The organism is Mycobacterium sp. NGS64 (assembly GCF_059812245.1).
In genome coordinates, this window is the sequence record NZ_JCALCI010000006.1 from 55,520 (window position 1) to 108,784 (window position 53,265).

The following is a 53,265-nucleotide window of genomic DNA, read 5'->3' on the forward strand; positions in this document are numbered from 1 at the left end:
GCAACTTCGGCAGGTCGGCCTCTACCCAGGTGAACTCCGGCGGCAGGTTGAGTCGGTAGGGCCGGGTGTCCAGGCCGGCGGCCAGGTTCAGCACCCGGTCGCAGCCGCCGGCGATCGCCTCGGCGATGGCGTCGTCGATGATCTTGGTCCGCGCGACGAGCCACCACCCGTTGCGTGTCGACCGCGGGACGTTGGCGACGATCGCGCGGCCGTGTTCACCGGCGAGGCGCTCGGCGAGCGGGTCGCTGAAAAGCGCGTCGGGGCGGGCGGATTCGGTGGCACGGTGCAGCGCCGTCCAGCGGGCCGTGTCCGACACATGGGTGATCGAGTGCATGGGTTCTGACAGTAGTTGGCGGATCTGACGACTCGGTCGGGGTTTTGGTGAACTGCGACGGGCGGCGGGTGCTGGTTAAGCTTGGCTGATATTCGCCCTCGGGGTGTTCAGGGAGGTGATGGGCGATGGTTTTTGCGATGGAGCCGGCCGCGGTGGGGGCCGCGGCTTCGGCCCAGGCGGAGCTGGCTGCGCAGACTGGCGCCAGCGCGGCCGCGGGTGCGCCGACGCTGTTGGGAGTCATGCCGATGGGCGCCGACGCCGATTCGGTGGCGTTCGCCGCGGCACTGGCCGCAGTGGCTGCCGCGTATGTGGCGACCGCGGGTGAGCATGCGGCCCAGCGCGGGTTGTTCTCCGACGCCCAGTCGTTGGCGGAGACCACCACCGTGGCCAGCGAGGCGACGCGCGCGGCGGCCATGACGCTGTAGCGGCAAGGGGCTTTGGTGTCGCATCCGTGGCCAACGTTTAGCCCGGAGGCCAACTACACGGCGTTGGCGTCGGGGTCAGGCCCGGCGTCCACCTTGGCCTATGGCGAGACGTTAAGCGCCGAGGCGGCGAACCTGCAGACGGTGATGGCGGCGTCGACCGCGACCGGCGCAGCGACCTATGGCGCCAGTTGGCAGGGCGCGGGTGCGACCGGCGCGGCGACCACCCAGACTGCGATGGACACCCAGCACCAACTGCTCGCCGCGGCGCTCTTGGAGAAGGTGCCGCATGTGGCGGCGGCGGCCAGTGCTCACCAGACGGCGCTGGCGTCGATGGTGACCGCTGAGCAGGCCGTGGCCAACCGGATGGAAGAATCGGCCGCCCAGAAGATCAACCCGGCCGTCTTGGGCGCGCTGACCCCGCGGATCACGGCGTTGAATCTCGAGTACTACGGGCAGATGTGGCCACGCAACGCCGGCGCGGGCGCGGCCTATGGCGCGGCGTTGCGCGCGAGTACGGCGGCGATCATGGTTCCCTTTCCGCCGGCCGTGGCTGGAGCGTCGGCGGCGGCGCCTGCCGTCGCCGCGGCGGCGTTGGCCGAAAACGAGGCCATGGCCGCCGCCGGGGCGACGATGCAGGCCAGCGAGCAAGCCGTCCAAGCGGCGATAACTCCGGCAGCAGCCGCGGCGCAGGCGGCGGCCCCGTTGGCGGCCACACAAACCCCGGCCCATACGGTGACGGCGGCCCCGCAACCGCCGGCGGGAATGTTCGCCAGGCCATCGCCGGCCGGAGGGCTTCCTGCACCGACCGCCGCCACACCCGGCCAGGGTCTAGGCCCTTCCCAGGTTCAGCAAGCATTGACCGCGCGGGCCGAAACCCTAACCCCGCCAACGGGATCGGCGCCGGGGCCGGGTGGCGTGGCCAGCGGTTATCCGGGTGCTGGATTGACCAGCTACGTCCGCCCCAAGGGCGACGGTTTTAACCCGCCGACGGCCGACCAGGCCAGCGGCGCGAGTCCCGGCATGCTCAACGCCGCCGCCTTGACCACGAGCCCGACGCTGACGACCGCTCAGCCGCTGGCCTACGTCCCGCCCGAACCACCAAGGCCAACCGTTGCCTCCACCCCGTCGCCACGGCCCCAGCTGGACCTCGGCGACACCGCCCGCACCTTGAATTCCCCACCGCCACCGCAACATCCGCCGACCTCGCCACCGCCGGCGCCCCCGCCACCTGCACCGCAAAGTGGTCCCCACGGGCCGGCTCCCGACGGCAACGGTCCGAGCAGCCCCGGCGCTCAGATGCTCGGCACCGGACCGGGCCAAGCACCCCAGGCGCCGCCCATTCCACCGCCGCTCGCTCCGCAACCGCCCGTCCCCCCGCCTCCCCCTCCATCGCCGGGCAACCCGCCGCTACGGCCTCCGTCTCCTCCGTCCTGGGCCAGCCCTCCGGTGCCGAAGTCGGTGGAGGCGGCGAAGCGGGCATATGAGGACCTCATGCGGGCTATAGAGCACCACAATTCTTGGCGGCCTGATCCCACCAATTTGGACGCGGTAAACGCATATAACCAAGAAGCGTGGACCTACAACTCTCAGAAGGCGCAACTCGAAAACCAATTAAAATCGTCGAATGCGGAATACACGCCCGCGAAAGACGCCGTACGCACGGACATACCGTCCTGGACACAGCCTGCACCTGAGCAGCCGCATCCTCCTGCACCCGATCCCAGGACGCCTACTGGTCAGCGCGGTAGCCCCATGGATGTTCCTCCCGGAACGAATGCTCCTGAGACCATCGATGGGACGTCGTTCAGCGGACACGCTCTTGACGAAATGCAAAGCGACGGCATACCGGTGAGCGTCGTACAAAATACTCTTCGGACCGGTCTGTCCGCACCGAGCTGGGGAGATAGGACCGTTTTCTACGATCCTGTCAACAATGTCAGCGTGGTCCAGGCTTCGAATGGCAGGATTGTCACTGTGAGCTTCGGGGATCTACGACCTTGACGAACGAAGAAATTTCTCGCGACCGGGTTGCCTATCTTCGGCAACTAGCACTTGACTCGCTGACAAATTACAGCGGGGGATTCGCCGGACTCGAACGGGTCGATCGTGACCTGAAGTCGATAATTCGATCTCTCGAAGAAGTCGGGGATCCATCCTGGACGAGCTCATTGCTTCGACTGTGGGGCCAGCTCGAGATCATCTACGCATCGGCACTTGCGGAAGAACGTTTCCATTTGACTCAAGACGAAGAGGCTTACCTGCACGGGATTGTCGCCAAGCTCATAGCAGAGATCCAGGGCTATGAGCTACCTTCAACCCGCAACGCCGGCAACGGGTCTTGACCGCAGGGACGATGCTCGATCGCCCGAAATAAACGCCCCACCACACCGATTGCGGGACCGTTGCACAAGCACCACCGGCTGCCGCCGCGGTCAAGTTCGAGGTAGACGGTCAGAACAGCCGTCCCACCGCCCTACTGACCCGCCTTACCTCCGGCAAACCACACGGCGGTCACCGCGCGCGTCTGGGGCGGCGGAAGGACGGCGTCGGGTGCGCCGAGTGTGCCGACCTTGACCGTCCACGCCGCCGACGAGCGGTCGATGCAACTCCCGGCGCCCTGGCTCGGCTGCCACAGCACCGCAAGGGGCCCGCCACCGTGAGGGCCACAGCCGTAGACGCCGACGTACCCGTCGGCGCGCCCGCCCCAGGCGCCGCCGTTGCGGAACAGGCACTGGGTGCCATCGTCGAGGGTCAGCGCGAACGGGTCGGGCGTCGCCGGAGCCTGCACCGGCGGCAGCGGGCCGTCATAGGTCACCCGATGCATGCTCTTGTCCCACGGATTGTCAACGCACAACAGCGATCCGGGCGTCGAGGGCCAACAGGTGCCGGCACCCGCCGCGGTCGGCGAGCAGTAGTAGACGTTGTCGGCGACGGCCGACGGCGACGGCGTCGTGCAGTCGCTGGCCTGGCCGACGTTGCCGGGTCCGGACGCCACTTGGTAACCGTTGATCGGTTCGCCGCCGGGGCCGACGGCCATGACGGTGATCTGCTGCGTGGGTGGCGGATCGGCGTTGGCGGCTACGGACGGCGTCAAAGCCGCCATCACCACGGCGGTGGGAATCAGGACAATTCGCGACACCAGGTTCACCGTGCTAAACCTCCCGTCCGGCGGGCCCCCTTTTTTGAAGCGTAGTTGTCGCGGCGCCGGTCCAGTACGGTGCGCTTATGCCCGATCGAAATCGCCGTTTTCTGCTCCGCGAACGCCCCACCGGCCGTATCGGCCCCGACACCTTCGAGTTGAGCGAGGAGGCCGTGCCCGAGCTCGCCGACGGCGAGGCGCTGGTGCGCGTCGACTGGATATCGCTCGACCCGACAAACCGGATGTGGATCAACGACACCCCGACCTACCTGCCACCGGTGGGCATCGGCGAGGTCATGCGCGCGGGCGGTCTGGGCGAGGTCGTCGCGTCGAAGAGTGCGCGGTTCCCGGTCGGGCAGCGGGTGCAGGGACTCCTCGGCTGGCAGGAGTATGCGGTGCTGTCGGACTCGGCGCTGGTGATGCCGGTCGACGTCTCCGAGGGCATTTCGCCGAGCGCCTACCTGGGCGCGCTGGGCACGACGGGGCTGACCGCGTGGGTCGGCATCCGGGACATCGGCAGGCCCAAGCAAGGTGAGACGGTCGTGGTGTCGGCCGCGGCGGGCGCGGTCGGGTCGATCGCCGGGCAACTCGCCAAGGTCGACGGCGCACGCGTCGTCGGCATCGCCGGCGGCCCCGAGAAGTGCGCCCTGCTCACCGAGCAGCTCGGCTTCGACGCGGCGGTCGACCACCGCGCCGACGACTGGGCCGCCCAGCTCGTCGCGGCGACCCCCGACGGCATCGACGTCGACTTCGAGAACGTCGGCGGCGACATCATGGACGCCGTCTTCGCGCGCCTCAACATCGGTGCCCGCGTTGCGCTTTGCGGCCTGATCTCCGGCTACAACGCGGCCGATCCGCCGCCGGGACCTCGCGCGTTCGGCAACCTGCTCGTCCAGCGCGCGACGCTGCAGGGCTTCATCGTCCTCGACCACCTGGGGCGCGCGGCGGAGGCGGCCACCGAGATCGCGGGCCTGATCGCCGGCGGCAAGCTCACCCCGCTCGAGACGGTGGTCGAGGGCTTCGAGCAGCTGCCGACGGCGATCAACATGCTCTTCGACGGCAAGAACGTCGGCAAGCTCGTGGTGAAGCTGTCGGACTAGATACATGTTTCGCATGACGGTCCAGGACGTGTTCGTGATCCGCGGTCGCGGCGCGGTGGCCACCGGCCGCGTGGAGTACGGGGAGCTGCGCGTCGGCGACCAGGTGAAGATCAACGACGGGCCGACGGTCCGGGTGGACGCTATCGAGGCTTTTCGCAAGAAAATCGACACCGCGACAACCGGTGACAACGTCGGATTGCTTTTCAAATCGCTCGACAAGAGCGATGTTGCCTCCGGGGACGTAATCACCTCGTCAGGCGCCTTTTTGGCATAAGCCGGGGCAATTTACAACGGTCGCGGGCCGGCGCCCTCGCCTCTAATGTCTTCGCCATGACATCCGCCGCCCCGCAACTGCGCCGGGGTCTCGCCAACCGTCACATCCAGTTGATCGCGATCGGCGGGGCGATCGGCACCGGGCTTTTCATGGGGAGCGGAAAAACGATCTCGCTGGCCGGCCCGGCGGTGCTGCTGGTGTACGGAATCATCGGGCTTTTCGTGTTCTTCGTGCTGCGCGCGATGGGCGAACTGCTGCTGTCGAACCTGAACTACAAGTCGTTCGTCGACTTCGCCGCCGACCTATTGGGACCCGCCGCGGGCTTTTTCGTCGGCTGGTCGTATTGGTTCGCCTGGATTGTCACGGGCATCGCCGAGATCGTTGCGATCGCCGGCTACGCGAGGTTCTGGTGGCCCGACGTGCCGTTGTGGCTACCGCCGCTGGTGACCGGCTGCGTGATCCTGGTGTTGAACTTGTCCAGCGTGCGCAACTTCGGGGAGATGGAGTTCTGGTTCGCCCTGATCAAGGTCGCGGCGATCGGGTGCCTCATCGTCGTTGGCGTCGTGCTGGTGGCGACGGATTTCGTTTCGCCGCAAGGCAATCGGGCGACGGTCGAGAACCTGTGGAACGACGGCGGATTCTTCGCGACGGGGTTCATGGGCGTGGTCGGCGGGTTTCAGATCGCCTTCTTCGCGTTCGTCGGGGTGGAACTCGTCGGCGCCGCGGCGGCCGAAACAGCGGATCCGCGCCGCACCCTCCCCCGCGCCATCAACGCGGTGCCCATTCGGGTGGCGATCTTCTACATCGGTGCGCTGCTGGCGATCCTCACTGTCGTCCCGTGGCGGCACTTCGCCGGCGGCCAATCCCCGTTCGTGACGTTGTTCGCGCTGGCGGGACTCGGCGCCGCGGCGTCGATCGTCAACTTCGTGGTGACCACGGCGGCCGCCTCGTCGGCCAACTCCGGCGTGTTCTCCACCGGTCGCATGCTTTTCGGCCTGGCCGACAACGGAAGCGCCCCGTCGCCCTTTCGGCGCCTGAACCGTCGCGGCGTGCCGTCGGTCGCCCTCATTCTCACCGGGGCGCTGCTGCTGACCTCCATCCCGCTGCTCTACGTCGGCGGTTCGGTCATGGGCGCGTTCACGTTGGTGACCACGGTCGCGTCGCTGTTGTTCATGTTCGTGTGGGCCGTGATCGTCGTCAGCTATCTCGTCTACCGGCGCCGGCACTCGCGACGGCACGCCGACTCGTCCTACAAGATGCCCATCGGCGCGGCGATGTGCTGGGCCATCCTGGGCTTTTTCGCGTTCGTGATCTGGACGCTGTGCACCGAACGCGAGACCGCGATCGCCCTGGCGTGGTTTCCCCTCTGGTTCGCGGTGCTCGCCGCCGGCTGGCTGGTGGTGCGGCGCCGGCCCGGGCGCGCCGAGACGTATCGCCGGTTCCAGGCCGAGATGAACAAGCCCGTCGGCGAAACGGCCGAGGCCACGCCCGCCGCCTGACACCCGCCGTTCTTGGGATCGGTAGCGAATCGCGGCCTCTGTACTTATCCCAACGACGACGCCAACCCGGCGGCGCCACCTGAAAGGAAGTCAGAAATGAAGCTTGTTCCCGCCGCGCTCGAACAGCAGATCAACCGCGTCGACCGTCAGCGCAGCCTGTACATCGGGATCGGCAACGCGTTGGTTGCCCTCTGGTGCCTGTACCGGGTGTTCTGGGGGCTCTACCTGGCGATGACGTTCAGTTGGGTCACCGGGGCGATGATTCCTCAGGTGCTGCTCTGGGGCGTGATCGGCGTCATCGCGGGGGTCGTCGCCTTCGGGTTCCTGACCCGCTACTTCAGGGAGTCGTGACTCGCGCACGCTGCGGTCGAAAAGTCCCGAACCCACTTGGGGTTCGGGACTTTTCCCGTCGTGGGCTCTCAGCGGATCTGCTGAATGCGGATCAGGTTCCCGGCGGGATCGCGCACCGCGCAGTCGCGCAGCCCGTATGGTTGTTCGGTTGGCTCCTGGACGATTTCGGCGTCGGCGGCCTGCAGCCGCTCGAACGCGCCGTCGAGGTCCTTGGTGGCCAGCATGAGCATGGCGTAGGTGCCCTTGGCCATCATCGCGGCGATGGTGCGTCGCTCGTCGTCGGTGATGCCCGGGTTGGCGGCCGGCGGGCTCAGCACGATGGACGTGTCGGGCTGGTTCGGCGGCCCGACCGTGATCCAGCGCATCTTGCCCTGCCCGACGTCGAGGCGAACCTCGAAGCCGAGGGTGTCCCGATAGAAGGCCAGCGAGGCCTCCGGGTCGTCGTGCGGAAGCATGCTCGAATGAATCGTGATGTCCATGGCGTCAGGTTAGGTTCGGCCGCGTCAGGGGCGCTTCTCGATTCCTGATCGGTCTGCTGACTTGCTTCGCGACGCACGGCGCTATCCCCGCCGTCGCGTCGGCCGCATGCCTGCGAAACACGCTGGGCGGCATGCCGACCAGCTCCGTGAAGCGGGTGCTGAAGGTGCCCAGCGACGAGCAGCCGACCGCGAAGCAGACCTCGGTGACGCTGAGGTCGCCGCGGCGCAGCAGTGCCATCGCACGCTCGATGCGCCTCGTCATCAGGTACGAGTACGGCGATTCGCCGTAAGCACGCCGAAATTCGCGACTGAGGTGCCCGGCGGACATGTGCACCCCGCGCGCGAGCGCCTCGACGTCCAGTGGCTGCGCGTAGTCCCGGTCGATGCGGTCGCGGACGCGACGCAGCAGCGCGAGGTCGCGCAGTCGCTGCTCGGCGGAGCTACTGGTCACCAAGCCGATACTGCCACGCGGCCAGCCAGTTACGGTGTCGTCGCCCGGTGCCACGCCAGCGGGTTGAGCCCGCGATACGGATCGCCGTCGCGCAGCCGCCGCAGGTCACCCAGGATGTTCTCCAGCGCCCGTTGCGTCTGGTCCTTGACGATGTCCACCCACTCCTGGTCCGTGACGCCCAGCGGCCTGCTCGTGTCGATCGGCGAACCGAACCGGAGATACATGCGCTGGGGCCGGGGAATCAGGGTTGGCCCGATCCCCCGCATCAATGGCCTCGCCATGTCCGCGCGCCCGTTCAGCCTGCGGCCCAACGCCGCACTGAACCGCCCGTAGGCGCTGTCGCGCGTGGTCAGGCTGCGATAGACGTCGTCGCCGCCGACGAGACCGGCCGGCACGATCGGGTAGCCGTTCTCTATCGACAGCCGTGCGAATCCCGCGCGTCCCTGCCAGCGCAGCCGGTACTCCTCGCCCTTGAACTTGGCGATCTCGCGGCCGCCGCCGGGGAACACGAGGATGGTCTCGTCGTTTCGCATCAGTTCGCGCGCGGTCTCCGGTGCGCCGACCACGGCGCCATACGCCGCGATCAGATCGCCGGGCAGCCCACGCATCCGGCCGAAACCCCGTTCGGCCAGGGGTCGGACCCGGGTCCCGATGGTGCGGCGCACCGTATCGGAGATCAGGAAGACCTCGGAGCCGAACTGAGTGTGGTTGCCCACCAACAGGAATCGCCCGTCCGCGGGTAGGCGTTCGACGCCGTCGACGTAGGGCCGGGAAAGGTCGATTACGGGGCGCAGCCGCTCGCTCACCTCGTCGAGGGCTCGACGCAATGTCTGCACCCGCGCGCTTGGCTTCGTGATCGCGGAGAGGTCGGTGTTGTCAGCCACGGTCGTCCGCTCGCGGGCGGGAGAACACGACGGTCAGTGACGGAGGGCCGAACCGGGTCGGGCTGGGCAGCATCTCGATGTTCATCCGTGGGTCGGCGGCGCGGCCTAGCGCCCGCATCGCCGACGGGCTGTAGGCACGCAGCGCGCTGATGAACCCGTCGTGCAGCCCGGGCTGGATCGACGACCACGGCATCAGCACCAGATTCAGGGGCAGCGCGAAAACAGGAAACAGCATCGTGGCCAGCGGGCTCTGCCGTTTGAGGTCGATGACGAGGAACCGCTTGGCCACGCGGGTGGCCTCGGCGATGGCGCGGGTCGCGACCGCCGGCGGGAGGTGGTGGAACGCCAGCGCGAACACGACGAGGTCGTAGCTGCCGTCGGCGGCGTCGATAGCCGTCGCGTCCACCACCTGGGTGCGCGCCCGCGGGTGCTGCCCCAGCTCCCGCGCGGCGATGTTGGCCACCGAATTCGGGTTCACGTCGCTGACGGTGACGGTGGCGGTCGGGTGAAGCTTGAGAATCTGCGCCGAGAGCTTTCCGTGGCCGGCGCCGATTTCCAGGATGCGCGGGTTGGGGATGTCGGCGACGACGCTGAGCGCCGTGCGCGCGTACTTCTCGTGTTGCTTGGTCAGCGTGCCGACCCGGTCGAGCATGCCGATGACCTTCTGCTTGACCTCGTCGGCCACGTCGTCGCGGTCCAGGTACTCGAGCGCGTCGGTTTGAAATCGGCGATCCAGCCACGACGCGCCGGGGCCGCCCCTCGGCATCGTGGCGATCGCCTGGTCCAGCGTGTCTGTCGTCACCATCACGGCTCTCCTTGTCATTTCGTCAGCCCGTTCTTGAGCCACCATAACAAACGAACCAGTTCGTCTGCTTATGATGTTCCTGTGAGATCGAAGACAGAGCTCCGCGGCGAGATACTCGCGGCCGCCCGCGCGGAGTTCGCTCAGTACGGCTTGGCGGGTGCGCGCATCGACCGCATCGCGCGCGCCGCCAGCGCGAGCAAGGAACGGCTGTACGCGCATTTCGGCGACAAGGAGACCCTGTTTCGCGACGTGGTCGCCACCGACGGCGCGGAGTTTTTCCGGGCCGTGGAGCTGCGCCCCGACGCGGTGCCCGAGTTCGTCGGCGGCATCTTCGACCTGGCGCAGAGCCGGCCCGAGCACGATCGCATGATCACGTGGGCCCGGCTGGAAGGCTTCCCGCTGGACATCCCGGAATTCGACGAGGAGCACCCGCCCGAGCGGGCCATCGCCGCGCTGGAGCAGGCGCAGGCCGACGGCCATGTCGACCCGGCGTGGGACCCGCAGCAGCTGCTGGTTCTCCTCTTTGCGATCGCGCTGGCGTGGGCGCACTGGCCCGACCCTGCGGCGGCCACCACCGACAAGGCGGTCATCGCCAGCCGGCGCGCCGCCGCCGTCGAGGCGGCGGCCCGCATCGTCAATCGGCGAAAGTGAACGGCGCAACGCAAAGCGCGTAGTGTCCCAGGCCATGGCCGATGAGATCCGTTTCGTCGAAGCCAACGGGCTGAGATTCGCCTACCTGGAGGACGGCTCGGGGCCGCTCGTCCTGTTGCTGCACGGGTTCCCGGACACCCCGCACACCTGGGACGATCTGCGCCCGCGGCTGGCCGCGCAGGGCTATCGCGCGGTCAGCCCGTATATGCGCGGATACCATCCCAGCGCGATCCCTGCCCGCGACGCCGACCAAGAAACGTTGGCGCGCGATCCGCTCGCGCTGATCGAAGCGCTCGGCGTCCGCGAGGCCGTCGTCGTCGGGCACGACTGGGGAGCCTCGGCCGCCTACGGCGCCGCCGCGCTCGGACCGGATCGGGTCAAAAAGCTGTTCGTCATTGGCATTCCGCACCCGGCGGCGCTCAAGCCGACGCTCAAGAAACTCTGGGGCGTCCGTCATTTCGCGGAGTACAAGTTGCCCGGCGCACCGAAGCGCTTCGCGCGCAACGACTTTGCGGCGCTGCCCGCCATTTGCCGGCGCTGGTCGCCGACCTGGAATCCGGATCCGCACGAGTTCGATGCAGTCCGCGCCAGCTTCGCAAACCCGGCGAGCCTGAACGCGGCGTTCGGCTACTACCGCAAGCTCTCCCCCATCCCCAGCGCATCACTGAAGGCGAAGATCAAGGTGCCGACGGTTGTCTTCGCGGGGCTGGACGACCCGGTCGCCGAGCCGTCCGACTACCGCGGCGCCGCGCGCATGTTCGAGAACGAGTACGTCGTGGAGGAGGTCCCCGGCGGGCATTTCATGCACCGGGAGCATCCCGGGACCTTCGCCGAACGGCTCTTGGCCCACCTGTGATTGGGGCCTACCGGGGCTAGGCGTCGACCAGCTCGGGGTGGAACTTCGCGGCCAGGCGGCGCATCCCGTCCTGCCAGTCGACCGTCGTGCCGCCGATGAGCTCGTGCATGCGGGTGAGGTCGGTGGGGTTGCCGCGCAGCGCGTGCGCGTCCTCGGTGAAGACCGGCTCCTTGCCGACGAGGGAGCCGAGGTAGCCACACCACTCCTGGAGGCTGACGGTTTGGTCGCCGCACCAGTTGACCGTGGTCGCCGGGACCGACGCCGCGTCGAGCAGCTTCGGCACCGTCGCGATGATGTCGTCCTCGTGGATCGGGTTGTATTGCGCCGGTCCTCCGGGCGGGACCGGGATCGGGATGCCGGCCAGCATCATCTCCATGTGGTAGTACGGCCACCCGCCGTTGTTCCCGTAGGGGACGTTGAGGCGGGCGATGACGGTGGGCACGTCGAGGATGCGCGCCATCGACCGGGCGACGACCTCCCCCGCGACCTTGGAAATCGAGTACGTGGGGAACAGAAACTTGTGGTTGTCGCCCAGGGCGGACCGCTCGGTGCGAGGCTCGTCGCCGGGCGGGTCGTACACGGCGGCCGAGGAGCAGTGCAGGAAGGCCTTCGCCCCCCGACAGTGCGCCATCAGCAGGCCGACCGACTCGGCGTTGGCGCCGAGGTCGGTGTCCCAGTCCCCGCTCTTGGCGACCGCCAGGTTGAGGACGTAGTCGAAATCGGTTGGGAGACCGGTGAAGTCCCCGGCCGCCAGGTCGACCGTCTCGCACCGGACACCGGCTTTCTCGAGGCCTTCCCGCGCCGCGGGATTGGTGAAGCGGGCGACGCCCCACACCTCGTTGTCCGGTGCGAGCGCCATGGCGATGGGGGTGGCCAGTTGACCGGTCGGGCCGGTGATCAGGATCTTGGATCCGCGCATGCGCTGATAGTAGGTGAGCGCCACGGCGTGCAGACGATGACCGACTTTCGCGCATTGTGCTCACCCGCGCGGTAGGGTCCCTTCCATGGCCGCCAGGGGTCGCATCGACTTGCGACTCGCCACGCAGGTGTTGGTACTGCAGCTCGTCGTCGTGACGCTGACACTGATCATCGCCTTCGTGTTGTTCGCCGTTTTCAACCGCGCGCGCCTGGACAGTCAATACCACGTCCATGCGCTGGATATCGCTCGCGTCGTGGGCTCATCCCCCACGGTGGTCACCAACATCGCTCGCTACGACAACGGGCCGCTGACCCCGAGCCCGGAACTGGTCGGCGAACTTGCCACCGGTCCGATCCAGGGCGTTGCAACCCGGGTTCAACAACGCACCCATGTGGCGTTCGTCGTCATCGCCAACGCAAGCGGCATCAGGGTCGCGGATCCCGAACGCGACAGGATGGGTCTCCCTGTCCGGTCCGACATCGCACCATCGCTGGCCGGACATGAGATGACATCGCATGACGACACGGTTCTCGGGCGCGCGATCGTGGCGAAAGTCCCGGTGTTCGAGCCAGGTTCCAATCGGGTGCTGGGGGTGGTCATCGTCGGCCTCTCCACCAAGGCCTTCGACGAGCAGTTTTCGAAGAACCTGGTCGTGCTCGGCGCGATGGCCGGTGCCCTGCTGCTGATCTCGGTCGCCGGCTCGGTGCTACTGGCCCGCCGGTGGCGAGGGCTGACCCTGGGTTTGCGGCCGGCCGAGATCACCGAGCTGGTGCGCAGCCAAGCTGCGGTGTTGCAGGGCATCGGAGAGGGCGTGCTCGCGACCGACACGGCCGGCAAGACGACCTTCGTCAACGACGAGGCGTGCCGGCTGCTCGAGATCGGCAGTGAAACGGGCCGGCCCGTCGACGAGATCGGGTTGACCCCGCGCGTGCTCGACGTGTTCAACGCCGCCGATGCGACCCCCACGTTGGCGACGGTCGGCGAGCGCATCGTCGTGGTTTCGGCGCGGCCGGTGTCGCGCGAAGGGCGCCCGCTGGGAACGGTTTTGGTGGTGCGGGACCGAACCGACGTCGAGTCGCTGACCCGCCAGCTCGACGCGGTGCAGGTGATGAGCACGGTGCTGCGCGCCCAGCGCCACGAGTTCGCCAACCGCCTGCACCTGCTGACCGGGCTGTTGCACGGCGGCCACGTCGAGGAGGGGCTGCAATATCTCGAGGAGCTCCTCGGGTCGGGCCCGCTGGGATCCGCGCTGCCCGGCATCGACGCCATCCGCGACGCCTACCTGCAGGCGTTCCTGGCGGCCAAGGGCGCCGCCGCCCGCGAGGCCGGCGTGACGCTGACGATCGGTGAAAACACCTGGGTGTCCGGTCGGCTGGTGCTGCCGGTCGACGTCACCACCGTCGTCGGGAACCTGCTCGACAACGCCATCGACGCGGCCCGCACGAGCCATAACCCCACCAAACAGGTGGAAGTCGAACTGCTGCAAGAGGGTACGACGCTGCACATCACGGTGGCCGACAGCGGTGATGGGGTCGCGCCCGACTTCGTCGAGCACCTTTTCACCGAGGGCACCTCGACCAAGCCGGACTCCGGCATACCGGGCGGCCGCGGCATCGGGCTGGCATTGTCGCGGCAGATCAGCCGCGCCCTCGGTGGTGACCTGTGGCTGGCCAGCCCCGGCAATCCGGAGCTGGCGCTGCGCGGTGCGGAATTCATCGCCCGGCTTCCGGGCGTGATGGTTGAGGAGGCGCAATGGGCGACGCAGACCTGACGGTGCTCGTGGTCGACGACGACTTCCGCGTTGCCAACCTGCACGCCGAGGTGGTCAACACGCTGCCGGGTTTCACGGTGAGCGCCACCGTGAACACGCTGGGGGCGGCGCGGGAGGCCCCGGCCGTCGACCTCGCGCTGGTCGACGTGTACCTGCCCGACGGTTCCGGAATCGACTTCGTCCGCGAATTGCATGGGGACAGCATGGTATTGACGGCGGCGACCGAGGCGGCCACCATCCGCGCCGCGATGTCGGCGGGCGCGCTGAGCTTCCTCGTCAAGCCGTTCGCGACGACCGAGCTGGCCGCGCGGTTGGCCGGCTACGCGCGCTACCGCAAGATTCTGGCGAGCCCCAACCTCACCTCCAGCGACGTGGACGCGGCACTGGATGCGCTGCGTCCCCGGGTCGCTCCCGCGGCACCGCCCACCCTCGCAGCATCTTCCACCAAACAGCTTGTGCTGCAAGCCTTGCGCGCCTCGGAGAAACCCATGTCGGCCGCCGAGGTGTCCGCATCGATCGGGATATCGAGGGCAACCGCCCAGCGGTATCTCGCGGGCCTGGCCACCACCGGCGACGTCTCCGTCGGGTTGCGGTACGGCACGACGGGGCGGCCCGAGCAAGAATTCGCCGCAAAGGACAAACGGCCCACCCGCCCACTGCGATGAAGAGTCGCGCCGAGACTGCGCTCAGCGCGCGATTTGTCCGGCCGAACGCGATCTGTACGCAGTCTCGGCGATGAGCGGAGAGTCAGGTTTGGATCAGTGAACCCCGTAGTCAACGGCGGCCGACGCTGCGTCGGAAAGGCTTGTGGCGGTGGGCCCGCCGTGGCCCGGATAAACGACGGCAGCGTCTAGCCGAAGCATTTTGCGCAGGGACGCCAGCGCCTGCTGTCCATCGTGGGTGATGCCCCGGCAGATTGCGCAGGGACCGCGGTGGTGCCCGACGGCGTCGTGGGTCACCAGGGCGTCTCCGGTGAAGGCCCCCGCCCCGCCCGGGAGCAGGTAGACGCTGCTGCCGGGGGTGTGTCCCGGGGTGTGGAAGGCGTGCAGCCGGCCGGGGACGTCGAGTTCGGCGTCCGCGGTGATGGTGCTGACTTCGGCGACACCCTGGGTTTTCAGCGCGCCCATCCTCGCGAAGTGCAGTGGAGCCCGGATCGCCGAGGGATGACGCAGCAGGTACGGCAATACCGGGCGCTCCGATGGCGTGTACGTGCGGACCTCCCTGGGTCGGGCGGCAAGCGACGCGTCGGCGTGGTGGACCCAGATGCGCGCGCCGGTGATGCGCTGTATGCGGGCCGCAAGTCCGAGGTGGTCGAAATGCGCGTGGGTCAAGACGATTGCGCTGATGTGCTCGATGCCGTAGCCGGCCGCGTTGAGGGTGGCGACCAGGTGCTGCCAATGCCTGGGGACCCCGGCGTCAACGAGTGTCACCCAGCCGCCCTCCGCGACGGCCCAGAAGTTGACATGCCGGTCGCCGAGCCGATGAACGGTGACGGCGCCGGCGGTCACTCGACGGCCTCGCCGGTCTTCACCCAGACCTGTTGGGGTGCTGCGTCGGTGACCTCCATCGAAGTCGCGTCGAACACGACCGTCGGACCGAAGAGGCTAACCGGTGTCCATGCGCCGGCGATCGCGGCTCGGTCACTGGCCAGGATGCGGATCGCGGTCTCGGTGACGATGGCAGCCGAAACCTCGTTGCCGTTGCCCATCCGGGCCTGTCGGCCGCGCTGTCGCCCGTCCGACCACCGCGCTTCGACGTACACGTAGGAGTCGCCGCCGGCATCCGCGAGGTTCCCCGGGGCGGCGAAGAACCCTGTCACGTTGCGCGCGTTGCTCATTCGCTGCGCGACGACGACGTCGGCGGTTGGCGCGGGAAGGACCGGCCGGTTTCGGCCGCCCAACTGAACCTCGGCCATGCCGGAACCGAACGGCGCGGTGCGCAACTCGCCGTCCTCCAGCCAGATCGCACCGCGGGCCATGGCGTCGGCGAACGTGGCCTGCAATCCCGGGCTGGCCACCTCGCCCGCCGGGGCGGTGATCAGCCGGACATCGGCGGGTGGTTGGCTCGCGCCGGTGATGACCTCGGCGAGCAGAGCCTCCCCCACCGTCGGGCCCATGCCGACCGCAGTCAGCATCGGGATGTGCCGTTGGCGCGCTTGCGAATCGAGGGACATTAACTGTTGGACGGCGTCATGCTCATTCGGGATTTCCAGGTAGGGAACCGATTGCTCGAGGCAGGCCTGGCGCACCGGCCGGGCGTGTGTGCTGAACGGTCCGACCGTGTTGACGACGAGGGCGACGGATTCCGGAAGTGGTCCTGGATCGAGGACGTCGCCGGGCAGCACCCGCGAACCGGGCAGCGCGTCGGCCATCTCGTCGAGGCGGGTGCGGTCGCGGGCCGCCAGCGTCAGCGCCAGGCCGTGGTCGTGCAGGCGGCGCGCGATGCTGCGCCCGGAAACACCCGTCGCCCCGAGCAGGAGAACGTTGTCGGCGCTCATGCCGCCGCGCCGTTCGCGAGGTAACCGGCCACTTGGGCCGCGGGATCGGTTTCGAGCATCAGAACCCTCAATTCATGTCATATCAATTAATGACGTATCACCGATGATGCGTCATTGATACGCTTGGTCGAGAGCAGGTGTCAAGAGGGGATATCGACGTCATGAAGCAATCGGTGCGGCAAGCCCACCGGGTACCGTCGAGGCCGGCCGCGGACCTCGACCGGATCCGCTACCTCATCCTCGGCGCTCAGCGAGAGGGCGGTCGGATGATGGCCACCAGCTTGCGGGAGACCGGGCTGACACCAGCCCAAGCCGAGGTGCTCGAGGTGGTGAGGCAGCATGGCCCGCTCACACTGGCCGAGCTCGGGAAGCGGCTGGTCTGTGAAACGGGAAGTCCCAGCCGCCTCGTCGACACCCTCGTGCAACGCGGCTACATCTCACGCGAGCGCGGCGAAGAAGACAGACGCACTGTGACACTGACGTTGACCGCGTTGGGCGATGAGACCGTCGACGAGGTGGTCAAGCACGGCGGCCTGCGTGACCACATCGCCGCGCATCTGACGCCTCAGGAGATCGGCGACCTGACCGCCCTGCTGCGCAAACTGCTCACCGATACCGGCGCGGGCGACGCCTTGGCTTTGCGATTCCGCGACGAGAGCGGATAGCCCGGGGCGAACGGCGCACCGCCGGTCCCTCGCCGCGGGCGGGTCCCCGCGACGGGCACGCGGCGTATCCCTTCGCCCTGCGGAGACAGCTCGTGCCGCCGGTGCGCCGCGGAACGGCGAATGTTGCTCGTGGCCAGAGCGTGAGAGGTGTCGCCGTGAACGCAGTTGCCCGCTGCCGGGACCGAAACCCTGGCGACGCTCGCTTTCGTCCTGGAAGGCCACCAATTCGCCTTGCCGACCAATGCCGCCAGGGCCGGCACCGTCACCGTGCGAACCACGAAGGTGTCGATCAAAATGCCCATGCCGATGATGAATCCGGTCTGCACCATGGTCGAGAGGCTGCCGAACAGCAAGCCGGACATCGACGCGGCGAAGATGATGCCGGCCGAGGTGATGACGCCACCCGTCGAACGGACCGCGCGGATGATGCCCGAGCGCATGCCCGTGCGCGACTCCTCACGAATCCGCGTGATCAGTAGCAGGTTGTAGTCCGCCCCGACGGCGACCAACACGATGAACGCCGTCGCCTGCACGTTCCAGTAGATCTGCTGATGGAGCAGGAATTGGAAGAAGACCACCCCCACGCCCATCGCCGACAGGAATGAAATCACCACGGAGGCCATGAGATACAGCGGCGCCACGATCGCGCGCAGCAGCAGGATGAGGATCACGAAGACGATCAGCAGCGTCATCGCCACGATCAATCGAACGTCGTGGTCGTAGTAGCCGCGAATCGCGCTGTACATCGCGGTCGTGCCGACCATCGATATCGACGCGTCCGAGAGCGAGGTGTTGGGCTGCGCGCCGCGCGCCGTGTCGAGGATCGACGCGACCTGATCCATGGCAGCCGTGCTGAACGGGTCGAACTTGGTTTCGACCAGGTAGCGCGCCGAATGCCCGTCGGGCGAGATGAACAGCTTGGCGGCGTTCTTGAAGTCGTTCGAGTTCAGCACCTGCGGCGGGATGTACATGCCCGCCATGGACTGCGCTGCGGCGTCACGCTTCATCGACAGCAGCAGGTCGGCCGCCTGGTTCATTCCGGTGCCCATCCGCTTGGTTTGGTCGACGAGTGTCCGCACACCGTCGGCGAGCCGCCGGCTGCCGTCGGCCAGCTGGTCGGCGGCGGCCTGCAGGCCGGTGATCTTCTGCGCCATGCCGGCGGTGTTGCCGCCGGCCGCCCGCAGGCTGTTGGAGGCCGTCGCCAACAGTGTGGTCAGGCTCTGCACGGCCGACTGCACGCCTTGTGCCGCGGGCGGTTCCGCGAACCCCGCGGCGGCGACGGCGTCCGCCAGCGTCGACACGGACCCGTTCGCCAGCCCGCGCACGTTGTCCAGGAGGTTGGCCGCGGCGCCGAGCTGTTGCTGGGCCTGGTTCAGCGTCGCGGTGAGCTGGGTCATGGGCCCGCTGGCGCCGCGGAGCTGGTCGCGGACCTCAGCGAGGCTTGCCGCCAGTTGGTCGGCGCCGCGGGTCAGTGCGTCGAGGTCGCCGGTGCGGTCGCTGATCTGCGTCGAGGCGTCTTCGAGCTTGGAACCGACCGCCCCAGCCTGGGAGCTGAGCTTGGCCTGATCGAGCGGCCGGCCGTCGGGCCGCGTGATGCCCCGCACCGCGGCGATGTTGGGCAACTGTGACACGCGTTGCGCCATCTGATCCAGGTCGGCCAGGGCGCGCGACGTCCGCAGATCCTGCGGCGAGCGGACGTAGATGTATTGCGGCAGCAGGGCGCTCGTCGAAAAGTGGTTCTCCATCGCGGTGAAGCCGACGTTGCTCGGCGCCGACCGCGGCAACTGCAGGCGGTCGTTGAAGGTGGGCCGAAGGAAGGCCGCGCACCCGGCCAGCGCGATCAGCACCGAAAGGCTCACCAGCAGGTGCGTTTTGGGGCGGCGGACCAGGTGAACGGCGGAACGCTGCCACAGGCGTCCGGTCAGCGGCGGGCGCGGCGCCACCCAACCGCGCCGGCCGGCCAGCACCAGGATGGCGGGCAGCAGCGTGACGGCGGCGAGGAACGCGATCGCGATCGAAATGGCAAGCGCCGGGCCGATACTCGTGAACGCGGGCAGGCGGGTGAAGACCATGCCGAGGAAGGTGACGGCCACGGTGGCCGCGGACCCGGCGATCACCTCCCCGATGGAACTGAGCGCCTTTTGCACGGCCAGGTCGGACTCGACGCCGGACCGGATGTATTCGTGGTAGCGGCTGATCAGGAACACCGCGTAGTCGGTGCCGGCGCCGAAGATCATGGCCGTCATCAGCCCGATCGTCAGCGCGGAGATCCCGAGCCCGACCTGAGTCAGCGCGGACACCACGCCCTGGGCCGACGCCACCGAAACCCCGATGGTGATCAACGGCAGCAGGACGGTCACGGGCCGCCGGTAGATCACCAGCAGGATGATCAGTACGAACAACGCGGTGACGATCTCGGTGATGTGCAAGTCGCGGGCGGTCACCAGCGACATGTCACCAACCATGGCGGCCTGCCCGGTCACGTCCGCGGTCAGCGTCGTGCCCGCGGTGGAGTGCTTGACGGTGTCCGTGATCCGTTGGTACGCCCGCGAAGACTCGGGAGACCCGGCGGGCGCGCGCAGCATCACCGCAAGGTAGAACGCCTTGTTGTCCGCGCTGACCATGAGCGGGCGCAGGGCGGGCGTGGTCGCGACGTCCTGCACGCCGGTCACATCGCGGGTGTCGTCACGCAATGTGGTGGCCAGCCTGCGGTAAGCATCCTCGTCCGCCGGCTGCAGACCCCGGTTGTCGGTGAGCACGACGATCAGGACGTTCTGGGCGGATTCCCCGAAGTCCTTGGCCATCTGCTCGGCCGCGGCCATCGTCTTGGGCGGCAGCGGTTGCACAGTCTGGCCTCCGACCACCTTCGTCAGCGGGGGGAAAGCCACGGCCAGCACGGCCACCACGGCGGCCCAGGCGGCGATCATGAGCCAGGGCGCGCGCACGACGACGCGGCCCAGTGCCCAAAATGCGCCGGTGCCTGCACTGGACGTAGCGGACTCGTTGATCATGGTGAAGAACCCCTCATAGTCGGGCCGCGAACGACTTTCGCCTCGGTTACTCGGAATTTATGGCGCCGCCGGCGGCCGCGTCTCGCTTGTCGGCGATAGTCGGAATTAGCCGCGATTCCACGGTTTTGCGCGTTGTGCTCGCGCGTGGCGGCGGTGGTGGCGTCGAGTCTGCGCTCAGACTGTGGTGGAGCCACAGGGAGGCGCGCTGAGCGCAGTCTCGATGCGAGGGCACGCAAAGCCGATCGTGGCGTCGAGCGAAAAGTCACGCAGCGCGTCCGAAAGGTCCTCCCGCAACCCGTCATTCGAGGTGGGGCGGCCCTGCTGATAGGCCACGACCGAGACGAAGACCTGTCCGTTCCACCGCCCCGAGGCCAGCGACAGCATTCCGCCGAACCGGTCCATGATGGCCGTGGTCGTGTCGGGATGGGGAGCCCTGATGGCGAAGTGGTCGGCGTCGGTGCCGTCCGGGCGGCACGCGCCCGGGTTGAGGTCACCGAGGTTGGACGCGACGACGGCGGTTGGGCTCCCGGCCGCCACTCCGATGAGGCGCCTGATCAGCCGTTGCGGCATCAGCGGAACGAGGGGCAGCAATTCGCGCCGCCGGTCGGGGGTGTCCCGAAGCCGCGTCAGCGCGGACTTGGTCGCGGCCCGGATGTCGCGCAGGTCGGTCGGCGCGGGCGCGGGGTCGACGGTGAGGTCGGCGTTGGCGACGGCGTTGGCGCGGGTGTCACCGAGGGTGCGCTCGTTGACGGGTATCGCCAAGGCGACCCGGTCGTCCGGGGTGACCCGTCCCGCGCGGCGGGCCAGCAGTGCGGCCAGTCCGGCGAGCAGGGTGTTGCTGGTCCCGCCGAGTGCCGCCGCGCGGGCGTCCCATTCGCCGGCGTCGACGAACACCGTTTCCGTTGGGAGCGCTACGCATTGGTCCGGGCCGGCGGGTAGACGCGCCGGCGGCGTGGTGGCCGGGCCGGGCTGCGCGGCGCCCGCCCGCGCCTGTCGCGCCACGTTGGCCAGGGCCCGCCCGATGCCCGGGAGGTCGCGCGCGGTCTGGCGGGCGTCCTCGCGCAGCGCCTGCCACCGCGGGCGGGATGCCGCGGCGGGCCAGCTGACCGGATCGGGCCGGCCGGATGCGGCGTCCGCCAGCGCATCGCACAGGCCGATGCCGTCGGTGAGGGCGTGCGGGATGACCAGGCTGACGCCCGCGCCGCCGTCGGTGAACGGCAGCACCGCCAGGTGCCATTCGGGTCCGCGCTCGATGTCCAGCGGCGTCGCCGCCTGGTCGTGCAGCCAGGCGTCGAACTCCTCGCGTGGCCTCGGCGTCGCGGCGATCTCCAGCCGGGACCGGCCGCTTGTCGAGACCCAGCGGTCGCGGCCGAACGGCAGGGCCGATCGTTCGATGCGCCGCGATAGCCGGCCCCGCAGCAGGTTTCGGTGAAATCGCCGCAGGCCTTCGATGTCGATCTCCCGGTCGTACACCCAGACGCACTGCAGCAGGCCGAGGACCCCGGTCGCGCGGTCCAGGCTGGAGCAGGTCTGGTCGAACAGGTCCAGTGTGTTGTTCATTGTCTTCAAGTCCTTCCTCTGATCAGATCGCTTGGGCCGCAAGTGGACGCGACCAGTCATCGATGAGGTTGAGCAAGAACTCGCTCAGGACGCTCGAAAGGGCTTGGTGCAGAATCTCCTTCGAGTTGGAGCGCCCCGGTTGATAGGCCTGCACCGAGATGAACACCTGTCCGTTCACCCGCGCCGAGAGCAGGGCCAGCACCCCGCCGACGCGATGCAGCGTCGCCTTGGTCATGCCCGGGTAAAGCGATGCCACCCAGACGAAGTCGGCGTCGGTGCCGTCCGGCCGGCTCACCGCCGCCGGGGCGGCGCCGATGTTGGACGAGACGACGCCGGTCGCGTTGCCGGTGGCGACGCCGACGCATCGCCTGGCGAGCCGCTTCGGCAGCAGCGGAACGAGGGGCAACAGCGCCTCCCGCTCGTCGGGCGTCTCGTGACGCTGGATCAACGCCTGCTTGATGGCCGCGCGGATCTGGCCCAGGTCCGTCGCCGCCGGTGCCGGGTCGACCAGGACGTCGACGTTGGCGACGGCGTTGGCGCGGGTGTCGTTCGCGGTGCGCTCGCTGACGGGAATCGACAGGGTGACCGAACCGTCCGCACCGACCCGTCCCACCCGCTCGGCGAGCCGGGCGGCGACGCCCGCGAGCAGCGCGTTGCTGGTCCCGCCGAGCGCCTCCGCGCGGGCGTCCCACTCGTCGGCGTCGATGAAGATCGTCGCCGTCGGGATGGTGATGGGCCCGTCCACGGCCACGGGCACGGGCGGGGGGCCGGCCGGTGCGGCGCCGACGCGGTTGCGCCGCGCCAGTCGGGCCGCCGCGGCCGCCGCGACCATGGCGCGCCCGACACTGGGAAGGTCGCGCGCCGCTTGGCGGGCGTCCTCGCGCAGGGCCTGCCACCGCCGGCGCGACCCCTCGGCGGGCCAGTCGATGGCGCTGTCGTAGCCGCAGGCCGCTTCCACCACGGCCAGGCAGCCGGCCATGCCGTCGGCCAGGCTGTGCAGGCCGACGAGGCTCACGCCGGCGCCGCCGTCGGTGAACGGGAGCACCGCCAGGTGCCAGCCGGGCCCGCGCTCGGCGTCGAGCCGCGTGGCGGCCTGCTCGCGCAGCCAGGCGTCGAATTCCTCGCGTGGCCGCGGCGTCGCGACGATCTCGAGCTCGGACTCGTGGCTGGGCGACACCCAGCGGTGGCGGCCGAACGGCAGGGGCGAGCGTTCGATCCGGCGCGAAAACCGTCCCCGCTGCAGGTGGCGGTGGAACCGGCGCAGGCCGTCGAGATCGATGGCGCGGTTGTACACCCAGACGCACTGCCCCACGCTGGTGACGTTGGTCGCCTCCCCGAAGCGGAAGACGGTCTGGTCGAACAGATCGAGTAGGTTGTTCATTTCGCTTGGTCCTTTCTTTGTCGTGGTTGAGTCAGAGGCTGATGACCGGAATGCCGTGTTGCGAATTCGCGTGCTCTGCAACGGCGTCCACCCAGTCCGAGGTGGTGTTGACGGCATACGCGAACGCCTGGGTCAATGCGGCGAGGTAGCGATGGACCGACTTGCGGGCCGTCGCGTTGTCCGGGAAGGAAATCGTCGCCGTGGTCTTGTCGTTCTGACGGTTGATCCACAAGTTGATTCCGCCGTGCGAGAGATTGTCGGCGTAGGTGCCGAAGTTGGCCTGCTCGAACAGCGTGGCGCCGGGTATCTTGCGAAAGTCCATGAAAGACACCATCATTGCCCGGGCCGTTGGGGGTGCGATGCCCTGCGGGGCTGCGAGCGCGAGCGCCCGCTCCACCGGCACATCCGCGAGGTGCTTGGCGTCGTCGTAGGACTTCTGGGCCGCCCGGGCCGCCTCGCCAAACGTGGCGGCGCCGATCGGCACGGTGACCGGAACTAGGTTGGCGAACCAGCCCACGGTCATCGAGTCGACGCCTGGCGTCCGGGTGTCGTATGCCGTAAAGCCGTGGTAGGTCTCGGTGCCGGTGAACTCGTGCTCGGCCAGGGCCGCGCACGCCAGCACTCCCCCGCTGAACCGGGCATCGGCCGCGTGGCAGGCGATCTCGAACGCCTCGGTTCCGGCGGCGTCCAGCAAGTCGACCGTCAGGAACGTGCCCTTGGTGCCGGCCTCCGTGTCGCCGACCGAAAGCGGAAAGCTCGGCCAGTCGCCGCGGGTGGCGCGCGCGAACTCGATCCAGTCCCGGATCCCCGGGGAGGACTCGGTCAGGCTCGCCACTTGCTCGCGCTGCCGTGCGGCGTAGCTGCGGTAGCTTGCGATCCCCGGAAGGACGGGGCCTTCGGAGGCGTCGGTGCCGCCCTGGGACAGCTGCTCGTACATCAGGTTGATGTCGAAGAAGATCAGGCCGGCGGACATGCCGTCCATGTGCAGATGGTCGACGCTGGCGTAGAACGTGAAATAGCCGGCGTGCTGGACGATGCCGAACGTAAAGCAATCCCACTCAAGCGTTCCCGGCGTGGTCGTCAGGGCGTGTGCGCGTATCTGTTCGCTGTCCATGTGCCCGAAGTCGGTCGGCACCAGGCCGATGGCGTCGGGGTCCTCGATCATCCGGCGGACAATGATGCCGCCGTCGAATTCGAACCAGTCGTGGTAGGCGTCGTGACGACGGACGTGCGCATTGATGGTCGCCGTCATCGCCGTGATGTCGCAGACGCCGGGCATGTCCCACGCCACCACCATCAGGCGGGGCAGCGCAGTGTCGGTCTTTTTCGCGTCGAATGCCGCACGAAGGTGGCGGCTCCGCTGGTAAGTCGGTGCCAGCTCGCTGCGCCGCGCATTCCGGGCCGCCGCCCGCGACGCGGCCGAGGCCGACCAGGTGATAACCGTGCCTTCGCCCGGCTGCCATCCGTTGATGTTGCCCAGTGTGACCATTTCCCCGTCCCTTTGTTTTTCCGCGCGCTTCTCGCGAATTCCCTTCTTGCCAAATGGAATTGGGTTTCTGCGGTGCGCTGTCGCGGCTTATTCGGTTGTTTGCTGAAACCGAATTTACGAAAGGGAAGGTGCCGCTGTCGCTGTTGTGGGCGATAGTCGAAATAAGCGACGATTACGTGCTTTTGCGCATTGTGCTCAGCCGGGCACTGCCCGGCCCAGAAACGGGTGAACGCCCGCTACAGCCCCGGCTGGTCGTCGATGATGCCCAGCCAGATCTGCGCCACGTCGATGGCCACCTTCTCGCTGATGAAGGCGTGCTGGGTACCGGTGTAGATGTCGCGGAAGGCGCGCTCGAGGCGGCTGCCCTCCCGGATCGAGCTGGTGCCCGCCACCAGGTGCGCCCACTCGGCACAGCCCCGGGCCGTGTCGGTCGCGTAGACGGCGGCCACCCGCATGTCGGCCCGCAGGGCTGGCGTCAGGTCGTCGCCGGCGGCGACGGCGGCCTCGGCGGTGGTGAACGCGTCGAGCACCAGCAGGCGGGCGGCGCGCCAGGCCGCCCGATGGTGCGCCAGGCCCTTCTGGAACGTCGGGCGGCTGGCCAGCGACGCCATGTCGCTCATCCGGAACTTTGTGGCGGCGAGTTCCTGGACGTCGTCGAGCATGCTCTTGGCGACCCCGAGCGCCCACGAGGCGTGGCCCGCGGCGGTGACGGGCATCAGGCCCATGCGGGTGGCCGGCGACGTGCCCCGGTATGGCTGCCGGACGAACAGCTCGAACGTGCGGCTGTCGGGGACGAACACGTCCTGGGCGCTGTAGTCATAGGACCCGGTTCCTTTGAGCCCCTGCACGTACCAGCCGTCGTTGAAGCTGATCTGGTCGCGCGGGATGACCGCGACGCGCATCTCCGGGAAGCCCTCACTGATCCAACGCATCTCGCCGTTGTCCATCGGAAAAAACCCGGCCGCGATGTACTGCGAGTGGCCGATGCCCGAGCCGAAGTTCCAGGACCCGCTCACCGTGTAGCCGCCGTCGACGACGGTCCCCTGCCCGTTCGGGAAGAACTGGCCGCCCAGGGTGACGTGGTTGTCGTTGGCCGTGAACACCTCGGCGAAACCCTCGTCCGGCAGGTACGCCGCGGCGGCGAACGACGACGGCAGGTTGGCGATGCCGATCCATCCGAACGACCCGTCCTGCCAACCCATTTCGATCCAGGTTTCGATCATCGCGGCAAACGATGGTTCGACGCCACCGGCCTCGACGGGGTTGAACGAGGACATCAGCCCGCTCGCCCACATCTCGTCGACGATCGCCGGGGTGAGCGTGCGCGCCCGCTCGGACTCGGCGGCTTCGGCCTGCACGAGGTCCCGCATGCCGCGGGCCAGCGAGACCACCCGATCGTCCGTGTCGGCTATCGACGTCATTGTCGTTTCCCATCATCGGTTGGTGAAAACTGATACCGGTGACCGTAGTTAATACCATTGCTGCGCCTTTCCGGGCGGGCAGTCAGGAATTAGTGTGCGCTGACGGCTTTTCGCGTGTATCCAGGGCGGCTCGCCCGGCGTGTCGCCGCCCTGAGCGCACACTCAACGCCCAGGACTCACGCTCAACGCGGTGCCCTACCGTGGCCCTGTGCGGTGGATCGTCGACGGCATGAACGTGATCGGGAGCCGTCCCGACGGGTGGTGGAAGGACCGTGGCGCGGCCATGGTCACGCTGGTGGAACGGCTCGACCGATGGGCAGGGGCCCAAGGAGAGGACGTGACCGTGGTGTTCGAGCGACCGCCGGCGACCGCGATCACCTCGTCGGTGATCGAGGTGGCGCATGCCCCGAAGGCGGGCGCGAACTCGGCCGACGACCAGATCGTCCGGCTGGTGCAGGCCGACGCCCGCCCGGAGGAGATTCGGGTGGTGACGTCGGACAAGGGGCTCGCCGATCGCGTCGGCGCCCTCGGTGCCTCGGTCCAACCCGCGGCGAGTTTCCGCGACCTGATCGACCCGCGCGGCTGATGGCGGCCCAGGGCGGTGTCCCCGCACCGAACCGGGTCTGCGAGCTCGCGCGGATCGAGGTCCCGATCATCCAGGCGCCGATGACCTACATCGCCGGTGCCCAGCTGGCCGCCGCGGTCTCCAACGCCGGCGCTCTGGGCATCATCGAGACCACCTCCGAGGAGGGCCGCGCCGACGTCCGACGGGTCCGCGAGCTCACCGACCGTTCGGTGGGCGCCAACATCGCGCTGCTGTTCAACCGCGACCCGGCCGTGGTGGATCTCCTGGTCGCCAACGACATCCGGTTCGTCACCACGTCGGCGGGCGATCCGGCGCTGTTCACGGATCGGCTCCACGACGCGGGCATCACCGTGTTCCACGTGGTGGGCACGCTGGCCGCCGCCCGCAAGGCCGTCGACGCCGGCGTGGACGGACTGGTGGTCGAGGGCGTCGAAGGCGGCGGGTTCAAGAACCGATTCGGCGCCTCCACGATGGTGCTGCTGCCTTTGGTCGCGGCCCACGTCGACGTGCCCATCGTGGCCGCGGGCGGGATCTGCGACGCCCGATCCATGGCCGCCGCAATGGTTCTCGGCGCGGACGGCGTGCAGATGGGCACCCGGCTGATGGCCTCGGCGGAGTCGCCCGTGCACGTCAACCTCAAGCAGGCGGTCGTGCGCGCCGACGACACGGCGACCGTGCTGCTGCCCCTCGACGGCAAACGGATGATGCGGGTGATCCGCACCGCGGCCGCCGAAAAGATCGACTCCTCAACGTCTTTGGGTGAAGGCGGGGCGGCGCTGCAACGCGTGCAGCGGCTCTACTTCGACGGCGACATGGACGCCAGCGTCGCCAACACCGGTCAGGTGGCCGGCCGGATCGAGGACATCGCGCCGGCCGCCGACATCATCGAGCGGATGTGGACAGAGTGCCGTCAGGTCCTGACCGCCACCGCCGATCGGCTGGGACCGGTTACGACGGACGGCTTCTGACGTCGAATTCGACCCGCTCGCCGTCGACCTTGGTGATGCGCATGTGTGCGGTGTACTGCTTGCCCTCCGGGCCGGTGAAGTGGCAGTCGAACTCCTGGCCGACCTTGGCCTCCACTCCCGACGGGCAGTGCACGTCCGACGGATGAAAGCCGGTCTGACTGGAGACGACGTCGACGACGGATTGCGCCGCGCCGTCGGGCTTGACCGTCGACTTCGCGTGACACGCGGTCAGCAGGGCCGCCGTCGCGAGCATCCCCGCCGCGGCCCGCTCGACAAGTTTGGTCATTGCTCAGCCGCCATTCGCCGTTGACGATCGTGATCGGATCGTCAGGCTAACACGCAATGGCGGCGATTCCGGCGCTACGGCAGCTCAGAGCCGTGCGCCGTGTTGCGCTGCAAACAGCCGGCGTCAGCCGACCGCGGCCAGCGCCGCGTCGTAGTCGGGCTCCTGCGCGATCTCGGGAACCAGCTCGGTGTAGGCGACGTTGCCGTCGGCGCCGATCACGACCACCGCGCGCGCGAGCAGCCCGGCCATCGGGCCGTCGACGATGCTGACGCCGTAGTCCTTGCCGAAGTTGTCCCGGAACGCCGAGCCGGTCTTGACATTCTCGATGCCCTCCGCGCCGCAGAACCGCGCCTGTGCGAACGGCAGATCGTTCGACACGCACAGCACCGACGCGCCGGTCGCGGCGGCGCGCTCGTTGAAGGTCCTCACGCTGGTCGCGCACACCGGGGTGTCGATGGACGGAAAGATGTTCAGCACCACGGGCTTACCGCTGTACTGGTCGTTGCTGATCGCGCCCAGGTCCGTGCCGGTCAAATTGAAGGCCGGGGCCGAAGATCCGACGGCCGGCAGCTCGCCGACGGTGTTGATCGGGTTTCCACGCAAGGTTATCTGTGCCATGCGCACAGTCTGCCAAGGCCGGTGCGACCGCTTCGGGTCAGGTCCACATGTCCTAATTCGTGGGGTACACGGCATAGACGCCATCGCCGGGCTGGCCGAGACTGAAACCATGGCTCGGAGGGTGGTGATCGTCGGGTTTCCGGGCGTTCAGGCGCTGGACGTCGTGGGCCCCCACGACGTGTTCACCGGGGCGTCGCAGCTGACCGACGGCGGGTACGACGTCGCCATGGCGTCGGTGGATGGCCAACCGGTCACCACCGCCAACGGCCTGGCCTTCCTCACAACGCTGCTGCCCGACCCGAGCGAACCGATCGACACGGTGGTGCTGCCCGGCGGCGGCGGGGTCGACGCGGCGCGATCCGATCCCGAGCTGGTGGGCTGGATCAAACGGGTGACCGGAAACGCCCGCCGCGTCGTCACCGTCTGCACCGGCGCTTTCCTCGCTGCCGAAGCGGGGCTGCTGGACGGCCGGCGCGTCACCACGCACTGGGCGTTCGCCGGCCGGTTGGCCCGCGAGTTCCCCGCCGTCGACGTCGATCCCGACCCGATCTTCGTCCGCAGCTCGGACACCGTCTGGACGGCCGCGGGCGTCACCGCCGGCATCGACCTCGCGCTCTCCCTGGTCGAGGACGACCACGGCACCGAGGTCGCCCAGACGGTCGCCCGCTGGCTCGTCCTGTACTTGCGCCGCCCCGGCGGGCAGACACAATTCGCGGCGCCGGTATGGATGCCGCGCGCCAAGCGCACCTCCGTGCGTCAGGTGCAGGAGGCCATCGAGGCCGAACCGGGCGGTCAGCACAGCATCGGCGAGCTGGCCCGCCGCGCGGCGATGAGCCCGCGCCACTTCACCCGGGTGTTCACCGACGAGGTCGGCGAGGCGCCCGGCCAGTACGTCGAGCGCATTCGCACCGAGGCCGCGCGCCGCCAGTTGGAGGAGACCGACGACACCGTCGTCGCCATCGCCACCCGGTGCGGCTTCGGCACCGCGGAAACCATGCGGCGCAACTTCATTCGGCGCGTCGGCATCTCACCGGACCAGTACCGCAAGGCTTTCGCATAAACAAGAGAGGAAACGAGCCATGACCCAGATCGCATTCGTGGCCTATCCAGGATTCACCGCGCTCGACATGATCGGCCCCTACGAGGTGCTGCGCAACCTGCCCGACGCCGAGGTGCGGTTCGTGTGGCACGATTCCGGGCCGATCACCGCCGACTCCGGTGTGCTGGTCATCGGCGCGACCCACTCGCTGGCCGAAACCCCTTCCCCCGACGTGATTTTGGTGCCGGGCGGCCCGTCGACCCCGGTGCACGCGCGCGACGAGGCGCTGCTGGAGTGGCTGCGTCGGGCGCACCGGACCGCGAGCTGGACGACGTCGGTGTGTTCGGGTTCGGTGATCCTCGCGGCCGCGGGCCTGCTCGAGGGCCGGCGCGCGACGTCGCACTGGCTGGCCATTCCGTTGTTGAAGGGGTTCGGCGCCATCCCCATCGCCGACGAGCGGGTGGTGCACGAGGGCGACGTCGTCACCAGCGCGGGCGTGTCCGCGGGGCTTGACCTCGCGTTCTGGCTGGCCGGCCAGATCGGCGGCGAAGGCCGCGCGAAGGCGATCCAGCTCGCGATCGAATACGACCCGCAGCCCCCGTTCGACTCCGGTCACATGTCGAAGGCGTCGGCAACCACCAAGGCCGCCGCGACGGCGCTGCTGTCGAAGGACAGCGCCAAGCCGGCCAACCTGAAGGCCACCACGATGCTGGCGTGGGAGCAGGCGCTGGCGGCGGTGCGATCGCGGCGGCGGAGGCGGGTCTCGCCCGCTGCTTCGGTTCCGTCCGGCTAGGACGCGTCTGCCCGCGGGACGAACCGGACGAAGGGCAGGTTCTCGCCGACGGCGCGGAAGTCGGCGTCCGACCCGTCGACGGAGAATCCCAGCACGCGCGGCAGCACGAACTTGGCCGCCGCGCGGTGCCGCGACGCGTACCGGAGGAAGACTTGTGCCCCTTCGTCCTTGTCGAGCGGTGTGGCGGTGACGGGTATCGTTCGCGTCCCCACCTGAATGCTGACGTCGGGGTTGCGCAGGATGTTGCGGTACCACGCGGCGTCAGGTCCCCACCCCGAGGCGACGACATAGGTGTCGCCGTCGCGCTCGGCGACCTCGAGAACGGTCTGGCGAGGCTTGCCGGAGACGCGGCCGGTGTGGTTGAGCAGCAGCAGGCGGCTGCCGAACACCCATCCGAGCCCGAGCCGGTAAAGGTGGATCGGAACGCGGAAAAGGAACCGGGTGAGTCCCGCCGGTGGCTGAATGTTCTTGACGATCTTCATGATTGGCCGCCTTTGCGCGCACTACAGTAGACAACTGCAATTATTGCACACTGCAATTGTTATGGGTAGTGGTGAGCGCCGCTCGACGCTAGGCGTTGGGCTGCAGGAACTCGGTGGAGGCCAGCTGGCCGCCGGCCTGCAGCCACGCCCCCACTACGCCGGGGGCGTCCCGGTTCGGGTTGTAGATGTCTTCTTCGCTGGAGAACAGGCCGTCGCCGGCGTAGACGAGCCGCGTCCAGTTGGGGAACCAGAACGGCTCGCCGTTGGGGTCGGTCGGGTGGTCGAGCAGGTTCCTGATCATGAGCACCACGGCGTCGTTGTCGTCGTCGTAGGCGACCCAGTCGCTGGGAAAGCGCATGTGCGGGAACGGGGCCATCACCGCAACGATCCAGTCGCGCACCGCCTCCCGGCCGTGAAAGACGCCGTAGTGATGCTCGGTGTAGACGACGTCCTCGGTGAAGAGATCGGCGAAAGGTCGCCAGTCGCCCGAGGTGCTGCAACCCTCGGCGACTTTCGTGTAGTTTTCGACGGCTCGCTCGATTTCTGCCCTGGTGAATTTGCCCATGTCGGACACACTAGAACGTGTTTTTGTTGAAGGCGACGCTTTGAATGGGGACGTGCGATGAGTGTGCTGGACCTGTTTGACTTGCGCGGCAAGAGGGCTCTGGTGACCGGGGGGTCCAGCGGCATCGGCAAGGAGGTGGCGCTGGCCTACGTTCAGGCCGGCGCCGAAGTGGCCATCGCGGCAAGGCATTCCGACGTCTTGGACGAGGTCGCGGCAGAGCTCACCGCGGGGGGCGGCCGGGTCGTGCCCATCGGTTGCGACGTGACGCAACCCGAGCAGGTCGACGCCATGCTGGACCGGGCGACCGCGGAGTTGGGTGGCATTGACATTGCGGTCTGCAACGCCGGAATCGTCACGGATACCCCGATGCTTCAGATGCCGCTGGAAGAATTTCAGCGCATCCAGGACACCAATGTGACCGGCGTCTTCCTCACCGCCCAGGCGGCGGCCCGGGCGATGGTGCGGCAAGGGCAGGGCGGGTCCATCATCACCACCGCGTCGATGTCGGGCCACATCATCAACATCCCGCAGCACGTCGGCCACTACTGCGCCTCCAAGGCCGCGGTCATTCACCTGACCAAGGCAATGGCCGTCGAGTTCGCGCCGCACAACATCCGGGTCAACAGCGTCAGCCCGGGCTACATCCTCACCGAGCTTGTCGAACCGCTCGCGCACTACCACGCGCAGTGGGAACCGAAGATCCCGATGGGCCGTTTGGGCCGGCCCGAAGAACTCACCGGCCTCTACCTGTACCTGGCCAGCGCGGCGTCCAGCTACATGACCGGTTCGGACGTCGTGATCGACGGCGGCTACGCCTGCCCCTGACCTACCCCTGACCGAGAGGTCAGCCGACGACGAACGGGCGACCGAACCGGGTCCGCACACCCGGCGAAAAGAGCGGGCGCAGGCGCTCGCCGGCGGGGCGCACCGCGCTGGCGCCGAGCAGGTCGTCGCTGAGCTCGACGATCTCCGCGCTGCGAAACGGCCACGGTTCATGCACGTTCGGCACCCACCAGGTCCGGCCGGCCTTGCGGGTGTGTGCCCCCCAGCGGGCGGTAAGCCAGATCTCGACCGGTGTCGGCTCGACCGGGTCTCCGACGACGACCGTCAGCCGGCTGCGCAGGCCGCGCCGCGGCCAGCGTCGCACGCTGTCGTACGCGATGTGTTCACCACGCCGCGTCACCCGCATCCGCGACCAGACGTAGGGCACGCCGAGGGCCATCCGGATCACCGGCACGACGGCCAGCCGGGACGTCTCCAGCGACCGGAACAACACGCCGTGCCGGCCGGCGTCATCGATCGAATACAGCCGGACGTTGGTCTCCGCGAAGCCGCCGAAATACGGCACCGGGAACGCGGTGCCGACCTTGGTCCTGGTCAACATGAACGGGATCAGGCCGACGTAGGTCATCCCGTCGGCGAACACATCCGGCCGGGTGCCGGGCGGGTAGAAGCGTTCGACGCTCTCGGGCCGCACCGGCCAATGGAGGAAGGTCAGGTCGTCCCAGCGCTGCTCGAACGTGACCGGGCCGGAAAGCGGGGGCGGGTTGACGGGGAAACCCACGAGGCCTGTTTGCGCGTCCGGCAGGTCGGGTATGGCGGCCATTCGCACATCGTTGCATGAGCCGCGTTTGCGGCCTATCCCTCCAACTGCCCGGAGATCCCGCGCTCGATGCTGGCCTGCGTCGTGGACGGCAACACGAGGAGGCCGTCGAGTTCTTTGCGGGCCCGGTCGAAGGCCTGCTGGCGTTCCTGCGGCGCGGCGGCGGGGTCCGACGCCACCCGCAACAGGCTCTGGGCGCGCGCGATCCGCTGTTGGGCTTCCCGGGAGAAGTCGCCGCGGCGTTTGCGCATCGCCTCGGCCTCGGCGACGTTGAACGCGGTCACGTAGTCCTCGACCGCGGTTTGATAGAGCTTCGCCGCCTCCCGGTCATCGAGCAGGTCTTCGGCCTTGACGGGGCGCAGGAAGTCCGCCCGCAGCTTGGCTTTGTGGAAGCCGACCGTGAGCGGGTCCCGCATGTCGGTCATCAAAGGAAAGTCGAGGAGCTTGGCCACGTCGAGTTCGTAATCCAGCCATCGGGCGTCGGTGCGGCCGTGCTCATCGATGACGCGGCGCAGCGAACGCCATTGCGCCGCTTGACTATTCACACTGCGGTCGGTCGGCGGGCTCGCGGGCTCGGCCGGTCGATCGAGTTCGGGGCGCGCTTCGGTGCGGCGCCTATTGGCGCCGAACGCCCGCACCGCGGCGATGACCATGCCCGTCAGCGGCAGGATCACGATCAACAGCTCCGCCAGGCGGATCAGCAAACCCACACCGCCAGGATGCCATCTAACGCACGCCCAGTGTGCCGCTGAGGTATTCGGCGCGGCAGGCCCGACGGGCCAGCTTCCCGCTGGTGGTGCGCGGGATGGCGCCGGCCGGCAGGAAGCGCACATCGGCGACCGCCACACCGTGCCGGCGCGAGACCGCGTTCTCGATCGCCTCGATGGCCGGTTGCGGATCGGTGCGGCTGGTGCCGGCGGCGCGTTCGGCGATCACGACGAGGCGTTCTTCGCCGTTCGCGGGTACGGCGAACGCGGCGACGTATCCGCGGCGCACCATCGGCGAGGCTTCCGCGACGGTGGCCTCGATGTCTTGCGGGTAGTGGTTGCGCCCCGCGATGGTGATCAGGTCCGCGATGCGCCCCGTCACGTAGATCTCCCCGTCGAGGTAGACCGCCAGATCCCCGGTCCGCAGCCAGGTTCGCCCGGCCGCCGAGCCCTCGGCGTGGCTGCCCTCGGCCAGCCGCGACTGCAGCTTGGCGCCGAAGGCGAGCTGGGTTTCCTCGGGCAGGCCCCAGTAGCCGCGACCGACGTTGTCGCCCTGCAACCAGACCTCGCCGACCTCACCGTCGGGCAACTCGGATCCGCTGTCGGGGTCGACGATCACCGCCCACAGGCTGCGGGCGACCCGGCCGCAGGACACCTGCGCCACGGCGTTGGGCGCGTCCGCGTCGACGCGCACCGCGTGACAGGCGCTCAGTTGTTCGCGGTCGAGATATACGACGGATGCCTCGGCGGAAGCGTCGATGGTGGCGATGAGCAGGGTCGCCTCCGCGATGCCGTAGGAGGGCTTGAAGGCGGTGCGCGGCAACCCATACGGAGCGAAGGCCTTGTTGAACGTGCGGATCGCGTCGATGCTGACCGGTTCGGAACCGATGATCATCACCACGTTGCGCAGGTCGACGTCGTCACCGGGCGCGGGCAAGCCCCGCTGCGCGGTCCACTCGTAGGCGAAGTTCGGCGCGGCGGTCACCACCCGGCCCTGCTTCGACCCGGCGGACAGCGCGTGGATCCAGCGCAGCGGCCTGCGGACAAAGGCGGTGGGCGCCATCAGGGTCGAGTGCCCGCCGTACACCGCGGGAAAGCCGATCATCGACAGGCCCATGTCGTGGTAGAGCGGTAACCAGCTGACGCCGTGGGTGTTTCGGTCCAGCAGGTCGATCGAGAGGATCATCTGCACCAGGTTGGTGCCGACCGCGCGGTGGGTGATCTCCACTCCGACCGGCGGCCGCGTCGCGCCCGAGGTGTACTGCAGATGCGACACGCGGTCGATGTCCAGCTCGACGGGGACGAACAGCTCCCCCGCCGAGTCGGGGACCGCATCGATGACGATCAGCTGCGGCGTGCGCAGGTCCGGCAGGCTTTCCAGAAAGTGCTCGACCGCCTCTTTCGCCGCCACCGTCGTGAGGACCGCGGCGGGTTGGGAGTCGCGAAGCGCGGTCTGCAGCCGCTCGGCGTGGCCCGGCAGCTCGGGCGCGAACAGCGGGACCGCGATGGCGCCCGCCTTGATCGCGGCGTAGAAGCCGGCGACGTAGTCGATGCCCTGCGGCGCCAGGACCGCCACCCGGTCGCCCTCGGCCGCGAACTTCTGCACCTCCGCGGCGATGGCCCGCAACCGGACTCCCAGTTGGGTCCACGTCACCTCCGAGACCTGGCCTTCGGAGCGGGCGTAGTCCAGGTAGCGATACGCCACGGCGTCACCGACATTGGCGATGTTGCGATCGATGAGAGAGATCAGGGTGGTGCCCGGCGGCAACGCGACGCCGCCGTCGGCGTCCAGGCAGTCCTCTATCAGCAGCAGGCCTTTTGGAGCCGCGGCTTCGTGGCGGGTACCGCAATCCATGAGCGCAGTCTAGGGGCCCGGCGGGGCGGCCCCGGGCTGCCGGGTCGGCCCGCGGCGGGCGCCCGCGCGGCGGCCGGGCGAACCTCCCCCGCGCTTATCGGCGGCTCGCTCGACGGCCGAACAGGGCGAGTAGCTGGTCACTTGGCGTCGCGGTCGTGGGCGACTCCAGCGGCGCGGCGAACACCCCGCCGGCCAGTCCGGCCTCGGCCAGGGGTGGCGAAACGCACAACAGCGCCGAGGCGACATCCGACGGAATGGTTCGATCGGTTCGGCACGCCTGGGCGATGTCCCACGCGTGCAACACCATCTCGATCGCCCCAACGTGGACAACGGTTTTGGCGGGAACGGAGCGGCCATAGATTTCACACCATTGGCCCGTGGTGGGTTCCGTGTTCGACACGAGGAGCAAGTCGACGATCGCGACCCGCAACGCGGCGACGGGATCGTTGGGATCGCCGCCGCCCGCCGCCCGCCGGGACGCTGGGCCGCGCGCCGCCAGCACGTCGGCGACATCCGTCAGCGAGCTGCGCACATGGCCCAGCAGCCGGCGCAGGTCCCAGTCCGTGCAGGGCGTCGGCGCCGAGAGGTCGGCCTCGCGAACCAAGAGGAGGTTGCCGAACAGGTACCGGGTCGCCTCGGCCAGCACGCGGAGTTCGTCGGTGTCGGACACGGTCCGGGCCCTCAGCCCGGGAACGTCTCGGGCAACCCGAACTTGGCGACCAGCGTGGCGTCGTTGAAGGCGACGATGCGGGAGATGCGGCCGGCGGCCAGCGACAGCACGTCCAGGCCGTGAGCCTGGAAGGAACCGTCCGCCGCGCGCCGGTACATGGCGAACGCCGGGGCACCGTTGGCGCGGGTGTAGGCCAGCCGCCATTGATCCGGCTTATGCAGCACCACCCGGGCAATGAATCCGCGCACCGCCTCCCGCCCCGTGAACCACGTTGGGATGGGCGGCATTTCGAGTTCGACGTCAGCGCGCAGCAGTTCCGCCAGTTGGTCGACGTCGGCGTGTTCGAAGGCGGCCATGTAGCGGTCGAGCACGCCGCGCAGTTCCGGTTCGGCGGGCTCACCAAGCTCGTCGAGCGTCGGGCCGGCCTCGGCCAGTCGCGTCCGGGCGCGTTGCAACGCGCTGTTCACCGCCGGCGTCGAGGTCTCCAATATCTCGGCGACTTCACCTGCCTGCCAACCCAATACGTCGCGCAGCACCAGAACCGCGCGCTGCAACGACGACAAGTGTTGCAGCGCAGCGACGAACGCCAAGCGGACGCTGCTGCGCACCGCCACCACCACCGCGGGATCGTCGGTGGCGCCGTACAGCAGGCTGTCGGGGGCGGGTTGCAACCACGGGATCTCGGATTGCGCCGGGGCCAGCGCGGCCGTCGGGCTGTCGGCCGGGGCGCTGAGCCCGGAGGGCAGCGGACGCCGCTTGCGCGTCTGCAACGCATTCAGGTACGTGTTCGTCGCGATCTTGTACAGCCACAACCGCACCGAGGAGCGGCCCTCGAACTTCTCGTAGGCCTGCCACGCGCGAAGGTAGGTGTCCTGAACCAGATCCTCGCATTCGTCGACGGATCCGAGCATGCGATAGCAGTACGCCCGCAACTCGGATCGGTACCGCTCGGCGACGTGGGCGAAATCGTCGACGCTGACGTCCGGCATGGCCCAAAGCCTTTCACGACCCGCTGCGCGACGGCCGGGGATCGCTGGGACTCCGCTCGCCCGGCTCGGGGTCCTCCCACCATTGCGCCGGCTGATCGCCGTACGCGTCGTGCCAGTTCCACCACGCATACGCGGGACCTTGCGGGTAGCCTTCTGGGGAATCCTCCCAATCCTCTTGGCGCCCAAGCGCGGTCATGTCCAGGTAGCTCCAGGTGGTACCCAGCGCCTCGTCGCCGCGGTTGTTGATGAAGTACGTGCGGAACACCCGTTCGCCGTCGCGGATGAACGCGTTGGTGCCGTGCCACTCGTCGACCCCGAAGTCGCGGTCGAAGTCGTCCGTGATGGTGTACCACGGCATCCGCCACCCCATCCGGTCCTTCACCCGCTCGATGTCGGCCTGGCCGGCGCGCGAGGCGAACACCAGGGTGGTGCTGCGCGCGTTGAGATGCGCCAGGTTGCCGACGTGATCGGCGATCATGGAGCAGCCGCGGCAGGCGTGGTCGGGCCAGCCGTCCACCCCCGGCTCGAGGAACGCCCGGTAGACGACCAGTTGACGCCGGCCGCCGAACAGGTCCAGCAGGCTCACCCTGCCGTCGGGCGCGTCGAACTGGTAGGGCTTGTCCACCTCAAGCCACGGCATCCGGCGGCGCTGGGCCGCCAGCGCGTCGCGGGCCCGGACAAGCTCCTTCTCCTTGACGAGCAGCCGCTGGCGCGCGGCCTCCCATTCCTGCGCCGACACGATCGGGGGCGTTTGCATGTTCATCTGCAGCCTTTCGGTTGTGGTGGAAGGTCTTTCAGGCAATCTTCTGCAGGCCCGCGCCGGTCAGCAGGTAGCCCGCGGCGACGGCGTCCGTGTCGGCCTGCGCCAGCTCGACGACGGCCGCTCCGGCCACCTGCGGGTTGACCAGTTCGCCGAGCTGCTTGACGTATTCCTCCTCGGATCGGCCCTCGCGGGCCGCGTACGCCCGCACGGCGGGGCGGCCGAGTTCGGTCAGCGGGGTGATGCGGGGCATCAGGGCGGTGAAGCTGATGCCGAGTTCGGCGCGGTTCGCCTCGTCCTGGGCGTAGCCGGTGATGAAACGCTGGGTGGCCTTGGCGCCGGCGTACCCGCCGCTGAGCGGGGATCCGGCCAGGGCGGCACCGCTGCTGAAAACCACCACCCTGCTGCCGGGGCTCAGCGGCTTGAGCAGCGCCTCGCGCAGCCAGTGGAAGGCGATGCGCACGTCGGTGTTCCAGTTGGCCGAGAACGTTTCCCAGGTGTGGTGTTGCAGCGGGCGAGGCAACGGGCTTGCCCCGGCCACCAGCACCAAAACCTGCGGGTCGTACCGATCCAGCAGGGTACCCGGCACCGATGGGTCGGCCGCGTCGGCGACCACCGCTTCGATGCCGCCGGCGCCGTCGGTCGGCTGGGGAAACGTCGTCGCGGTGCGGGACACGGCGACCACCGAGGCGCCGGCTTCGGCCACGGCCGTTGCGATGCCGCGGCCCAGGCCCCGGCTGGCGCCCACGATGAGTGCGGTCTGGCCGGATAGGTTGTTCATCTTGTCCTCCTGGTGATGGTGTTATGCGGGGGTTGCCGTCGCAAGCAGCTGGGCGTATTGACGCTCGAGCTCCTTGGCCGGGGTGCTGTCCCAGCCCGCGGCGATGGATTGGGAGATCGGGTCGGGGAAGATGTCCTGTTCGCCGCGCTGCAGCGCGTCGAAGACGGCCGCCGCGACCGACTGCGGGGTGGCTTTCGGGATGTCGAGCTCGCGGCTCATATCGGTGTCGACGGGGCCGGTGAAAACCGCGAAAACCCGCACGCCCTGGGGCGCCAGGACGGCGCGCAGCGATTGGGTGAGGTTGAGCGCGGCCGCCTTGGAGACCGAGTACGCCGGAATGATCGGCAGCGGCGCCAGCGCGTTGACCGACAGGTTGTTGATCACCGCTCCCCCGGAACGAATCAGCGCCGGGAGGAACGCCCGCGTCACCGCATGGGTGCCGAACAGGTTCACGGACAGGTGGCGTTCGAGCACCGCGGGATCGCTCAGGTCGTCGTAGAGCGCGATGCCGGCGTTGTTGATCAGCACGTCAAGCGATTCCGCCGCGGCGGCGGCCGCGCGGATCTGTGCCGCGTCGGTCACGTCGAGCGCGACGGGGACCACCCGCTCGTCGGGAAACGAGGAACCGTCTCGCGTGCCCGCGTACACCCGGCCGGCACCTCGGCGCAGGGCTTCCTCTACGAAAGCCCGACCGATGCCGCGGTTGGCACCCGTGACCAAGACCGTTTTGTCCGCGAGTGTGTCCTCTGCCAAACCCATGACAAGCCCCTCTCCAGCGAAAAGCCCCCGCACGGGGTGCGGGGGCGTCGATGTTGTGTCGGTGTAACTACAGGTATAGACAGGTTCCGTCGCCGAAACTCATCGCAAAGTCGGATCCCAATTTCCGCGCCCGCCGCGCCGCGGGCCGGCGACTTCTGGCAACCTCGGTTGTCATCGCGGTCGGGTGCCGCTTAATTCACCCGGCCGCAACAAAATTGGGGTTGCCTTGGGCGGGGATTTCGGGAACGGGGAGTTAGGGGCGACAGATGACCACAACAGAGCATCGAGCAACGGAACGACGCGGGTTGATCCAGCGGCTGACCGAGGTGTGCGTCCGCTACGTCGAGCGCATCATGCCCGACCCCTACTTGTTCGCGGTCATCCTCACGCTCATCGTCGTGGCGCTGGTGGCGCTGCTCGTCCGGGGTGCGTCGGCCTCCGGCATCCTCAAGGCGTGGTACGGCGGGGTGTGGGGACCGCAGAACATCTTCACCTTCGCGTTCCAGATGGTGCTCGTGCTGGTGACGGGTTACACGCTGGCCGAGGCGCCCGCCCTCAAGCGCGCCATCGTCCGGCTCGCGAGCAAGCCGAAGAACCAGGTCCAGGGGGCGCTGTTGTGTTTCGGGGTCAGCACCGTCTTCTCCCTGCTGAACTGGGGACTCGGTTTGGTGGCGGGCGCCCTGGTGGCGCGTCAGGTCGCAAAACGCCTGCGGGGGGCGCATTTCGGCTACCTGATCGCGACCGGGTTCATGGGCTACATCGTCTGGACGCAGGGCCTGTCGTCATCGATCGCGCTCGCGAACACCGACACGACCAGCCCGATCAACGTGATCCACAAGATCGCCGGGATCACCGTGCCGTTGACGCTGACGGTTTTCCAGCCCTACAACTTGATCGCCGTCATCACCATGGTCGCCCTGCTCGCCGTCGCGATCTGGCGCATGGAGCCCCGACACGGTCTCGAACCCGACCCGGCGGTCTTCGACGAGGAGCCGGAGCCACCCGCGCCCGACGGCAAGCGGACGTTTGCCGAGTGGTTGGAAAACCTGTGGATCCTCAACGTCATCGTGTTCGTCGCGGGCATCACTTACTTCGTGCTGAGCGGCTTCGCGCTGAACATCTCGTCGATGATCATGCTGTTCACCATCACCAGCGCCCTGCTGCACCGGACGCCGATTCGCTTCATCCGGGCGTTTTCGGGCGCGGCGAAGGTGTCCGGCCCGCTGCTGCTGCAGTATCCCCTGTACGGCGGGATCGTCGGTCTGTTGGGTTATCTGCCCACCGGGTCGGGCAAGGCGCTGCAGACGGTGCTGGCCGAGGCGCTGGTGCGGGGCGCCGATCAGTACACGCTGCCGTTCCTGACGTTCGTCGGGTCGGTCATCATCTCGTTGTTCGTGCCGTCCGGCGGCGGCCACTGGGCGGTGCAGGGACCCATCGCCGTCGACTCGGCGCTCGCCATCGGCCAGCACTCGCCGGCCTACCTCGGGCTAACCTCGATGTCGGTCGCGGTCGGTGAGGGGGTGGCGAACATGATTCAGCCGTTCTGGCTGCTGCCCGTGCTCGCCATTGCGAAGCTCAACGTCCGCCAGGTGATGGGTTTTACAGTGATCGCCTTCCTGATCGGTTTCGCGGTCGCCAGCGCCATGGTCCTCATTGCGCCGTATGTCATCTGACGCGCCCGCTTCGGTGCAGGGCTCCCCCACCACGCGCGTCGACGCCGCGTATCGGCGCATCGCCGAAGTCGACCGGCCGGAAATCTGGATCACACTGCGCGCGCCGGACGACGTACTGGCCGACGCCCGCGCCGTCGAAGGTCGGCTCGGCGCGGGAGAGCGCCTGCCCCTGGCGGGGCGGGTGGTCGCCGTCAAGGACAACATCGATGTGGCAGGTCTGCCGACCACCGCCGGCTGCCCCGAATTCGCTTACCGGCCCGCGAGCACGGCGGCCGCGGTGGAGCGGCTCCGCGGCGCCGGGGCCGTCGTGCTCGGCAAGACGAACCTCGACCAATTCGGCACCGGGTTGGTCGGCACCCGCAGTCCCTATGGCGCCGTGCGCAATTCGCGCCATCCCCACCTGGTCGCCGGCGGCTCCAGTTCCGGGTCCGCCGTGGCGGTCGCGCTGGGCATCGCCGACATCGGTATCGGCACCGACACCGCGGGTTCGGTCCGGGTCCCGGCCGCGCTCAACGGGATCGTCGGCATCAAACCCACGCTCGGCATCGTCCCCACCCACGGGGTCGTTCCGGCCTGCCCGAGCTTCGACGCCGTCTCGGTGCTCGCGGCGGACCTCGCCCTCGCGGCCGCCGCGGCGCGGGTGATGGCCGGGCCCGACTCCCGCGACGCCCGCAGCCGCACCTGGCCGGCCGACGTCCGCCTGGCCGCACCCGGCGTACCGCGGGTGGCGGTCCCGGCGGCCGCGAACCTCACGGCGCTCAGCGACGCGTACCGAGACGCGTTCGAGCGCAGCGTGGTTCGCGCTTCCGACGCGGGGCTGAGCATCGAACCGGTCGACGTCTCGGTTCTGCTGGCGGCGGCCCTGCTGCTGTATGACGGCGCGTTCGTCGCCGAAAGATACGCCGCGGTCGGCGAATTCCTCGACACGGCGCCCGCGGGCGCGGACCCGCATGTGGCGGCGATCATCACCGCGGGGCGCGCAATCACCGGCGCCGCATTCGCCGCGGACTCCGACGCGCTGGCCCGCGCGCGGGTCGCCGCCGCCGACCTCCTCGCCGGCTTCGATGCGCTGCTGCTCCCGACGACGACCGAACACCCCGCGTTGGCCGATGTCGCAGCCGATCCGTTCTCGATCAACCGGCGCATGGGCACCTACACCAATTTCTGCAACCTGCTCGACATGGCCGCGGTCGCCGTTCCCGGTGTGGCGACGGCCGGCGGTGGCCCGTTCGGCGTGATGATCGTGGTGCCCGCGTTCCATGACCAAATCGCAGTCGACATCGCCGCCCGCCTCAGCGGAGCGCCACCCCCGCCACTGGTCGAAAGTGGCCGCGAGGTAGCGCTATTCGGCTTTGAATCCCTGCGCCGGCGACTCGAACTCCTGGGCGCCCGCCACGAGGGTCGGGTCACCGCAAAGCCCGGACCGGGAGCGCCGTCGGATGGCGAGCTGTTTCGTGTCTCGGAAGCCGGGCTGGGGCGGCTGCTGGCGGACCTTCCCGCGCCCGCGACGCTGACCACGGTCGAACTCGACGACGGCCGCACGGTCACCGGGCTCACCGAAAAGGGCTGACCGGCGGCTACATCCACAGTTTGGCCAACGAGTCGGCCAGGGTTTCGGGGTCCTGCTTGTCGGTGTTGCAGGTGATGGCCAGGGACGTGTTTCGGTCCTTGCTCACGCGGAATGCCGTGACGAACCCGCCCCATGCGCCGTCGTGATCGAGCGTGCCGTTGGCCATCAAATAGATGCCGGCCCCGTACCGATCGGCGCCGCCCGGTTCGGTCGGCACCGCGCCGGCCAGTTGCGCATCGAGGAGCGCGGGGCCACCCACCCGGCCGGTTCGGTAATTGTCGGCCCACCCGACCAATTGGCTTGGCGTCGTTTGGATTCCGCCGTCACCGACCTGCTCCCAACCAGATTCGGTCGCCCGGTAACCGCTGCTGCTGTTCTCGTATGGAACGGCTTTGTCAGGAATCTTGCCGGTGGGGTCCAGAACCATGGCCAGCCCGAGCGGGCGGAAGATTTGTTCGGTGAGGAACTGCGGCAGCGGTTGCCGCGCGACCCGGCGGACGATCTCGCCGAGCAGCAGGTAATTGGAGTTGGAGTACTCGAATTGGGAGCCGGGCTGAAATTCCAGCTTGGGCACGCCGGCCAGGGCCTGCAGGGCCTGGTCCTCGGTGGTGCGGTCGGCGAGCTGATATCCCTGTGCCTCGAGAAGCCCGACGTACTCGGGGATTCCGCTGGTCTGGTGCATCAGCTGCGCAAGGGTGACGGTGGCCGCCCACGTCGGCAGCTCGGGCAGGTAGCGGAAGAGCGGGTCGTCGAGGGCCAGCTTGCCTTCGGCGACGAGCAGGAGCAGCCCGGTGGCGGTGAACTGCTTGGATACCGAGGCGATGTCGAACACCGTCTGTGCGGTGATGGCCTGGCCGCTCGACATGTCGGCGACACCGCGAACGCCCGTCCACACCACCTTTCCCTTGACGCCGACCGCTGCCGAGCATCCCGGCACGGCGGCCTTGATCGCGTCGTCCAGCACGCTCTGGCTGCGAGCGGCCGCGTCGGCGTGATCGGTTGCCGACGTGGTGGTGCTGGGCCCCGGGCCGCGTCCGCCGCCGCAGGCGCCGACCAACAGCAAGACCGCGAGACACGCGAACCGCCGAGCCATACCGTGAATAATCGCGCTCGGCGCGAGGCCCCGCAGAGAAACGACGCTTCGGGGTGGTGTTCGAGGTGGCGGAGGTATGGTACGCGGCAGTGCCATCCGGGTCACTCAGCGATCTTCAGGGAGTCGGGATGTCGGGTCGTAAGTTCTCGTTCGAGATCAACCGGACCAGCAGCGCGCCTGCGGCCACGTTGTTCCGGCTGGTGGTCGACGGCGCCAACTGGTCGAAGTGGGCCAAGCCGGTCGTCCTTCAGTCGAGTTGGGCACGCCAGGGCGATCCGGCGACGCCGGGCGGCATCGGAGCGATTCGCAAGGTGGGCATGTGGCCCTTGCTCGTGCAGGAGGAAACCGTCGCCTACGAGCAGGATCACCGCCATGCCTACAAGCTGGTCGGACCGCCGAGCCCCGCCAAGGACTACTCGGGCGAGGTGGTATTCACGCCGAATCCGGCGGGCGGCACCGACATTCGCTGGACCGGTGCGTTCGTCGAGGGAGTCCCCGGGACGGGACCGGTGATGCGGGCGGCGCTCGGCGGCGCCGTCCGGTTTTTTTCGGGCCGGCTGGTGAAGGCGGCCGAACGCGAATCATCCGGCGGATCGTAGCGATTACCTTGGTGCGCAACGGGTTTCGAGACGCGTAACGGTTTAGGGGTCGTTGGCCTGTTGCTCGGTCGTCTGCGCCTGCTGCATGTCCTGTAAGAACTGCTGCTGGGCCGCTTCGTTTTGTTGCTCGGCCTGCTGCATCGACTGTTGCATCTGCTGCTGCGCAAGCTGGTCCTGCAGCTGCGCCTGCTGCTGTTGCTGCAGCTGGGCCTGCTGCTGAGCCCAATCGTCGTCGTCGGCGGCGAAGCCCCCGAAGGGGCCGCCGGCGGGAGCCGATAGTGCCACATCGGTCAGGCGCACGGGTCCAATTGCGGCGTGTGTGGTGTCGGGGCGCGCGGCGTCGAACAGCGCGAGCATCGCCAGGGCCGCGGCGCCGGCCAAAACCAGCCGCAGCATTCGCGGTCGCCGGCGCCGATCTGGAGCTGTGGTTGTCATCCCTCAGGTATCCGCCCTGTCGCTAGCCGCAGGCTGGGAAGGGGCTATTGCCCGGATATGAGGTCCACGCGGACACCGACCGATAAAGGGCCGCCGCTAGCTGCCTTTCTCGCTTTCATATTTCTTGGTCATGTGCTCGACGGCCTGCAGCTGAGACTGCGCGAGGCCCTCGCGAACCTGCCCGGCGCGCGCGGCGGCGTCCAGGGTCGGCTGGGCCTGACCCTGGAAGTGCGGGATCACCTCGGCGGCAAACAGCTCGGCGGACCGCTTGGTGGCGGCGGGATTGGCCCACTCGTGGCCCATCTGCAGGAAGCAGCCGAACCCGCCGGATTGGTCCCAGAGCCGCTGCACCTGGGCCCGCGCCCGCTCGGGCGTGCCGATCACCCCGGCCCCGCTCTCGTTGATGATGTCGATCATCTCGTCGAGCTGCTCCCCCGGCATGGTCATCTGCGGGAAGGCCGCGACCTTCTGGAAGTAGTTGAACCACGACTCGATGCCGAATTTCACGTCGGCGCGGGCCTGCTCGTCCGTCTCGGCGATGTGCATCGGCCCGACCAGGCTCCAGTCCTTGCGGTCGACCTGCGTCCCGAAGGCCGCGGCGCGCTCCTCCACGATGCCCCAGTGATAGGACAGCGCATCGAAGCCCTCAACGATCAGCGTCGCCCCGATGGACAACAGCCCAATGCCGTGCTTGCCGGCCAGCCGCGCGCCGGTCGGCGAGGCGACCGCGGCGACCGCCAGCGGGATCCCGCCGTCCGAGTAGGGGGCCAGCTGCAACTTGGCGTCAAAGAGCTGATGCGTGGCGGTTTTCGCGCTCACGGTCTCCCCCGCCAGCAGCCGCACGACGATGTCGAGGTTGGTTTCCAAGAGCTCGCGCGTGTCGGTGGGGTTGAGCCCGATCATCGCGGAATCCGTCGGCAATGAGCCGGGTCCCATCCCGCCGATGATGCGCCCATGCGTGAGGTGATCGAGCAACATCAACCGGTCGGCGACCCAAAGCGGGTTGTGATAGGCGAGCGAAATGACCCCGGTGCCAAAGCGAATGCGCTTGGCGCGTTCGGCGGCCGCGGCGATGAAGACTTCCGGGGAGCTGATGATTTCGCTGCCCGCCGAATGATGTTCGCCGATCCACGCCTCGTCGAAGCCGACGGCGTCGAGGTGTTCGACGAACTCCAGGTCGCGCTGCAGGGCCAGCGTCGGGTTCGTGCCGGCCCGGTGGAACGGGGCGATGAAATATCCAAACCTGAGCTTGGCCATTGGAGTCCCCTTGCGGTCGAGTTGCGGAGAACCATAACTCAAGCCGCCCAAGGTTAGGTCAAAAGGGCGGACCCCAGATATTGCTCAGCCGGCGGGGCCAGATTCACATGACCCCACCGGCTTGGGAGCAAGTCTTCGCCGTAACCGGCGTGTCAGTAGCCGCCGCAGACGTTGCCGACGCAACCGCCTCCGCCGCCCGGTCCACCGCCGCCGCCACCGACACCGGGGATGCTGCCGCCCCCGCCGCCGGGACCGCCGCCGCCGGTCGGGCCGCCGGGGACCCCGCCACCGCCGCCGCCGGGACCGCCGCCGCCGGTCGGGCCGCCGGGGACCCCGCCGCCTCCGCCGCCCGGACCGCCGCCGCCAGTCGGGCCACCCGGTTCCGTCGTCGGGGCGGGCGCCACGCTGGTCGTAGTTGTAGTGGTGGTCGACGGCGTCGTGCTGCTGCTGCTCGGCCCCTTATTGCCGCCGCCACATCCGACTGCCAACACGAGCATTGCCGCGCCGCCGAAAAGCGCTACGGCGTTCCTAGCTCCTGATCTCATCGCCAATCCCCACTCTCCACTCGCGCCGCTGTAGCTGCGGTCCACTTCTCCGTACCCGGGCGTGCGGGTGCACAAACGGGTTGGAGCGCTAACGGTGGGGAACTTGGTCTGCCTAGCAGTCGAGGCCGGAAACGCACGCGGTGAGAGTGGCGATGTGCACGCCGCTGCCGCCCGCGTTAGCCGTCGCGCCCGGGTGGGTCCCGGTCGCGCTGGGCGACGGGTGCGCCGGCGACGACGCAGTGGCCACCGGGCTAACGCCGCCGAATCCGATTGTCGCAGCGAGGACGGCCGTGCCGCCGAGCACCGCGATTGCCTTCTTAACCTGTGCCTTCATGGGTCCGTCCCTTCCTCGCAGGATCGCTTGCTAGGACCAATCATACGCATGTGCAACTATTGCCACAAGGAAGAGTTTCTAACGCGTACAACGCGGCACGGGGGCACCCGGGTAACAGGCATCAGGCGGAGCCGGCCGCGCGGGCGGGCCGCCGCGCGGGTCGAATGGGCGCGCGACGAGATGAGCCCGGCGAGGGCCGCGGCGAGATCAGCAAACAGTTAGCGACGTCACCCGTCGCGGGTGCCTAGTCTTCCTTGGTGATCAGCCTGCGCAGCGCCACGCGGTCGGGCTTCAGCAGCTCCTCGATGCGTGGGTGGTTCACCTCGGCGACGATGATCTCGCCCACCTCCTGATTGACTTCGCTGAAGATGCCGTGCGACTTCATCTTTGAGGTCTGATACAGGTTGTCTTCGGTGGGCGTCACGTAGTACACCGCGTCGGCCTTGAAGCGGTGCACCAGCCAGAGGTGGATGAGGGTCATCAGGCGCTTTTGGCGAAGCTTCTCGGCGAACGTGTTCTGATCGCGCACCGTGAGGATGCTGCGGCCGTGGCGATCCTTGATGGGATCGAAGACGACGTTGGCAAGCTGCTCGTCGCCGTTGCCGTGGATCCCCAGCACCAGCACGTCCGAGCCGGCGCGGCGTGGCCGCAGCTGCACGCGGAGCTTTTCCCCGAGGTGGTAGTGCTCGCTCCACAACGCCAGCCATTCCTCGAGCAGCTTCTTCGGCACCTCGGTCTGCACGAGGTGCTGGTGCTGGGTCGAGCCCTTGCCCATCGCCTTGGTGGTCGCGGTGCGTCCCGAGGACGCGGCCAGGGCGGCGTCGCTGCGCGGCCCGCCCACCAGGGTTTGCGGTGTGCGGTACGGCGACTCGACGAGGCGCATCTTGCGCTGCAAGCGCGCCAGCGCAAGCATGCCGTCCTGCCTCAGGGCGGTGGCGAACTCCTCGGCGGCGACACCGTCGATCTGGTGCCCGCCGTAGGTGATGAAGTTGAAGACGAAGCCCATCTTCCCGAGCTCGACGGGGAATTGCTTCATCTCCTCGTCGGTCATTCCGGTGGTGTCCCAGTTGAACGACGGCGAGAGGTTGTACGCCAGCATCTGGTCGGGGAACTTGGCGTGGATGGCGTCGGCGAACTGTCGCGCGTCGGCGAGGTCCGCTGTCTTGGTTTCCATCCAGAGGATGTCGGCGAACGGCGCCGCGGCAAGCGACTTCGCGATCGCATACGGAATGCCGCCGCGGATCTGGTAATAGCCCTCCGGCGTCTTTGCCAGCTCGCAGTCCCATGGCGAGTCGGCGCCCAATTCCTTGGCCTTCTCCTTGGCCTCGTAGAGCGACGCGTGCTCGGCGAACTGGCGCCATTCCTCGGGGCGCATGCTCTTGGGCTCCTCCTCCTCGCTCTCCCCGAACGCGAGGACCTCCGCCACGGCTTCGGCGTAGGTCATCAGCCCAGCGTCGTCCTCCCAGGCGGCGACGAACCGCGACTCGACCTGGTCGAAGAGGTCGTCGATCGATTGCTTGCCGTTCTCCCGCCAGGTGTTGACGGCGTCGGAGATCACGCCCTGAATGCCTTGGCGCTCAAGCCACGCGGTGGCGTTGGCGTACTCGGCGTCGGACATGGCGTAGAGGAGGTGGCCGTTGAGTTCCTTGACTCCCAGCTCGTAGAAGCGCCGAACCAGCGCCAGGAAACACGCCTTGTAGGACGGAATCTTCAGGTTGGTGGCACCGAGCAGGAACGGCTGGTCGCGCTCGTCGGCGCGGCTGTCGATCAGGTTGGCCGCCTCGGCGTCGGTGCGCGCGACGATGATGCCGGGCACCCGCATCACGTCGAGCTGGAAGCGGGCGGCGTTGAGGCGCTTGATCTGTTCGTCTGACGGCACCAGGACCTTGCCGCCCTGATGGCCGCACTTCTTGGTGCCCGGGCGCTGGTCCTCGATGTGGTAGCCGGGCACGCCGACCTCCACGAAGCGTCGGATCAGGTTGCGCACGTGCGGGTCACCGCCGTGACCGGTGTCGGCGTCGGCGATGATGAACGGCCGGTAGTCGTACTCCGGTGTCGTGGCCCGCTGCTGTTCGCTCATGTTCCGGCGCATGTACTGCTGATTGCGGTCGGCGGTGAGGAGCGCGCGCACCAGCACGGCCGCGTCGTCGGGCACCTGGCTCAGCGGGTAGCTGGCGAGGTCGGGTCCCGGGTCTTCGGTGGTGGAGCCCTTGGCCGAGGTCGCCCAGCCGCCGAGGTAGATCCCCTCGATGCCCATCCGCTTCATGCTGACCGCCTGGCCCGGCGAATACGGGCCGAACGTCGTGATGCTCTTCTTCGCCGCGAAGAGTTCGCGCAGCCGGTCGTAAAACGCCGCGGCCGCTTCCCGCGCCACGGTGTAGTCGGTCGGAATCGTTCCGCGCTGCTCCGCGACTTGGCGGGCCGTGTAGAGGCGGGTGATCCGGGCAAAGCGCGAACTCTCGAAGTACCGCTGCGTAGCCTCGACGTCCTGCTCGAACGGCGTGCGGACCTCGGTGTCCGTTTCGATGATGGCCATGGGGTTTCGCTCCTCTTCAGCAGACTCCGCTGATCGTGAGTTTATCCCCGGACATGGCGGTTGAATCAGGGGTCGATAGTCCCGAGCCGCAACTGTGGCCATGCCGTACTCCGCGCGGGTGATACCGAGCAAAGCGCCTGGCGATCGGGACGCCCTCATTGCCGCCTGCACAGCCGCCCGCGCCTAGCCGGGCGACGAGAGCGCCCGTTTCTTCAACCAATCCCGCTGCCGGCGGACGAACTCGGCGTCGACAGTCTTTCCGTGGCCCGGGACGTAGACGGCTTGGGGCCCGCCGATCTCGAGCACCCGATCGAGGGTGGCCGGCCAGGCCGCCACGTCGGAATCGGCGTCGATATACGGGTCGGCGGACTCCTCGACCAGGTCGCCGGTGAACACCACGACCGGGTCGCCGGCGTCGTCTCCGGTGGGCACCACCACGACCAGGTCGGCCGTCGTGTGGCCACGCCCCGGGTGAGTCACCGTAACGGTGCGGTCGCCGAGCTCGATCGCGGTTTCGTATAGACCGCGCCGAGGTGGCTTCAGCGCCGAAATCGCGCGATCGACTGCGGCGGCATTCGCGCCGTAACTAAGGGCGTGTGCGCGAAGGTGACCGGTGCCCGACGTCAAATATTCGACAACCTCAGGCGTGCAGTGGATTTCGGCATCACCGAACGCCGAGCAACCCAAGACATGGTCGAAGTGCTTGTGTGTCAGCACGACGTGAGTCACATCGCGCCCGGTGAGCCGTCGCGCGTCGGCGTGGATGGCGGTCGCCTCGGCGAGGGTGGTTCCGGTGTCGATGATCAGCGTTCCGCCGGCGCCCTGCACCAGCCCGATCGTCACGTCGCAGAATGCCAGCCGGCAGCGATGGACCGTGTCGGTCAGCCGTTCCCAGACGAAGTGCACAAGAAGGACGGTAGCCCCGCTCCTGCCGCGGTGGCAGAACATGTCGGAAAAAGTTGACATGTCGGAATTTCCCGACATATATTTCGGAGGTGGCCGCCGCCGATCGGGTCTTTCTCGCCCTGGCCAACCCGGTGCGTCGGGAGCTGCTGGAGATCCTCGCCCGACGCCCGCTGTCCGCGGGCGAACTCAGCGACCGGTTCGAGCTCAGCCGCCCGGCCGTCGCCGAGCACCTCAAGGTGTTGCGTGACGCCGGGCTGGTGGCCGACGAGCCGCAGGGCCGCCGTCGCATCTACCGCCTGACCGCCGAACCGCTGGCGGAGCTCGGTGAGTGGCTGCATCCGTTCGAGAAGTTCTGGCGCGCCCGGCTGGCCGGGCTGGCCGAGGTGGCAGAGGAGCTGGAATGAGCGAGACGCCCGCAACAATCAGCGTGGACCAATTCGTCGCGGCGCCACCGGCGAAGGTGTGGCGGCTGCTGACCGAACCGGAGCTGATGCGGTTGTGGTGGGCCGAGGGAGAGGTGGCCGCGGTGGTCGGCCACCAGTTCACCCTGGACATGCCGGGCTACGGCAGGCAACCCTGCAAGGTGCTCGAGGTCGATCCCCCGCACCGCTTCGTCTACACATTCACCGCGGCGTGGACCCTGACCTGGCGCCTCGAGCCGGAAGGCAGCGGGACTCGAGTGTTCTTGGAGCACAGCGGATTTGACCTGAACGACACCAGGATGGCCGAGGCCTTCGAGCGCATGGGACCCGGCTGGCGCGACGTCGTTCTCCCCCGCCTCGCCGGGGCCACCGCGCGGGCCTGAGGCGCCCGGCGCCGTGTGCGACCATCACACGATGCGCGCAGTCGTCATCACCAAGCACGGCGACCCGTCGGTCCTGCGGGTCCAGGAGCGGCCGGACCCGCCGCCGCCGGGCCCCGGACAGTTGCGGGTCGCGGTGCGGGCGGCCGGGGTCAACTTCGCCGACCACCTGGCCCGCGTCGGTCTGTATCCGGACGCGCCGAAGCTGCCGGCGGTGGTCGGCTACGAGGTCGCCGGGACGGTCGAGTCCGTCGGCGACGGCGTCGACCCCGACCGCGTGGGCGAACGCGTGTTGGCGGGCACGCGATTTGGCGGCTACGCCGAGGTGGTCAACGTGGCGGCGAGCGATTCCGTCCCGCTGCCCGATGCGTTGAGCTTCGAACAGGGCGCCGCCGTCCCGGTGAACTACGCGACCGCCTGGGCGGCGCTGCACGGTTACGGGTCGCTGCGCGCCGGCGAGCGGGTGCTGGTGCACGCCGCGGCCGGCGGGGTGGGCATCGCCGCCGTCCAGTTCGCCAAGGCGGCCGGCGCCGAGGTGCACGGCACCGCGTCGCCCGCAAAGCACGCGAAGCTGACCGAGCTGGGCGTCGATCGGGCCATCGACTACCGCCGCGACGGCTGGTGGAAGGGCCTGGAGCCCTACGACCTGGTGCTCGACGCGCTCGGCGGCACGTCGCTGCGCCGGTCCTACGCGCTGCTCCGCCCGGGCGGAAGGCTTGTGGGCTATGGCATTTCGAACATGCAACACGGCGATAAGCGCTCGCTGCGCGCTGCGGCGCCGCATGCCGTGGCGATGCTGCGCGGTTTCAACCTGCTCGATCAGCTCTCGGAGTCGAAGGCCGTGATCGGGATCAACATGCTGCGGCTGTGGGACGACCGCGGCACGCTCGAGCCGTGGATCACCCCCCTGGCCAAGGCGCTCGACGACGGCACCATCGCTCCCGTCGTCCATGCCGCGGTGCCGTTCGCCCGGGCGCCGGAAGCGCACCGGATCCTGGCGGCCCGGGAGAACGTCGGCAAGGTGGTGCTGGTGCCGTGAGTTTTAGCACCGCGACAATGGCTATCTAATCCGTCATGGCTATCACCGATTCCCGCGAAGTCGTCATCGACGCGACGCCCGACGAAATCATGGACGTGCTGTTCGACCTCGAGTCCTTGACCGAGTGGTCCTCGTTTCACAAGAAGGTCGAAATCCTGGAACGCGACGCCGACGGCCATCCGAGCAAATCGCGGCAAACGGTGAAAATCGTCGGCGTCAGCGACGAGCAGGTGCTCGACTACTCCGTTCACGACGACGGAGTGGGCTGGACCCTGGAGAGCTCCAAACAGCAGCGCGCGCAGGAGGGCCGCTACACCCTGACGCCCGACGGCGATTCCACCCGCGTGCGTTTCGATCTGACCGTGGACCTTTCCGCCCCGGTGCCGGGGTTCCTGGTCAAGAGGGGGGCCAAGGGCCTGATGGAAACCGCGACCGACGGCCTGCGCAAGCGCGTGCTCGCGGTCAAGGGCGGCAAGTAGGTTCGAAAACGAGTCCTTCCCGACCGACCGTCGGCGAGCGACACTGTCCTGTATGGAATCGCTTCACCGCTTCGCGCCGGTCACCGCCGGGCTGGCGCTCCTCGTCACGCTCGCCGGCTGCGGCGGCCAGGGGGGCAGCCATTCGACGGCGCCGCAGACACCCAAGGTGACGACCCTCGGCCGGACCGTCGCGCAGGCGCCCGGCGACGGGCCGCTCACCATCGGCAGCCCGGCGTTCCCCGACGGCGCGCCGATCCCCGCCCAATACACCTGCAAGGGCGCCAACGTCGCCCCGCCCTTGACGTGGTCGGCGCCGTTGGGCGGGGCACTCGTCGTCGACGATACGGACGCCCCGCGCGGACCCTACGTTCACTGGATCGTCGTCGGAATACCACCCGGTCCCGGGAGCACCGCGGACGGCCAGACCCCGGCCGGCGCCAGCAGCCTGCCGAACTCGGCCGGGCAGGCCGGCTACAGCGGGCCCTGCCCGCCCGCGGGCACCGGGGTGCACCACTACCGGTTCACCCTTTACCAGCTTCCCGCCACCTACCAGCTCCCCGCGGGACTGACGGGA

At 68.6% G+C, this 53,265-nt stretch carries 58 protein-coding genes (2 of these 58 only partly in view); 25 read left to right on the forward strand and 33 right to left on the reverse strand.

Going from position 1 to position 53,265, the window contains the following annotated elements:
* Positions 1 to 346, reverse strand: partial view of a class I SAM-dependent methyltransferase gene (locus tag AC5Y4S_RS23785; protein WP_500035182.1) — the 5' end (the start) only. 500 nt of this gene lie to the left of the window's left edge; the window shows 346 of its 846 coding nt (coding positions 1-346); the start codon lies at positions 344 to 346; the stop codon falls past the left edge of the window.
* Between the two features lie 113 nt (positions 347 to 459).
* Between AC5Y4S_RS23785 and AC5Y4S_RS23790 the strand changes: the two genes are divergently transcribed.
* Genes AC5Y4S_RS23790 through AC5Y4S_RS23800 form a run of 3 tightly spaced genes read left to right on the forward strand, consistent with a single transcriptional unit; the run spans position 460 to position 3,101 of the window.
* Positions 460 to 759 (forward strand): PE domain-containing protein, encoded by a 300-nt coding sequence (locus AC5Y4S_RS23790; protein WP_500035063.1) that lies wholly within the window; start codon positions 460 to 462, stop codon positions 757 to 759.
* A 15-nt stretch (positions 760 to 774) separates the two neighbouring features.
* The gene (locus AC5Y4S_RS23795; protein WP_500035064.1) at positions 775 to 2,760 is read left to right on the forward strand and encodes a PPE domain-containing protein; all 1,986 of its coding nucleotides are present in this window, start codon (positions 775 to 777) and stop codon (positions 2,758 to 2,760) included.
* On the forward strand, positions 2,757 to 3,101 hold the full coding sequence (locus AC5Y4S_RS23800) for a hypothetical protein (protein WP_500035065.1): 345 nt from the start codon (positions 2,757 to 2,759) through the stop codon (positions 3,099 to 3,101). The genes AC5Y4S_RS23795 and AC5Y4S_RS23800 overlap by 4 nt, the downstream gene beginning before the upstream one ends.
* A 131-nt stretch (positions 3,102 to 3,232) precedes the next feature.
* Here the strand turns inward: AC5Y4S_RS23800 and AC5Y4S_RS23805 are convergent, their stop codons facing one another.
* A complete protein-coding gene (locus AC5Y4S_RS23805; protein ID WP_500035183.1) occupies positions 3,233 to 3,862 on the reverse strand; it encodes a hypothetical protein in 630 nt (209 codons plus the stop codon).
* A gap of 122 nt (positions 3,863 to 3,984) precedes the next feature.
* On the opposite strand from AC5Y4S_RS23805, the gene AC5Y4S_RS23810 reads away from it, so the two are divergent.
* The 4 genes from AC5Y4S_RS23810 (at position 3,985) to AC5Y4S_RS23825 (ending at position 7,122) form a co-directional block, all read left to right on the forward strand.
* Positions 3,985 to 4,998: an NADP-dependent oxidoreductase gene (locus AC5Y4S_RS23810; protein ID WP_500035066.1), complete on the forward strand. Its 1,014-nt coding sequence runs from the start codon at positions 3,985 to 3,987 to the stop codon at positions 4,996 to 4,998.
* Positions 4,999 to 5,002: 4 nt separating this feature from the next.
* Positions 5,003 to 5,272 (forward strand): EF-Tu/IF-2/RF-3 family GTPase, encoded by a 270-nt coding sequence (locus tag AC5Y4S_RS23815; protein WP_500035067.1) that lies wholly within the window; start codon positions 5,003 to 5,005, stop codon positions 5,270 to 5,272.
* Between the two features lie 56 nt (positions 5,273 to 5,328).
* Positions 5,329 to 6,771, forward strand: coding sequence for an amino acid permease (locus AC5Y4S_RS23820; protein WP_500035068.1), 1,443 nt, complete (start codon positions 5,329 to 5,331; stop codon positions 6,769 to 6,771).
* Between the two features lie 96 nt (positions 6,772 to 6,867).
* Entirely contained in the window at positions 6,868 to 7,122 is a 255-nt protein-coding gene (locus tag AC5Y4S_RS23825) for a hypothetical protein (RefSeq protein ID WP_068182175.1), read from the forward strand.
* 68 nt (positions 7,123 to 7,190) lie between these two features.
* On the opposite strand, the gene AC5Y4S_RS23830 is transcribed toward AC5Y4S_RS23825, so the two are convergent.
* From AC5Y4S_RS23830 to AC5Y4S_RS23845, 4 genes are read right to left on the reverse strand one after another with little or no spacing between them, the layout of a single operon-like run.
* Entirely contained in the window at positions 7,191 to 7,601 is a 411-nt protein-coding gene (locus AC5Y4S_RS23830; protein ID WP_500035069.1) for a VOC family protein, read from the reverse strand.
* A gap of 4 nt (positions 7,602 to 7,605) precedes the next feature.
* The gene (locus AC5Y4S_RS23835; RefSeq protein WP_500035070.1) at positions 7,606 to 8,052 is read right to left on the reverse strand and encodes a helix-turn-helix transcriptional regulator; all 447 of its coding nucleotides are present in this window, start codon (positions 8,050 to 8,052) and stop codon (positions 7,606 to 7,608) included.
* A 29-nt stretch (positions 8,053 to 8,081) separates the two neighbouring features.
* Entirely contained in the window at positions 8,082 to 8,936 is an 855-nt protein-coding gene (locus tag AC5Y4S_RS23840; RefSeq protein WP_500035071.1) for a lysophospholipid acyltransferase family protein, read from the reverse strand.
* Entirely contained in the window at positions 8,929 to 9,741 is an 813-nt protein-coding gene (locus tag AC5Y4S_RS23845; RefSeq protein ID WP_500035072.1) for a class I SAM-dependent methyltransferase, read from the reverse strand. Before AC5Y4S_RS23845 ends, AC5Y4S_RS23840 begins: the two co-directional genes overlap by 8 nt.
* 81 nt (positions 9,742 to 9,822) lie before the next feature.
* Here AC5Y4S_RS23845 and AC5Y4S_RS23850 point away from each other — a divergent pair, with 81 nt between their 5' ends.
* Together AC5Y4S_RS23850 and AC5Y4S_RS23855 are read left to right on the forward strand one after the other, a co-directional pair.
* Positions 9,823 to 10,392 (forward strand): TetR/AcrR family transcriptional regulator, encoded by a 570-nt coding sequence (locus AC5Y4S_RS23850; RefSeq protein WP_085189832.1) that lies wholly within the window; start codon positions 9,823 to 9,825, stop codon positions 10,390 to 10,392.
* Positions 10,393 to 10,426: 34 nt separating this feature from the next.
* A complete protein-coding gene (locus AC5Y4S_RS23855) occupies positions 10,427 to 11,248 on the forward strand; it encodes an alpha/beta fold hydrolase (RefSeq protein WP_500035073.1) in 822 nt (273 codons plus the stop codon).
* A gap of 16 nt (positions 11,249 to 11,264) precedes the next feature.
* Here AC5Y4S_RS23855 and AC5Y4S_RS23860 read toward each other — a convergent pair whose 3' ends face one another.
* Positions 11,265 to 12,167: an NAD-dependent epimerase/dehydratase family protein gene (locus AC5Y4S_RS23860; RefSeq protein WP_500035074.1), complete on the reverse strand. Its 903-nt coding sequence runs from the start codon at positions 12,165 to 12,167 to the stop codon at positions 11,265 to 11,267.
* 85 nt (positions 12,168 to 12,252) lie between these two features.
* Here AC5Y4S_RS23860 and AC5Y4S_RS23865 point away from each other — a divergent pair, with 85 nt between their 5' ends.
* Together AC5Y4S_RS23865 and AC5Y4S_RS23870 are read left to right on the forward strand one after the other, a co-directional pair.
* Positions 12,253 to 13,938 carry a sensor histidine kinase gene (locus AC5Y4S_RS23865; RefSeq protein WP_500035075.1) on the forward strand — a complete coding sequence of 562 codons (1,686 nt, stop codon included), beginning with the start codon at positions 12,253 to 12,255 and terminating at the stop codon, positions 13,936 to 13,938.
* A complete protein-coding gene (locus AC5Y4S_RS23870) occupies positions 13,920 to 14,603 on the forward strand; it encodes a response regulator (RefSeq protein WP_500035076.1) in 684 nt (227 codons plus the stop codon). Before AC5Y4S_RS23865 ends, AC5Y4S_RS23870 begins: the two co-directional genes overlap by 19 nt.
* 93 nt (positions 14,604 to 14,696) lie before the next feature.
* Here the strand turns inward: AC5Y4S_RS23870 and AC5Y4S_RS23875 are convergent, their stop codons facing one another.
* Positions 14,697 to 15,446 (reverse strand): MBL fold metallo-hydrolase, encoded by a 750-nt coding sequence (locus AC5Y4S_RS23875; protein ID WP_500035077.1) that lies wholly within the window; start codon positions 15,444 to 15,446, stop codon positions 14,697 to 14,699.
* A complete protein-coding gene (locus AC5Y4S_RS23880) occupies positions 15,443 to 16,435 on the reverse strand; it encodes a saccharopine dehydrogenase NADP-binding domain-containing protein (RefSeq protein WP_500035078.1) in 993 nt (330 codons plus the stop codon). The genes AC5Y4S_RS23875 and AC5Y4S_RS23880 overlap by 4 nt, the downstream gene beginning before the upstream one ends.
* A 161-nt stretch (positions 16,436 to 16,596) precedes the next feature.
* Between AC5Y4S_RS23880 and AC5Y4S_RS23885 the strand changes: the two genes are divergently transcribed.
* Positions 16,597 to 17,100, forward strand: a complete 504-nt coding sequence (locus AC5Y4S_RS23885) for a MarR family winged helix-turn-helix transcriptional regulator (RefSeq protein ID WP_500035079.1) — start codon at positions 16,597 to 16,599, stop codon at positions 17,098 to 17,100.
* Here AC5Y4S_RS23885 and AC5Y4S_RS23890 read toward each other — a convergent pair.
* From AC5Y4S_RS23890 to AC5Y4S_RS23910, 5 genes are all read right to left on the reverse strand, one after another.
* Complete coding sequence (locus AC5Y4S_RS23890; protein WP_500035080.1) at positions 17,001 to 20,111, reverse strand: MMPL/RND family transporter; 3,111 nt, start codon at positions 20,109 to 20,111, stop codon at positions 17,001 to 17,003. The two genes, AC5Y4S_RS23885 and AC5Y4S_RS23890, sit on opposite strands and share 100 nt — an antisense overlap.
* A 174-nt stretch (positions 20,112 to 20,285) precedes the next feature.
* The gene (locus tag AC5Y4S_RS23895) at positions 20,286 to 21,671 is read right to left on the reverse strand and encodes a hypothetical protein (protein WP_500035081.1); all 1,386 of its coding nucleotides are present in this window, start codon (positions 21,669 to 21,671) and stop codon (positions 20,286 to 20,288) included.
* A gap of 22 nt (positions 21,672 to 21,693) precedes the next feature.
* Complete coding sequence (locus tag AC5Y4S_RS23900; protein WP_500035082.1) at positions 21,694 to 23,052, reverse strand: hypothetical protein; 1,359 nt, start codon at positions 23,050 to 23,052, stop codon at positions 21,694 to 21,696.
* A 31-nt stretch (positions 23,053 to 23,083) separates the two neighbouring features.
* Complete coding sequence (locus AC5Y4S_RS23905) at positions 23,084 to 24,541, reverse strand: condensation domain-containing protein (RefSeq protein WP_500035083.1); 1,458 nt, start codon at positions 24,539 to 24,541, stop codon at positions 23,084 to 23,086.
* A 236-nt stretch (positions 24,542 to 24,777) separates the two neighbouring features.
* Complete coding sequence (locus AC5Y4S_RS23910; protein ID WP_500035084.1) at positions 24,778 to 25,962, reverse strand: acyl-CoA dehydrogenase family protein; 1,185 nt, start codon at positions 25,960 to 25,962, stop codon at positions 24,778 to 24,780.
* A gap of 208 nt (positions 25,963 to 26,170) precedes the next feature.
* On the opposite strand from AC5Y4S_RS23910, the gene AC5Y4S_RS23915 reads away from it, so the two are divergent.
* Entirely contained in the window at positions 26,171 to 26,548 is a 378-nt protein-coding gene (locus AC5Y4S_RS23915) for an NYN domain-containing protein (protein WP_500035085.1), read from the forward strand.
* A complete protein-coding gene (locus AC5Y4S_RS23920; RefSeq protein WP_500035086.1) occupies positions 26,548 to 27,516 on the forward strand; it encodes an NAD(P)H-dependent flavin oxidoreductase in 969 nt (322 codons plus the stop codon). Before AC5Y4S_RS23915 ends, AC5Y4S_RS23920 begins: the two co-directional genes overlap by 1 nt.
* Here the strand turns inward: AC5Y4S_RS23920 and AC5Y4S_RS23925 are convergent.
* Positions 27,497 to 27,802, reverse strand: coding sequence for a DUF4333 domain-containing protein (locus AC5Y4S_RS23925; protein WP_500035087.1), 306 nt, complete (start codon positions 27,800 to 27,802; stop codon positions 27,497 to 27,499). The two genes, AC5Y4S_RS23920 and AC5Y4S_RS23925, sit on opposite strands and share 20 nt — an antisense overlap.
* A gap of 123 nt (positions 27,803 to 27,925) precedes the next feature.
* Entirely contained in the window at positions 27,926 to 28,420 is a 495-nt protein-coding gene (gene tpx / locus AC5Y4S_RS23930; protein ID WP_068110580.1) for a thiol peroxidase, read from the reverse strand.
* 109 nt (positions 28,421 to 28,529) lie between these two features.
* Here tpx and AC5Y4S_RS23935 point away from each other — a divergent pair, with 109 nt between their 5' ends.
* Positions 28,530 to 29,480, forward strand: coding sequence for a GlxA family transcriptional regulator (locus AC5Y4S_RS23935; protein ID WP_500035088.1), 951 nt, complete (start codon positions 28,530 to 28,532; stop codon positions 29,478 to 29,480).
* A gap of 19 nt (positions 29,481 to 29,499) precedes the next feature.
* Positions 29,500 to 30,252, forward strand: coding sequence for a DJ-1/PfpI family protein (locus AC5Y4S_RS23940; RefSeq protein WP_500035089.1), 753 nt, complete (start codon positions 29,500 to 29,502; stop codon positions 30,250 to 30,252).
* Here the strand turns inward: AC5Y4S_RS23940 and AC5Y4S_RS23945 are convergent.
* Both AC5Y4S_RS23945 and AC5Y4S_RS23950 read right to left on the reverse strand, forming a co-directional pair.
* The gene (locus AC5Y4S_RS23945) at positions 30,249 to 30,734 is read right to left on the reverse strand and encodes a nitroreductase family deazaflavin-dependent oxidoreductase (protein WP_500035090.1); all 486 of its coding nucleotides are present in this window, start codon (positions 30,732 to 30,734) and stop codon (positions 30,249 to 30,251) included. The genes AC5Y4S_RS23940 and AC5Y4S_RS23945 overlap by 4 nt on opposite strands.
* A gap of 88 nt (positions 30,735 to 30,822) precedes the next feature.
* Positions 30,823 to 31,299: a nuclear transport factor 2 family protein gene (locus tag AC5Y4S_RS23950; protein WP_500035091.1), complete on the reverse strand. Its 477-nt coding sequence runs from the start codon at positions 31,297 to 31,299 to the stop codon at positions 30,823 to 30,825.
* Positions 31,300 to 31,356: 57 nt separating this feature from the next.
* On the opposite strand from AC5Y4S_RS23950, the gene AC5Y4S_RS23955 reads away from it, so the two are divergent.
* On the forward strand, positions 31,357 to 32,124 hold the full coding sequence (locus tag AC5Y4S_RS23955; protein ID WP_500035092.1) for an SDR family oxidoreductase: 768 nt from the start codon (positions 31,357 to 31,359) through the stop codon (positions 32,122 to 32,124).
* Positions 32,125 to 32,143: 19 nt separating this feature from the next.
* Here the strand turns inward: AC5Y4S_RS23955 and AC5Y4S_RS23960 are convergent, their stop codons facing one another.
* The 8 genes from AC5Y4S_RS23960 to AC5Y4S_RS23995 form a co-directional block, all read right to left on the reverse strand.
* Positions 32,144 to 32,905, reverse strand: coding sequence for a YqjF family protein (locus tag AC5Y4S_RS23960; protein WP_500035093.1), 762 nt, complete (start codon positions 32,903 to 32,905; stop codon positions 32,144 to 32,146).
* 32 nt (positions 32,906 to 32,937) lie between these two features.
* Entirely contained in the window at positions 32,938 to 33,612 is a 675-nt protein-coding gene (locus AC5Y4S_RS23965) for a hypothetical protein (protein ID WP_500035094.1), read from the reverse strand.
* Between the two features lie 16 nt (positions 33,613 to 33,628).
* A complete protein-coding gene (locus AC5Y4S_RS23970) occupies positions 33,629 to 35,464 on the reverse strand; it encodes a fatty acyl-AMP ligase (protein WP_500035095.1) in 1,836 nt (611 codons plus the stop codon).
* A gap of 94 nt (positions 35,465 to 35,558) precedes the next feature.
* Positions 35,559 to 36,134: a TIGR03086 family metal-binding protein gene (locus AC5Y4S_RS23975; protein ID WP_500035096.1), complete on the reverse strand. Its 576-nt coding sequence runs from the start codon at positions 36,132 to 36,134 to the stop codon at positions 35,559 to 35,561.
* 11 nt (positions 36,135 to 36,145) lie between these two features.
* Entirely contained in the window at positions 36,146 to 37,123 is a 978-nt protein-coding gene (locus tag AC5Y4S_RS23980; protein WP_500035097.1) for a sigma-70 family RNA polymerase sigma factor, read from the reverse strand.
* Positions 37,124 to 37,136: 13 nt separating this feature from the next.
* Positions 37,137 to 37,880 (reverse strand): DUF899 domain-containing protein, encoded by a 744-nt coding sequence (locus tag AC5Y4S_RS23985; protein ID WP_500035184.1) that lies wholly within the window; start codon positions 37,878 to 37,880, stop codon positions 37,137 to 37,139.
* A 37-nt stretch (positions 37,881 to 37,917) separates the two neighbouring features.
* Positions 37,918 to 38,664 (reverse strand): SDR family NAD(P)-dependent oxidoreductase, encoded by a 747-nt coding sequence (locus AC5Y4S_RS23990; protein ID WP_500035098.1) that lies wholly within the window; start codon positions 38,662 to 38,664, stop codon positions 37,918 to 37,920.
* 21 nt (positions 38,665 to 38,685) lie between these two features.
* On the reverse strand, positions 38,686 to 39,423 hold the full coding sequence (locus AC5Y4S_RS23995) for an SDR family NAD(P)-dependent oxidoreductase (protein ID WP_500035099.1): 738 nt from the start codon (positions 39,421 to 39,423) through the stop codon (positions 38,686 to 38,688).
* Positions 39,424 to 39,689: 266 nt separating this feature from the next.
* Between AC5Y4S_RS23995 and AC5Y4S_RS24000 the strand changes: the two genes are divergently transcribed.
* Both AC5Y4S_RS24000 and AC5Y4S_RS24005 read left to right on the forward strand, forming a co-directional pair.
* Positions 39,690 to 41,096, forward strand: coding sequence for a TIGR00366 family protein (locus tag AC5Y4S_RS24000; protein WP_500035100.1), 1,407 nt, complete (start codon positions 39,690 to 39,692; stop codon positions 41,094 to 41,096).
* Positions 41,086 to 42,666, forward strand: a complete 1,581-nt coding sequence (locus AC5Y4S_RS24005; RefSeq protein ID WP_500035101.1) for an allophanate hydrolase — start codon at positions 41,086 to 41,088, stop codon at positions 42,664 to 42,666. Before AC5Y4S_RS24000 ends, AC5Y4S_RS24005 begins: the two co-directional genes overlap by 11 nt.
* Positions 42,667 to 42,673: 7 nt before the next feature.
* Here AC5Y4S_RS24005 and AC5Y4S_RS24010 read toward each other — a convergent pair whose 3' ends face one another.
* Positions 42,674 to 43,759 (reverse strand): serine hydrolase domain-containing protein, encoded by a 1,086-nt coding sequence (locus tag AC5Y4S_RS24010; protein WP_500035102.1) that lies wholly within the window; start codon positions 43,757 to 43,759, stop codon positions 42,674 to 42,676.
* Between the two features lie 128 nt (positions 43,760 to 43,887).
* Between AC5Y4S_RS24010 and AC5Y4S_RS24015 the strand changes: the two genes are divergently transcribed.
* On the forward strand, positions 43,888 to 44,358 hold the full coding sequence (locus AC5Y4S_RS24015) for an SRPBCC family protein (RefSeq protein WP_500035103.1): 471 nt from the start codon (positions 43,888 to 43,890) through the stop codon (positions 44,356 to 44,358).
* Positions 44,359 to 44,400: 42 nt separating this feature from the next.
* Here AC5Y4S_RS24015 and AC5Y4S_RS24020 read toward each other — a convergent pair whose 3' ends face one another.
* The 6 genes from AC5Y4S_RS24020 to AC5Y4S_RS24045 form a co-directional block, all read right to left on the reverse strand.
* Complete coding sequence (locus tag AC5Y4S_RS24020; protein WP_500035104.1) at positions 44,401 to 44,793, reverse strand: hypothetical protein; 393 nt, start codon at positions 44,791 to 44,793, stop codon at positions 44,401 to 44,403.
* 96 nt (positions 44,794 to 44,889) lie between these two features.
* On the reverse strand, positions 44,890 to 46,050 hold the full coding sequence (locus tag AC5Y4S_RS24025; protein ID WP_500035105.1) for an LLM class flavin-dependent oxidoreductase: 1,161 nt from the start codon (positions 46,048 to 46,050) through the stop codon (positions 44,890 to 44,892).
* Between the two features lie 152 nt (positions 46,051 to 46,202).
* Positions 46,203 to 46,595, reverse strand: a complete 393-nt coding sequence (locus AC5Y4S_RS24030; protein ID WP_500035106.1) for a hypothetical protein — start codon at positions 46,593 to 46,595, stop codon at positions 46,203 to 46,205.
* Between the two features lie 112 nt (positions 46,596 to 46,707).
* Positions 46,708 to 46,929, reverse strand: a complete 222-nt coding sequence (locus AC5Y4S_RS24035; protein WP_500035107.1) for a hypothetical protein — start codon at positions 46,927 to 46,929, stop codon at positions 46,708 to 46,710.
* Positions 46,930 to 47,173: 244 nt separating this feature from the next.
* Positions 47,174 to 49,465 (reverse strand): isocitrate lyase ICL2, encoded by a 2,292-nt coding sequence (gene aceA / locus AC5Y4S_RS24040; protein WP_500035108.1) that lies wholly within the window; start codon positions 49,463 to 49,465, stop codon positions 47,174 to 47,176.
* A 183-nt stretch (positions 49,466 to 49,648) separates the two neighbouring features.
* A complete protein-coding gene (locus AC5Y4S_RS24045; RefSeq protein WP_500035109.1) occupies positions 49,649 to 50,371 on the reverse strand; it encodes an MBL fold metallo-hydrolase in 723 nt (240 codons plus the stop codon).
* Positions 50,372 to 50,460: 89 nt separating this feature from the next.
* Between AC5Y4S_RS24045 and AC5Y4S_RS24050 the strand changes: the two genes are divergently transcribed.
* The 5 genes in view from AC5Y4S_RS24050 to AC5Y4S_RS24070 are tightly spaced (at most 52 nt apart) and all read left to right on the forward strand, a layout consistent with a single transcriptional unit that may run on beyond the window.
* Positions 50,461 to 50,775, forward strand: coding sequence for an ArsR/SmtB family transcription factor (locus tag AC5Y4S_RS24050; protein ID WP_500035110.1), 315 nt, complete (start codon positions 50,461 to 50,463; stop codon positions 50,773 to 50,775).
* Positions 50,772 to 51,176: an SRPBCC family protein gene (locus AC5Y4S_RS24055; protein WP_068187267.1), complete on the forward strand. Its 405-nt coding sequence runs from the start codon at positions 50,772 to 50,774 to the stop codon at positions 51,174 to 51,176. Before AC5Y4S_RS24050 ends, AC5Y4S_RS24055 begins: the two co-directional genes overlap by 4 nt.
* A gap of 31 nt (positions 51,177 to 51,207) precedes the next feature.
* Positions 51,208 to 52,212: a zinc-binding dehydrogenase gene (locus tag AC5Y4S_RS24060; RefSeq protein ID WP_500035111.1), complete on the forward strand. Its 1,005-nt coding sequence runs from the start codon at positions 51,208 to 51,210 to the stop codon at positions 52,210 to 52,212.
* 35 nt (positions 52,213 to 52,247) lie between these two features.
* Positions 52,248 to 52,691, forward strand: a complete 444-nt coding sequence (locus tag AC5Y4S_RS24065; RefSeq protein ID WP_500035112.1) for an SRPBCC family protein — start codon at positions 52,248 to 52,250, stop codon at positions 52,689 to 52,691.
* 52 nt (positions 52,692 to 52,743) lie between these two features.
* Positions 52,744 to 53,265, forward strand: partial view of a YbhB/YbcL family Raf kinase inhibitor-like protein gene (locus tag AC5Y4S_RS24070; RefSeq protein WP_500035113.1) — the 5' portion only. The gene runs 72 nt beyond the window's last position; the window shows 522 of its 594 coding nt (coding positions 1-522); it begins with the start codon at positions 52,744 to 52,746; its stop codon lies beyond the right edge, outside the window.

Excerpts from the sequence above, each read along its gene's own strand:
- AC5Y4S_RS23870 (WP_500035076.1), top strand. The coding sequence starts at position 13,920 with ATGGGCGACGCAGACCTGACGGTGCTCGTGGTCGACGACGACTTCCGC.
- AC5Y4S_RS23890 (WP_500035080.1), bottom strand. The coding sequence starts at position 20,111 with ATGATCAACGAGTCCGCTACGTCCAGTGCAGGCACCGGCGCATTTTGG.
- AC5Y4S_RS24035 (WP_500035107.1), bottom strand. The coding sequence starts at position 46,929 with ATGAAGGCACAGGTTAAGAAGGCAATCGCGGTGCTCGGCGGCACGGCC.
- AC5Y4S_RS23950 (WP_500035091.1), bottom strand. The coding sequence starts at position 31,299 with ATGGGCAAATTCACCAGGGCAGAAATCGAGCGAGCCGTCGAAAACTAC.
- AC5Y4S_RS24005 (WP_500035101.1), top strand. The coding sequence starts at position 41,086 with ATGTCATCTGACGCGCCCGCTTCGGTGCAGGGCTCCCCCACCACGCGC.
- aceA (WP_500035108.1), bottom strand. The coding sequence starts at position 49,465 with ATGGCCATCATCGAAACGGACACCGAGGTCCGCACGCCGTTCGAGCAG.
- AC5Y4S_RS23895 (WP_500035081.1), bottom strand. The coding sequence starts at position 21,671 with ATGAACAACACACTGGACCTGTTCGACCAGACCTGCTCCAGCCTGGAC.
- AC5Y4S_RS23980 (WP_500035097.1), bottom strand. The coding sequence starts at position 37,123 with ATGCCGGACGTCAGCGTCGACGATTTCGCCCACGTCGCCGAGCGGTAC.
- AC5Y4S_RS23985 (WP_500035184.1), bottom strand. The coding sequence starts at position 37,880 with ATGCAAACGCCCCCGATCGTGTCGGCGCAGGAATGGGAGGCCGCGCGC.
- AC5Y4S_RS23960 (WP_500035093.1), bottom strand. The coding sequence starts at position 32,905 with ATGGCCGCCATACCCGACCTGCCGGACGCGCAAACAGGCCTCGTGGGT.
- AC5Y4S_RS24030 (WP_500035106.1), bottom strand. The coding sequence starts at position 46,595 with ATGAGATCAGGAGCTAGGAACGCCGTAGCGCTTTTCGGCGGCGCGGCA.
- AC5Y4S_RS23905 (WP_500035083.1), bottom strand. The coding sequence starts at position 24,541 with ATGGTCACACTGGGCAACATCAACGGATGGCAGCCGGGCGAAGGCACG.
- AC5Y4S_RS23805 (WP_500035183.1), bottom strand. The coding sequence starts at position 3,862 with ATGGCGGCTTTGACGCCGTCCGTAGCCGCCAACGCCGATCCGCCACCC.
- AC5Y4S_RS23855 (WP_500035073.1), top strand. The coding sequence starts at position 10,427 with ATGGCCGATGAGATCCGTTTCGTCGAAGCCAACGGGCTGAGATTCGCC.
- AC5Y4S_RS24015 (WP_500035103.1), top strand. The coding sequence starts at position 43,888 with ATGTCGGGTCGTAAGTTCTCGTTCGAGATCAACCGGACCAGCAGCGCG.
- AC5Y4S_RS24025 (WP_500035105.1), bottom strand. The coding sequence starts at position 46,050 with ATGGCCAAGCTCAGGTTTGGATATTTCATCGCCCCGTTCCACCGGGCC.
- AC5Y4S_RS24000 (WP_500035100.1), top strand. The coding sequence starts at position 39,690 with ATGACCACAACAGAGCATCGAGCAACGGAACGACGCGGGTTGATCCAG.
- AC5Y4S_RS23970 (WP_500035095.1), bottom strand. The coding sequence starts at position 35,464 with ATGGATTGCGGTACCCGCCACGAAGCCGCGGCTCCAAAAGGCCTGCTG.
- AC5Y4S_RS23830 (WP_500035069.1), bottom strand. The coding sequence starts at position 7,601 with ATGGACATCACGATTCATTCGAGCATGCTTCCGCACGACGACCCGGAG.
- AC5Y4S_RS23935 (WP_500035088.1), top strand. The coding sequence starts at position 28,530 with ATGGCTCGGAGGGTGGTGATCGTCGGGTTTCCGGGCGTTCAGGCGCTG.
- AC5Y4S_RS23945 (WP_500035090.1), bottom strand. The coding sequence starts at position 30,734 with ATGAAGATCGTCAAGAACATTCAGCCACCGGCGGGACTCACCCGGTTC.
- AC5Y4S_RS24010 (WP_500035102.1), bottom strand. The coding sequence starts at position 43,759 with ATGGCTCGGCGGTTCGCGTGTCTCGCGGTCTTGCTGTTGGTCGGCGCC.
- tpx (WP_068110580.1), bottom strand. The coding sequence starts at position 28,420 with ATGGCACAGATAACCTTGCGTGGAAACCCGATCAACACCGTCGGCGAG.
- AC5Y4S_RS23940 (WP_500035089.1), top strand. The coding sequence starts at position 29,500 with ATGACCCAGATCGCATTCGTGGCCTATCCAGGATTCACCGCGCTCGAC.
- AC5Y4S_RS23920 (WP_500035086.1), top strand. The coding sequence starts at position 26,548 with ATGGCGGCCCAGGGCGGTGTCCCCGCACCGAACCGGGTCTGCGAGCTC.
- AC5Y4S_RS23880 (WP_500035078.1), bottom strand. The coding sequence starts at position 16,435 with ATGAGCGCCGACAACGTTCTCCTGCTCGGGGCGACGGGTGTTTCCGGG.
- AC5Y4S_RS24020 (WP_500035104.1), bottom strand. The coding sequence starts at position 44,793 with ATGACAACCACAGCTCCAGATCGGCGCCGGCGACCGCGAATGCTGCGG.
- AC5Y4S_RS24065 (WP_500035112.1), top strand. The coding sequence starts at position 52,248 with ATGGCTATCACCGATTCCCGCGAAGTCGTCATCGACGCGACGCCCGAC.
- AC5Y4S_RS24055 (WP_068187267.1), top strand. The coding sequence starts at position 50,772 with ATGAGCGAGACGCCCGCAACAATCAGCGTGGACCAATTCGTCGCGGCG.
- AC5Y4S_RS23825 (WP_068182175.1), top strand. The coding sequence starts at position 6,868 with ATGAAGCTTGTTCCCGCCGCGCTCGAACAGCAGATCAACCGCGTCGAC.
- AC5Y4S_RS23815 (WP_500035067.1), top strand. The coding sequence starts at position 5,003 with ATGTTTCGCATGACGGTCCAGGACGTGTTCGTGATCCGCGGTCGCGGC.
- AC5Y4S_RS23955 (WP_500035092.1), top strand. The coding sequence starts at position 31,357 with ATGAGTGTGCTGGACCTGTTTGACTTGCGCGGCAAGAGGGCTCTGGTG.
- AC5Y4S_RS23820 (WP_500035068.1), top strand. The coding sequence starts at position 5,329 with ATGACATCCGCCGCCCCGCAACTGCGCCGGGGTCTCGCCAACCGTCAC.
- AC5Y4S_RS23860 (WP_500035074.1), bottom strand. The coding sequence starts at position 12,167 with ATGCGCGGATCCAAGATCCTGATCACCGGCCCGACCGGTCAACTGGCC.
- AC5Y4S_RS24060 (WP_500035111.1), top strand. The coding sequence starts at position 51,208 with ATGCGCGCAGTCGTCATCACCAAGCACGGCGACCCGTCGGTCCTGCGG.
- AC5Y4S_RS23995 (WP_500035099.1), bottom strand. The coding sequence starts at position 39,423 with ATGGGTTTGGCAGAGGACACACTCGCGGACAAAACGGTCTTGGTCACG.
- AC5Y4S_RS23925 (WP_500035087.1), bottom strand. The coding sequence starts at position 27,802 with ATGACCAAACTTGTCGAGCGGGCCGCGGCGGGGATGCTCGCGACGGCG.
- AC5Y4S_RS23865 (WP_500035075.1), top strand. The coding sequence starts at position 12,253 with ATGGCCGCCAGGGGTCGCATCGACTTGCGACTCGCCACGCAGGTGTTG.
- AC5Y4S_RS23990 (WP_500035098.1), bottom strand. The coding sequence starts at position 38,664 with ATGAACAACCTATCCGGCCAGACCGCACTCATCGTGGGCGCCAGCCGG.
- AC5Y4S_RS23845 (WP_500035072.1), bottom strand. The coding sequence starts at position 9,741 with ATGGTGACGACAGACACGCTGGACCAGGCGATCGCCACGATGCCGAGG.
- AC5Y4S_RS23790 (WP_500035063.1), top strand. The coding sequence starts at position 460 with ATGGTTTTTGCGATGGAGCCGGCCGCGGTGGGGGCCGCGGCTTCGGCC.
- AC5Y4S_RS23900 (WP_500035082.1), bottom strand. The coding sequence starts at position 23,052 with ATGAACAACCTACTCGATCTGTTCGACCAGACCGTCTTCCGCTTCGGG.
- AC5Y4S_RS23810 (WP_500035066.1), top strand. The coding sequence starts at position 3,985 with ATGCCCGATCGAAATCGCCGTTTTCTGCTCCGCGAACGCCCCACCGGC.
- AC5Y4S_RS23885 (WP_500035079.1), top strand. The coding sequence starts at position 16,597 with ATGAAGCAATCGGTGCGGCAAGCCCACCGGGTACCGTCGAGGCCGGCC.
- AC5Y4S_RS23910 (WP_500035084.1), bottom strand. The coding sequence starts at position 25,962 with ATGACGTCGATAGCCGACACGGACGATCGGGTGGTCTCGCTGGCCCGC.